42 protein-coding genes are annotated in these 51,805 nt (G+C 72.1%); 24 read left to right on the forward strand and 18 right to left on the reverse strand.

The features are described 5' to 3' along the window. Window positions 1–786: 786 nt before the first annotated feature. From murJ to ACIBJF_RS04345, 5 genes are read left to right on the forward strand one after another with little or no spacing between them, the layout of a single operon-like run. Window positions 787–2,475, forward strand: coding sequence for a murein biosynthesis integral membrane protein MurJ (murJ, locus tag ACIBJF_RS04325; RefSeq protein WP_399172458.1), 1,689 nt, complete (start codon window positions 787–789; stop codon window positions 2,473–2,475). A gap of 52 nt (window positions 2,476–2,527) precedes the next feature. Beyond that, complete coding sequence (locus tag ACIBJF_RS04330) at window positions 2,528–3,220, forward strand: polysaccharide deacetylase family protein (RefSeq protein ID WP_399172157.1); 693 nt, start codon at window positions 2,528–2,530, stop codon at window positions 3,218–3,220. Continuing rightward, window positions 3,217–4,413 carry a glycosyltransferase gene (locus tag ACIBJF_RS04335; protein WP_399172158.1) on the forward strand — a complete coding sequence of 399 codons (1,197 nt, stop codon included), beginning with the start codon at window positions 3,217–3,219 and terminating at the stop codon, window positions 4,411–4,413. The genes ACIBJF_RS04330 and ACIBJF_RS04335 overlap by 4 nt, the downstream gene beginning before the upstream one ends. Continuing rightward, on the forward strand, window positions 4,410–5,054 hold the full coding sequence (locus tag ACIBJF_RS04340) for a lipopolysaccharide biosynthesis protein (protein WP_399172159.1): 645 nt from the start codon (window positions 4,410–4,412) through the stop codon (window positions 5,052–5,054). The genes ACIBJF_RS04335 and ACIBJF_RS04340 overlap by 4 nt, the downstream gene beginning before the upstream one ends. Next, the gene (locus tag ACIBJF_RS04345; RefSeq protein WP_399172160.1) at window positions 5,051–6,163 is read left to right on the forward strand and encodes a GNAT family N-acetyltransferase; all 1,113 of its coding nucleotides are present in this window, start codon (window positions 5,051–5,053) and stop codon (window positions 6,161–6,163) included. Before ACIBJF_RS04340 ends, ACIBJF_RS04345 begins: the two co-directional genes overlap by 4 nt. Here the strand turns inward: ACIBJF_RS04345 and ACIBJF_RS04350 are convergent. Continuing rightward, complete coding sequence (locus tag ACIBJF_RS04350) at window positions 6,160–7,374, reverse strand: glycoside hydrolase family 26 protein (RefSeq protein WP_399172161.1); 1,215 nt, start codon at window positions 7,372–7,374, stop codon at window positions 6,160–6,162. The genes ACIBJF_RS04345 and ACIBJF_RS04350 overlap by 4 nt on opposite strands. 149 nt (window positions 7,375–7,523) lie before the next feature. On the opposite strand from ACIBJF_RS04350, the gene ACIBJF_RS04355 reads away from it, so the two are divergent. Together ACIBJF_RS04355 and ACIBJF_RS04360 are read left to right on the forward strand one after the other, a co-directional pair. Then, entirely contained in the window at window positions 7,524–8,921 is a 1,398-nt protein-coding gene (locus tag ACIBJF_RS04355; protein WP_399172162.1) for an ATP-grasp domain-containing protein, read from the forward strand. Further along, window positions 8,921–10,195: an FAD-dependent oxidoreductase gene (locus ACIBJF_RS04360; RefSeq protein ID WP_399172163.1), complete on the forward strand. Its 1,275-nt coding sequence runs from the start codon at window positions 8,921–8,923 to the stop codon at window positions 10,193–10,195. The genes ACIBJF_RS04355 and ACIBJF_RS04360 overlap by 1 nt, the downstream gene beginning before the upstream one ends. 75 nt (window positions 10,196–10,270) lie before the next feature. Here the strand turns inward: ACIBJF_RS04360 and ACIBJF_RS04365 are convergent, their stop codons facing one another. The 3 genes from ACIBJF_RS04365 to ACIBJF_RS04375 all read right to left on the reverse strand — a co-directional run bounded on the left by ACIBJF_RS04365 (window position 10,271) and on the right by ACIBJF_RS04375 (window position 11,882). Further along, window positions 10,271–10,870, reverse strand: a complete 600-nt coding sequence (locus tag ACIBJF_RS04365) for a chaplin (protein WP_399172164.1) — start codon at window positions 10,868–10,870, stop codon at window positions 10,271–10,273. 119 nt (window positions 10,871–10,989) lie between these two features. Beyond that, the gene (locus tag ACIBJF_RS04370; protein ID WP_399172165.1) at window positions 10,990–11,226 is read right to left on the reverse strand and encodes a chaplin; all 237 of its coding nucleotides are present in this window, start codon (window positions 11,224–11,226) and stop codon (window positions 10,990–10,992) included. Between the two features lie 242 nt (window positions 11,227–11,468). Continuing rightward, the gene (locus ACIBJF_RS04375; RefSeq protein ID WP_399172166.1) at window positions 11,469–11,882 is read right to left on the reverse strand and encodes a rodlin; all 414 of its coding nucleotides are present in this window, start codon (window positions 11,880–11,882) and stop codon (window positions 11,469–11,471) included. A gap of 259 nt (window positions 11,883–12,141) precedes the next feature. Here ACIBJF_RS04375 and ACIBJF_RS04380 point away from each other — a divergent pair, with 259 nt between their 5' ends. Further along, entirely contained in the window at window positions 12,142–12,552 is a 411-nt protein-coding gene (locus ACIBJF_RS04380) for a rodlin (protein ID WP_399172168.1), read from the forward strand. A gap of 238 nt (window positions 12,553–12,790) precedes the next feature. Continuing rightward, a complete protein-coding gene (locus ACIBJF_RS04385; protein ID WP_399172170.1) occupies window positions 12,791–13,201 on the forward strand; it encodes a rodlin in 411 nt (136 codons plus the stop codon). A gap of 56 nt (window positions 13,202–13,257) precedes the next feature. On the opposite strand, the gene ACIBJF_RS04390 is transcribed toward ACIBJF_RS04385, so the two are convergent. From ACIBJF_RS04390 to ACIBJF_RS04405, 4 genes are all read right to left on the reverse strand, one after another. Next, window positions 13,258–15,177, reverse strand: a complete 1,920-nt coding sequence (locus tag ACIBJF_RS04390; protein ID WP_399172171.1) for an AMP-dependent synthetase/ligase — start codon at window positions 15,175–15,177, stop codon at window positions 13,258–13,260. Window positions 15,178–15,293: 116 nt separating this feature from the next. After that, on the reverse strand, window positions 15,294–16,742 hold the full coding sequence (locus ACIBJF_RS04395) for a von Willebrand factor type A domain-containing protein (protein ID WP_399172459.1): 1,449 nt from the start codon (window positions 16,740–16,742) through the stop codon (window positions 15,294–15,296). A gap of 316 nt (window positions 16,743–17,058) precedes the next feature. Continuing rightward, window positions 17,059–17,913: an ABC transporter permease gene (locus ACIBJF_RS04400; protein ID WP_399172172.1), complete on the reverse strand. Its 855-nt coding sequence runs from the start codon at window positions 17,911–17,913 to the stop codon at window positions 17,059–17,061. After that, window positions 17,910–20,561, reverse strand: coding sequence for a CocE/NonD family hydrolase (locus ACIBJF_RS04405; RefSeq protein WP_399172173.1), 2,652 nt, complete (start codon window positions 20,559–20,561; stop codon window positions 17,910–17,912). Before ACIBJF_RS04405 ends, ACIBJF_RS04400 begins: the two co-directional genes overlap by 4 nt. A 115-nt stretch (window positions 20,562–20,676) precedes the next feature. Between ACIBJF_RS04405 and ACIBJF_RS04410 the strand changes: the two genes are divergently transcribed. Then, window positions 20,677–21,087 carry a GNAT family N-acetyltransferase gene (locus ACIBJF_RS04410; RefSeq protein ID WP_399172174.1) on the forward strand — a complete coding sequence of 137 codons (411 nt, stop codon included), beginning with the start codon at window positions 20,677–20,679 and terminating at the stop codon, window positions 21,085–21,087. A gap of 3 nt (window positions 21,088–21,090) precedes the next feature. On the opposite strand, the gene ACIBJF_RS04415 is transcribed toward ACIBJF_RS04410, so the two are convergent. Next, window positions 21,091–22,527 (reverse strand): APC family permease, encoded by a 1,437-nt coding sequence (locus ACIBJF_RS04415; RefSeq protein WP_399172176.1) that lies wholly within the window; start codon window positions 22,525–22,527, stop codon window positions 21,091–21,093. A gap of 400 nt (window positions 22,528–22,927) precedes the next feature. Here ACIBJF_RS04415 and ACIBJF_RS04420 point away from each other — a divergent pair, with 400 nt between their 5' ends. After that, window positions 22,928–23,740 carry a hypothetical protein gene (locus ACIBJF_RS04420; RefSeq protein ID WP_399172177.1) on the forward strand — a complete coding sequence of 271 codons (813 nt, stop codon included), beginning with the start codon at window positions 22,928–22,930 and terminating at the stop codon, window positions 23,738–23,740. A gap of 60 nt (window positions 23,741–23,800) precedes the next feature. Here the strand turns inward: ACIBJF_RS04420 and mmsA are convergent, their stop codons facing one another. From mmsA to iolC, 5 genes are read right to left on the reverse strand one after another with little or no spacing between them, the layout of a single operon-like run. Then, on the reverse strand, window positions 23,801–25,303 hold the full coding sequence (gene mmsA, locus ACIBJF_RS04425) for a CoA-acylating methylmalonate-semialdehyde dehydrogenase (RefSeq protein ID WP_399172178.1): 1,503 nt from the start codon (window positions 25,301–25,303) through the stop codon (window positions 23,801–23,803). 16 nt (window positions 25,304–25,319) lie between these two features. After that, on the reverse strand, window positions 25,320–27,197 hold the full coding sequence (iolD, locus tag ACIBJF_RS04430; RefSeq protein WP_399172179.1) for a 3D-(3,5/4)-trihydroxycyclohexane-1,2-dione acylhydrolase (decyclizing): 1,878 nt from the start codon (window positions 27,195–27,197) through the stop codon (window positions 25,320–25,322). Next, window positions 27,194–28,018 (reverse strand): 5-deoxy-glucuronate isomerase, encoded by an 825-nt coding sequence (gene iolB / locus ACIBJF_RS04435; RefSeq protein WP_399172180.1) that lies wholly within the window; start codon window positions 28,016–28,018, stop codon window positions 27,194–27,196. Before iolB ends, iolD begins: the two co-directional genes overlap by 4 nt. Before the next feature lie 7 nt (window positions 28,019–28,025). Further along, window positions 28,026–28,973: a deoxyribose-phosphate aldolase gene (locus ACIBJF_RS04440; protein WP_399172181.1), complete on the reverse strand. Its 948-nt coding sequence runs from the start codon at window positions 28,971–28,973 to the stop codon at window positions 28,026–28,028. After that, window positions 28,970–29,920, reverse strand: a complete 951-nt coding sequence (iolC, locus tag ACIBJF_RS04445; RefSeq protein WP_399172182.1) for a 5-dehydro-2-deoxygluconokinase — start codon at window positions 29,918–29,920, stop codon at window positions 28,970–28,972. Before iolC ends, ACIBJF_RS04440 begins: the two co-directional genes overlap by 4 nt. Before the next feature lie 125 nt (window positions 29,921–30,045). On the opposite strand from iolC, the gene ACIBJF_RS04450 reads away from it, so the two are divergent. Genes ACIBJF_RS04450 through ACIBJF_RS04460 form a run of 3 tightly spaced genes read left to right on the forward strand, consistent with a single transcriptional unit; the run spans window position 30,046 to window position 32,436 of the window. After that, window positions 30,046–30,963, forward strand: coding sequence for a sugar phosphate isomerase/epimerase family protein (locus ACIBJF_RS04450; protein ID WP_399172183.1), 918 nt, complete (start codon window positions 30,046–30,048; stop codon window positions 30,961–30,963). A gap of 41 nt (window positions 30,964–31,004) precedes the next feature. After that, window positions 31,005–31,805: a helix-turn-helix transcriptional regulator gene (locus tag ACIBJF_RS04455; RefSeq protein WP_399172184.1), complete on the forward strand. Its 801-nt coding sequence runs from the start codon at window positions 31,005–31,007 to the stop codon at window positions 31,803–31,805. A 52-nt stretch (window positions 31,806–31,857) separates the two neighbouring features. After that, window positions 31,858–32,436 carry a GNAT family N-acetyltransferase gene (locus ACIBJF_RS04460; RefSeq protein ID WP_399172185.1) on the forward strand — a complete coding sequence of 193 codons (579 nt, stop codon included), beginning with the start codon at window positions 31,858–31,860 and terminating at the stop codon, window positions 32,434–32,436. Here ACIBJF_RS04460 and ACIBJF_RS04465 read toward each other — a convergent pair. Together ACIBJF_RS04465 and ACIBJF_RS04470 are read right to left on the reverse strand one after the other, a co-directional pair. Next, window positions 32,417–33,460, reverse strand: coding sequence for a zinc-dependent alcohol dehydrogenase family protein (locus ACIBJF_RS04465; RefSeq protein WP_399172186.1), 1,044 nt, complete (start codon window positions 33,458–33,460; stop codon window positions 32,417–32,419). The genes ACIBJF_RS04460 and ACIBJF_RS04465 overlap by 20 nt on opposite strands. A gap of 47 nt (window positions 33,461–33,507) precedes the next feature. After that, window positions 33,508–35,814, reverse strand: a complete 2,307-nt coding sequence (locus ACIBJF_RS04470) for an MMPL family transporter (protein WP_399172187.1) — start codon at window positions 35,812–35,814, stop codon at window positions 33,508–33,510. Window positions 35,815–35,974: 160 nt separating this feature from the next. Between ACIBJF_RS04470 and ACIBJF_RS04475 the strand changes: the two genes are divergently transcribed. The 4 genes from ACIBJF_RS04475 (at window position 35,975) to ACIBJF_RS04490 (ending at window position 40,348) form a co-directional block, all read left to right on the forward strand. Next, complete coding sequence (locus ACIBJF_RS04475; RefSeq protein WP_351808474.1) at window positions 35,975–36,619, forward strand: TetR family transcriptional regulator; 645 nt, start codon at window positions 35,975–35,977, stop codon at window positions 36,617–36,619. A gap of 119 nt (window positions 36,620–36,738) precedes the next feature. Then, window positions 36,739–37,677, forward strand: a complete 939-nt coding sequence (locus tag ACIBJF_RS04480) for a PrsW family intramembrane metalloprotease (RefSeq protein WP_399172188.1) — start codon at window positions 36,739–36,741, stop codon at window positions 37,675–37,677. Window positions 37,678–37,763: 86 nt separating this feature from the next. Then, entirely contained in the window at window positions 37,764–38,003 is a 240-nt protein-coding gene (locus ACIBJF_RS04485) for a heavy-metal-associated domain-containing protein (protein ID WP_399172189.1), read from the forward strand. A gap of 89 nt (window positions 38,004–38,092) precedes the next feature. After that, on the forward strand, window positions 38,093–40,348 hold the full coding sequence (locus ACIBJF_RS04490; protein WP_399172190.1) for a heavy metal translocating P-type ATPase: 2,256 nt from the start codon (window positions 38,093–38,095) through the stop codon (window positions 40,346–40,348). 604 nt (window positions 40,349–40,952) lie between these two features. On the opposite strand, the gene ACIBJF_RS04495 is transcribed toward ACIBJF_RS04490, so the two are convergent. Together ACIBJF_RS04495 and ACIBJF_RS04500 are read right to left on the reverse strand one after the other, a co-directional pair. Further along, window positions 40,953–42,242 carry a citrate synthase gene (locus ACIBJF_RS04495; RefSeq protein ID WP_399172191.1) on the reverse strand — a complete coding sequence of 430 codons (1,290 nt, stop codon included), beginning with the start codon at window positions 42,240–42,242 and terminating at the stop codon, window positions 40,953–40,955. A gap of 239 nt (window positions 42,243–42,481) precedes the next feature. After that, on the reverse strand, window positions 42,482–44,743 hold the full coding sequence (locus tag ACIBJF_RS04500) for an ATP-dependent RecD-like DNA helicase (protein ID WP_399172192.1): 2,262 nt from the start codon (window positions 44,741–44,743) through the stop codon (window positions 42,482–42,484). A gap of 148 nt (window positions 44,744–44,891) precedes the next feature. Here ACIBJF_RS04500 and ACIBJF_RS04505 point away from each other — a divergent pair, with 148 nt between their 5' ends. The 6 genes from ACIBJF_RS04505 to rbsD all read left to right on the forward strand — a co-directional run bounded on the left by ACIBJF_RS04505 (window position 44,892) and on the right by rbsD (window position 51,674). Beyond that, a complete protein-coding gene (locus ACIBJF_RS04505) occupies window positions 44,892–45,455 on the forward strand; it encodes a hypothetical protein (RefSeq protein ID WP_399172193.1) in 564 nt (187 codons plus the stop codon). 315 nt (window positions 45,456–45,770) lie between these two features. Next, the gene (locus tag ACIBJF_RS04510) at window positions 45,771–46,820 is read left to right on the forward strand and encodes a LacI family DNA-binding transcriptional regulator (RefSeq protein WP_399172194.1); all 1,050 of its coding nucleotides are present in this window, start codon (window positions 45,771–45,773) and stop codon (window positions 46,818–46,820) included. Then, window positions 46,817–48,337 carry a sugar ABC transporter ATP-binding protein gene (locus tag ACIBJF_RS04515; RefSeq protein ID WP_399172195.1) on the forward strand — a complete coding sequence of 507 codons (1,521 nt, stop codon included), beginning with the start codon at window positions 46,817–46,819 and terminating at the stop codon, window positions 48,335–48,337. The genes ACIBJF_RS04510 and ACIBJF_RS04515 overlap by 4 nt, the downstream gene beginning before the upstream one ends. Further along, on the forward strand, window positions 48,327–50,282 hold the full coding sequence (locus ACIBJF_RS04520; protein ID WP_399172197.1) for a substrate-binding domain-containing protein: 1,956 nt from the start codon (window positions 48,327–48,329) through the stop codon (window positions 50,280–50,282). Before ACIBJF_RS04515 ends, ACIBJF_RS04520 begins: the two co-directional genes overlap by 11 nt. Before the next feature lie 112 nt (window positions 50,283–50,394). Then, a complete protein-coding gene (locus ACIBJF_RS04525; protein WP_399172460.1) occupies window positions 50,395–51,297 on the forward strand; it encodes a ribokinase in 903 nt (300 codons plus the stop codon). Further along, window positions 51,294–51,674, forward strand: a complete 381-nt coding sequence (rbsD, locus tag ACIBJF_RS04530; protein WP_399172198.1) for a D-ribose pyranase — start codon at window positions 51,294–51,296, stop codon at window positions 51,672–51,674. The genes ACIBJF_RS04525 and rbsD overlap by 4 nt, the downstream gene beginning before the upstream one ends. The last annotated feature ends 131 nt before the right edge of the window (window positions 51,675–51,805 follow it).

A 51,805-nucleotide genomic window follows, 5' to 3' on the forward strand; every position in this document is an offset into this window, starting at 1 on the left:
AGCGCAGCCCCGGCTCAGCAGACCCACAAGAAGCCAACGCCGGGCCCAGAGACGGGCGCGACCCCGACCTGGCAAACAGGCGTGCTGACCATGTGGAGCCCGGAGGCGAGCACAGCAGCCCCGGCCGGGCAGACGGCCACGACGCCAACGCCGTGCCTGGAGACGGGCGCGACCCCGACCTGGCAAACAGGCGTGCTGACCATGTGGGGCCCGGGAGTGAGCGCAGCCCCGGCTCAGCAGACCCACAAGAAGCCAACGCCGGGCCCAGAGACGGGCGCGACCCCGACCTGGCAAACAGGCGTGCTGACCATGTGGGGCCCGGGAGTGAGCGCGGCAGCCCCGGCCCGCCCGACCGACACGACGCCGGCACAGAGCCTGGAGACGGGCGTAGTTCCGGCCTGGCAGACGGGCGTGTTGACGATGTGGGGCCCGGAGGCGGGCACTGCAGCCCCGGGCCGCCAGACCGAAGCGAGGCCGACACTGGGCCGGGAGGCGGGCGCTGTCCCGGCCCAGACGACCGACGCGGCGCCGACCTGGGCACAAGAGAGGGCCGCAGTCCCGACGCTACAGACCGACACGGGGCCGACGCGGGGGGCAGAGGCATGCGCAGTTCCGGCCCCGCAGACAGGTGTGGTGCCGGGCCCGGCTGCCGTGCCGGTGGCCCGGCCGGCCGTATCCGCAGTCCCCCATCCGGCGCAGCCCACCACCGCCCCACGGCCGGCGACACCCACCACACACCAACCGGAACCCGACGCCGACCCGACGCCCCCGCCGCCCGCGCCCGCCATCCCCCCGCCGGCCGTACCCACCGCCGCCACAGGGCCACGCGCACCCGCCGCTCAATGGCCGGACACCAGCACCGACCCAGCGCCCCGCCCAGCCGCAGCCGAGCGCACCCTCGACCACGCCCCGCCCACCCGCCGTTTCCTCGCGCGGGCCGCGTTGATCACGGCCTCGCTCTCGGTCGCGGCGGCGTTGCTCGGGCTGGTGCGGGATCAGTCGTTGGCGCGGTTGTTCGGGGCGGGGCGGGACACCGATGCCTTTCTGGTCGCCTGGACGGTGCCGGAGTTCGCGGCGACGCTGCTCATCGAGGACGGGCTGGCCTTCGCGCTGGTGCCGGCGTTCAGCCGGGCGCTGGCCCGGCGGGCCGAGGGGGCCCCGGGGGATCCGGTGCGGGCGCTGGTCGCGGGGACCCTGCCCCGGCTGGTGCTGGCGTTCACGGCGGTGGGCGGCCTGCTCGGGCTGGCCGCCCCCCCGTTCGTCGCGGCGCTCGCGCCGGGGCTGCCCGATACCGGCCTCGCCGTGGACTGCACCCGGCTCACCGCGACCTGTGTGCTCAGCTTCGGCCTCGCCGGCTACTGCAGCGCGGCCCTGCGGGCCCACCGTCACTTCCTGGCGCCGGCCGCGATCTACGTCGCCTACAACCTCGGCATCATCACCGCGATGTACACGCTCGGCGGCCGCTGGGGCGTGCGCGCGGCCGCGTTCGGGGTCGCGGCGGGCGGGCTGCTCATGGTCGTCGTGCAACTGCCACCGCTGATGAGGCAGTTGTGTCGGCGCCGTACGGACGGCCCGGCACCCAGGGCCGTCGCCGAGGACCGGGCGATGGACGTGCCGCTGATGGCGACCGTGCTCCTGTTCGCGCTGTGCCGGCAGTCGCAGGTGCTGATCGAACGGTTCCTCGCCTCCGGCCTGCCCGCCGGGGCGATCTCGCACCTGAACTACGCGCAGAAGGTCGCCCAGATCCCGATGACCCTGTCGATGATGCTGTGCACGGTCACCTTCCCGGTGGTCGCGCGAGCGCTGGCCGAGGGCGACACCGAGCGGGCCCGGGCCCGGGTCGAGCGGGACCTCGCGGTGGCCGCCGCGCTGGTGCTGCTCGGCGCGGCCGCGGTCATGGCCTGTGCCCCGCAGCTGATCGGCCTGCTGTTCCAGCGCGGCGCGTTCACCGCCGGCGACACCGCCGCGACCGCCGAGGTGATGCGGGTCTACGCGCTCGGGCTGCTCGGCCAGACGCTGACCGGCGTACTGGTCCGCTCCTACTTCTCGGCGGGCCGCGCCACCTGGTACCCGGTCGGCGCGATGGCCGCCGGGATCGTGGCGACGTCCTGCATCGGCGCCTGGGCGGTCGGCACCTGGGGCGTCACCGGGATCGCCGCCGGCAACGCCGCCGGCATCACCGTCACCGCCGTCCTGCTGCTGGCCGGCATGCGGACCAGGAGCGTGCCCATCCGGACCCCGCGCGTGCTGCACGAGCTGAGCCGGCCCGTGCGGGCGGCGCTGATCGCCACCGTGACCGGCGCCTGCGTCGCCCGGATGCCCGCCACACCGCTCGCCGGGCTCCTCGCCGGCGGCGCCACCGTGACCGTCGTGTTCGTCCTGCTCGGCTGGGTCCTGGGTGCCCAGGGCTGCGCAGCCGTGCCCCGTTCCGCACTCGCCCTCACCCGAAAGCTCGCCCATGTCCTCCTGCGTTGAGACCGCCGCCCCTTCCCGGCAGGCCAGACCTGGCCCCGTTCCGTGGATCGCCATGTACCACTCGGTCGGCGACTGCTCCGACGACCCGTACCGCATCACGGTCACCCGCGACCGGCTGGAGCGGCAGTTGCGCTGGCTGTGCCGGCGGGGGCTGCGCGGGGTGTCGGTGGCCGAGCTGCTCGCCGCCCGGGCGCGGGGCGAGGGCCGGGACCTGGTGGGCCTCACCTTCGACGACGGGTACGCCGACTTCATCACCGACGCCCTGCCCGCACTGGCCCGTTGGGGCTGTACGGCCACCTTGTTCGTGCTGCCCGGCCGACTCGGCGGCGACAACGCCTGGGATCCGCTGGGCCCGCGCAAACCCCTGCTGACCGCCGACGGCATCCGGCGCGCCGCCGAAGCGGGCGTCGAAATCGGCTCGCACGGCCTCACCCATGCCGACCTGACCAAGGCCGACGACACCGTACTGAAGGACGAGACCGCCGAAAGCCGCGCGCTGCTGGAGGAGTTGACCGGCGCTCCCGTCACCGGGTTCTGCTATCCGTACGGCACGGTCGACCGGCGCGCCATCGACGCCGTACGCGCCGCCGGATACGGCTACGCCTGCGCCATCGACCCCGGCGAGCTGAACGGCCCGCACGTCCTGCCGCGCGTGCACATCGGACAGAACGACCACACCGTACGCCTGTTCCTGAAGTACCGGCTGCACCGGTTGCGCCGCCGTCCCGTCGCGGGGTTGCGGTGAGGGCGCTGCACATCATCACGGGCCTCGGCATCGGCGGCGCCGAGCAGCAACTGCGGCTGCTGCTGCGGCATCTGCCCGCCGAGTGCGACGTGGTGACGCTGACCAACCCCGGCCCGGTGGCCGGCGGGCTGACGGCCGACGGGGTGCGGGTGGTGCACCTGGGCATGCACGGCAACCGCGACCTGGCCGCGCTGCCCCGGCTGGCCCGCATCATCCGGCGCGGCCGCTACGACCTCGTGCACACGCACCTGTACCGGGCCTGCCTGTACGGCAGGATCGCCGCCCGGCTGGCCGGGGTCCGCGCCATCGTCGCCACCGAGCACTCCCTCGGCGACTCGCAGATGGAGGGCCGGCCGCTCACCGTGGGCGTGCGCGGGCTGTATCTGCTGGGCGAGCGGCTGGGCCGGTCCACGGTCGCCGTCTCCCCGACGGTCGCCGCCCGGCTCGCCCGCTGGGGGGTGCCCGAGCCGCGGATCGCGGTGGTGCCCAACGGCATCGACCTGGCCCGGTTCGCCTTCGACCCGGCGGCCCGGCGGCGCACCCGCGACCTGCTCGGGCTGCCCGCCGACGCGTTCGTCATCGGCGGCATCGGCCGGCTCGCCCCCGGCAAGCGCTTCGACGTCCTGATCCGCGCCCTGGCGCAACTGCCAGCCGACTGCAGGCTGTTGCTGGTCGGCGGCGGGTCGGAGGAGAGCGCGCTGCGGCGGGCCGCGCAGCGGGCGGGGGTCGCCGGCCGGGTGCTGTTCGCGGGCGAACGGCCGTACCTCGCCGACGGGGCGGCCGGCCCGGACCTGCCCGCGCTGACCTCGGCGATGGACGTGCTCGCCGCGCCGTCCCCGGAGGAGGCGTTCGGGCTCGCGGTCGTGGAGGCGCTCGCCGCCGGGCTGCCGGTGCGCCACACCTCCTGCCCGGCCCTCGAGGACCTGCCGCCGGGCGCGGCCCCGGACGCGGTGCGCGTCCCGTGCGACGCCGGCGCCTACGCCCGCGCGCTCGCCGAGGTCCGCGCCGCCGGCCCCCGCCCGCGCACCGCCCCCGAGGCGGCCCGCCACTACTGCATCACCCGCAGCGCCGCCCGGCTCATGGACGTCTACGCGGCGGCGCTCACGGACCCGCAAGGCCCCATGCACCAAGCCCCGATCCACCAAGACCCCATCCACCAAGTCCCCGTCCAGCAGGGAGCAACCCCCTCATGACCGACAACCACCGCCCTGTTCGTTCCTCGCGCCGGCGCGCGCTTCCGTCCTGGTCGCTGGTGGCGGCCGGAGTCCTCGCGGGCGGCCTGCTCGGCGGCGCGTACGGCCTGCTGAAGCCGCCGACGTACACGGCGACCAGCTATGTCATCGCCGTGCCCACCGACAGGTCCGACACCGCCTCCGCGCTCGGCTTCGCGCAGGCCTACGGCCGGGTCGCCACCGAGGTCGCGGTGCTCGGCGACGCCCAGGTGTGGGCCGGGGTGCCGGTGAAGACCCTGCGCGACAGCGTGCGCACCGCGACCTCGCCGGACGCCCCGATGGTCTCCATCTCCGCCACCTCCGCCCGCCCGGCCGAGGCCGTCGACATGGCCGACGCGGTGGCCCGCGCGCTCACCCAGCACGCCAACGCCACCAAGTCCGACACCCACGTGGAACTCCTGCAGTTCTCCCGCGCGGTGAAGCCGACCGCGCCCTCCTCGGCCTCCGCCGAGGTGACCGGCCTGGTCGGGGCGAGCGCGGGCGGGCTGCTCGGCGGGCTCGCCCTGCTGGTCCGGCCGAGGCGCCGGCCGGAGGAGGAGCCCGCGCGCCCCGCCTCGGTGCCCGGCCCTGCCATCGCCGCCGACACCCACGGCCGGCTGTGACGGCCACCGAGACGGCGCGCCCCGTCCGCACCGCCGAACTCGTCACCGACGAGGCCCGTTTCGCCGCCCTGGCGCCGTCCTGGGCCCGGCTGTACGGGCGGTGCGCCGCCGCGACCCCGTTCCAGAGCCACGCCTGGCTGCACTCGTGGTGGCTGACGTACGGCAGCCGCGGACGGCTCAGGGTGCTGGTGGTACGCGCCGGCGGCGAACTGGTGGCCGCCGCGCCGCTGATGCTGGTCCGCCGGCCGCTGCCCGCGCTGGTGCCGCTCGGCGGGGCGATCTCCGACTACGCGGACGTGCTGCTGGACGACTCCGACGACGGACGCGCGGCCGGGGCGCTCACCGAGGCCCTGGCGGACGCGGCGCGCACCGCGCTGATCGACTTCCGCGAGGTGCGGCCGGGCGCCGCGGTGGAACGGGTCTACGACCGCTGGCCCGGCCCGCGCCGTACGGTGGCCGACTCGCAGTGCCTGGAGCTGCCCGCCGTACCCATGGAGGACCTGGTGGCGCGGCTGCCGTCGAACAAGGCCCAGCAGCGGGTGCGGGCCAAGCTGCGCAAGCTGTCCGCGCTCGGCGTGGAACGGCGGGCGGTCCAGTCGGCGGACGTGGACGCGGCGCTCGGCCGGCTGCTGGAGCTGCACCGGCTGCAGTGGCAGGGCCGCAAGGTGACGACCGAGCATCTCCAGCCCCGGTTCCGCGAGCATCTGGTGCGCGCGGTCGGCCCGATGGTGCGCTCGGGCAACGCGGCGGTCACCGAGTTCCGCGTCGACGGCGAGGTGATGGCCGTCGACCTGACGCTGCTCTCGCCCGGCCTGGCCGGTGGCTATCTCTACGGCGCCCATCCGGGCCTGAGGGAACGCAAGGCGGACGTGGCGGTGATGCTGCTGGACGCCTGCGCCGAGCGGGCGGGCGGACGCGGCGCGCTGAGCCTGCTGCGCGGCGACGAGCCGTACAAGCACCACTGGCGTCCCGACCCGGTCGTCAACCGACGGCTCCTCATGGCCCGCCGCCGCACCACCCCTCTGCTGGCGGCCGCGCTCTGCGACGCGGCCGCCCGGCGGCGGGGCAAGGAGGTGCTGCACCGGTGGAGGGAACGCCCGCAGGGCTAGCGGGTCCGCGACCACCAGTCGAGGCGGATGCACAGCTTCCCGCCGAGCCAGTACTCGACCCAGTCGCCGAGGTCCAGCGGCGAGCAGTTCGCCGGGGGCTTGTACGGCGGGGGTGGCGTCGGTGTCGCGGGGGCCGGGATCGGCGTCTCGGTGCGGCCGTACAGGGTCTTGCGGTAGATCTGCGCGGACCTGGGGTTGTTGGCGCACTGCCACACGCCGTGCGGGCAGTAGTCGGTCAGCGTGTTGTACAGCGGCTTGTGCTCGTCGATCCAGGCGAGCATGCGCGTCATGTACTCGGTGTCGTCACCGTTGCGGAAGAGTCCCCATTCCGGATAGGAAATGGGCTTGCCGTGGGCTTGCGCGAAATCCACGTGCTGCTGCAGACCGTAGGGCTCTTTCACCTGTTGGTCGAACGACAGTCCGGACGGCTGGTCATAGGCGTCCATTCCGATGATGTCGACCGTGCTGTCACCCGGATAGCACTCGGTCCACGGCACCGCGTCCCGGCCGCGGCTCGGCGTGAAGTCGAACCGGAATTTCTGGCCCGGCACCGAACGCATGGTGGTGATAATCCTGTTCCAGTACCTCTTCCAGTTCGCCGGGTCCGGTCCGCAGCGATGGGTGTAGGTGCTGCCGTTCATCTCCCAGCCGAGCACGATCACGGTGTCCGGCACGCCCAGCGCCACCAGCCGCTCGGCCAGCGCCCTGAAGTGCCGGTCGAACGCGCCGGCCGCACCCTGCCGGAGCAGCGAGCGCACCTCGCCGTCGGGGACGTCGTCCTCGTTGCGCTCCTGCATCGGCACGTTGAGGACGAGCATGCGGTCGGCCTTGGCGCGCCGCCACTGCGCCCACACGTCCAGGAAACCGGGCGCACCCTCGATGTCCTGCCAGCGGTCCCCGGGCAGATAGGTGTGGGCGATCTTCACCTCCGTCCCGCCCAGCCAGGAGCTCAGCCCGGCCATCCGCGCCACCCCGAGCGGCCCGGAGTCGAGAAACGCACCGAACGGCGGCACGGCGGCCTTGACGGGCAAGGGAAGCGGCGCGGCGGGCACCGGAGCGACGGCGGGCACCGGAAAGGGTGGGTCGGCGGCCCGCGCCGCTCCGGAACCCGCGGCGAAACCGGGGCCGCCCGCCAGGGCGACCGCCGCGACGGCCGCCACCGCCGCGACGGCCAACCGCCGGGACCGGACCCTGCTCTGCTGTGCAGCCATGCCCGCTCCTTTCTCCATTCGAGTGCATTCTCGCCCTGCGTTCCCCATTACTGACACCCAGTCATATTCATATGAATTCCGCCAGTGCGATTACGGCTTTCAGGTGGCCACAACCCCCGCACGGGCGAACGGACGAGAGGGAAACACCCGTGTCGTCGCTGGACATCCGGGTCCCAGCCGTACTGCTGCGGATCGACCGTAACCCCTTTCATCACGGCACCCTGGGCGCCGTACGCTCGCTCGGCAGAGCGGGAGTCGACGTGCATGTCGTCGCTGATTCAACGGGAAGTCCCGTGCGCAGTTCCCGTTTCATGCGCCAGATGCACCCCCCGCCACGGCCCGGCGCCTCCCTGGGCGACATCGCGCACGCGCTGCGCCGGGTGGCGGCCCGTGTCGCGTGTCCCGCGGTGCTGATCCCGATGGACGACGCGAGCGCCATCGCGGCCGCGCGGTTGCGGGAGGAGCTGGCGCCCGCCTATCTGCTGCCGCGGCAGCCCGGCGCGCTGCCCGAACTCGTCGCCGACAAGGCCGAACTGGCCGAGGTGTGCGCCGCCGTCGGCGTCCCGCACCCGGTGACCCTGGTGCCGGACAGCGCCGAGGACGCGGCGGCGGCCGCCTGGCGGCTGGGGCTGCCGCTGGTGGCCAAGTGGAGCCGGCCCTGGCTGGTGCCGGCCGGCATCGGGCTGCGCTCGACCGTGCTGGTGCACTCGGCGCGCGAGGCCCGGGAGCTGTATCTGCGCACCTCCGAGGCGGGCAGCGCGCTGCTGCTCCAGGCGTATCTGCCGCCGGGCCCGGACCGCGACTGGTTCTTCCACGGGTACGTCGACCGCGGCGGCGCCGTCCGGGCCGGCGGACCGGGCCGCAAGCACCTCGCGTGGCCGCGCGGGGCCGGGCTGACCACGGTCGGCCAGTGGACGCCCAACCCGCAGGTGCGGGCGCTGGCCGAGCGGCTGACCGGCGCGCTGGGCTACTGGGGCATCCTGGACCTGGACTTCCGCCGCTGCGGCAGCACCGGCCGCTACCATCTGCTCGACTTCAACCCGCGCCCCGGCGCCCGGTTCCGGCTGTTCACCGACGGCGCCGGACTGGACGTCGTACGCGCCCTGCACCTGGACCTGACACACCGTCCGCTTCCCGAGCAGGTGCCGTCGGCCGGGCGCCGGTTCGTGGTGGAGAACTACGCGCCGCTGACCGCGCTGCGCCCCACGCCCGGTGGCCGGGAGCTGGCCTGGTACGCGGCGGACGACCGGGCGCCGGGCGTGGCGATGTGGGCGCTGTGGTGCCGGCACGTGGTGCGCCGGCTCGCCTCCCGCGCCCTGCGCCGCCGGCCGGCCCCGCCCGCCGAGCACGCCCCGCAGGCCCTTCCCGCGCCTTCCCGGCCCGGCCCGCGCGACCGATACGGCCCGTCCAGCCCGCCCCACCCGTACGACCTGCCCGACCTGCCGGGCCTGCCGGGCCTGTCCGGCCTGTTCGGCCTGTTCGGCCTGTCCGGCCTGTCCGGCCTGTCCGGCGACTTCCGTGACGACGAGAAAGCGAGCAGCCGCTGATGTACGACCTGCTGGTGGTGGGCGCCGGCCCGTACGGGCTGTCCATCGCGTCGCACGCGGCGGCGGCCGGGATGACCGTGCGGGTCCTCGGGCGGCCCATGGCGGCCTGGCGCGGCCACATGCCCCGGGGCATGTTCCTGAAGTCGGAACCCTGGGCGTCCAACCTGTCCGATCCGGAAGGGCGTTGGCGGCTCGACGTCTTCTGCGCCTTCCGCGGCCTGACCGCCCGGCACGCCGAACCGCTGCCGCTGGAGGTGTTCAGCGAGTACGGCCTGTGGTTCGCGCGCAACGCCGTGCCCTCGGTCGACGAGCGGACGGTGACCCTGGTGGCCCCCACCGCCGGCGGCTTCCAGGCGGTCACCGAGGACGGCGAGCGGCTGGCCGCGCGGACGGTGGCGCTGGCGGTGGGCGTGCTGCCGTTCACCGAGATCCCGGCCCCACTGCGCCGGCTGCCCAAGGCCCTGGTCTCGCACAGCAGCCGGCACGCCGACCTCGACCGCTTCCGCGGCGAGGACGTCACCGTGGTCGGCGCCGGCCAGGCGGCCCTGGAGACGGCCGCGCTCCTCGCCGAACAGGGCACAAGAGTACGGGTGCTGGCCCGCGCGGACCGGCTGTGCTGGAACGACGTGCCGCCGCCGTGGGAACGGCCCTGGTGGCGCTCGGCCCGCTCCCCGCACAGCGGTCTCGGCCCCGGCTGGCGCAACTGGTTCTACGCCGAGCGGCCCGGCCTGTACCGGCGACTGCCGGAGCGGACCCGGGCCCGGATCGCGGCCGGCGCGCTCGGCCCGGCGGGCGCCTGGTGGGTGCGCGAGCGGGTGGAGTGCGGGGTGGAAGTGCTGCTCGGCCGGGAGGTGCTGACGGCCCGTGAGGTGTCGGGCGGGGTGCGCCTGGAGACGGCGAGCCGGCACGGCGGGCCCCAGGCTCTGCACACCGGGCACGTCATCGCCGCGACCGGCTTCCGGGCCACCCGGGACCGGATGCGGCTGCTCTCCCCCGAGCTGCGCGCGCTGCTGGCCACGGGAGCCGACGGGGCGCCGGAGGTGGGCCTGGAGTTCGAGACGTCGTACCCGGGGCTGTTCCTGGCCGGTCTCGTCACGGCCGCGAGCTTCGGACCGTCGATGCGGTTCGTGCACGGCGCGGGTTTCACGGCGGCCGCGCTGGTGCGGGGGGTGGGGCGGCGGCTGCGGACGGGCCCGGCGGAGTGGCGGATCCCGGCGGGACGCTCCGCCGAGAGCGCCGTCGGCCTGACGGGCCGTCGGGAGGCCGCGGGTTAGGGGTGGCAGGCCGCGCCCACGCGGCGGTGACCGCGTGGGCGCGGCCCCGCGCCCTTTCGGGGCGCGGGGCGCACCCTAGCGGCGGGCGGCTCGGCCGCGCCGGTACAGCAGCGCACCGGCCCCGATCAGCGCGGCGCTGGCGGCCGAGGCCCCCAGCATGGCCGGGCCCTCACCACCGGTGTCCGGAAGGCTGGGCGGCGCCCCGTAGTGGTGCCCGCCACCAGGGGGCGGCGGCGGAGTGGTCTCGCCACCGCTGGGCGGGGTGGTCTCGCCACCGCTGGGCGGGGTGGACTCGTCACCGCTGTACGGGGGCGGGGAGGTCACCTCACCACCGTGGGGAGGCGGAGTCGACTCGTCACCGCCGTACGGGGGCGGCGTGGACTCGCGGACGGGCCTGTGCCGGTGGGCGCTGTGGTCCTTGGTGGAACCGTGGGCGTTCACACAGGAGTTGCCGAACGCCGGGTTCAATGCCGCGACCACGTCCACGGTGTTGCCGCAGACGTTGACCGGGACGTTCACCGGGGCCTGGACGTTGTTGCCGGACAGTACGCCGGCCGAGCCCTGGGCGGCGCCCTGCGCGCCGGAGTCGGCGAGCGCGGAGCCGCCGCCGTACAAGGACAGCACGCCGGTCGCGGCGGCGGCCACGACCATGCCTCTGCTGAGGGTCTGTCGCAATCTAGTTGTCTTCCTGCTCGAAAAAGTGGGAGCCGGCCCCGGATCGAAGAATCGGCGGATCCACGGTCCGGGGCCGGCCATAACGCAACCGGTGGCTGTGGTGCGTTGTGCGGCGAACGTCAGGTGTTCGCGCAGCCCTCGCCGAGCGCCGGGTTCAGCAGCCCGATGACGTCCACGGTGTCGCCACAGACGTTGACCGGCACGTGGAGCGGGATCTGGACCGTGTTGCCGGAGATGACGCCCGGGGAGGACACGGAGGCACCCTCGGCCGAGGCACCCGTACCGTCGGCGAAGGCGGGAGCGGCCCCGCCGAGGGCCAGGATCGCGCCGGCGACGACAGCAGCGCACTTCTTCATAAGATTTCCCTTCTCTGCGGTCATGCCCCTATGACGGCCGAAACCGAGCGAGCACAACTTGAATGGCTCGCACCATGACCGGCGGGTTGTAAAACGAGGGATAGACAGCCGAAGAAACTATGGAACGCGCACCGTCGGGGAATTCACTCGAACGCCCTCATGGAATTGACACGTCGGCGGAAACCACCCGGGCGACGCGAAGAACTCGCGCACGGCCCGGGCGGTGTCGGGGTCGGCCGGGGTCAGCTGCCGGTGGCGCCGTTGCCCGCCAGGACGGAGACGTCGTCCACGACGTGCGACAGCGGCTCGTCGTCCTTGGCCTGGGTCGAGTTCTCGGCGCACTGCTGGTTCTGTGGCGAGGACAGGACCGGGATGTCCTGGACACCGACGTTGGCGAGGATGGCGAGGACCGACTGGACGTCCGCCTTCGCCGGGAGGCCGACGCAGAGCTTGTTGAGCGAGCTCTGGACCAGCGTGGCCTGCGGGCTCAGGTCGCCCTTTGTCACCTGGTTGCCGAACGCCTCCTCGGCCTTGTTGCCGCTGAGCGACGTGGTGCCCGTGTCGTTGCCGATGGCAAGCGCCTGGGGGGCTACCGCCGCCGACACACCGACGAAGGACGCGGCGACCGCGGCCACGGCCATTGCCTTCTTCAGCATTTCGCTTTCCTTTCCTGGCTCCTCGCCAAGACGCACGTTCCTGCCCCCGCATCAACCGGTCCCAGGCTGTTTGGTTGCGGGGCGTCACTCGATCGGAGCGTTCGCCCTCGCGGAATTGGTGGAATTCCCAGGGCGGCCGTACCGGGTGAGAAAAGAGCGTTCTTGTAGGCCATCGGAGTGATGGAGAGGAACCGATCCCGGCGGTGGCAGTTGACCAGAGCGCTCCGGTGGACGGGGTTACTCCAGAAGGGAACAGCAAGTGATCAAGAAGGTTCTGGCCGCAGCCGCGGTCGCCGCCTCCGCCGTAGGCGCCTCCGCCGCAGCCGCGTCGCCGGCCCTGGCCATCGGCAACGACCGCGGCACCACGTCCTTCAGCGGCAACGGTGCCGAGCAGTCGTTCGGCAACTCGGCCACGTTCGGCAACATGAGCCCGCAGATGGCGCTCATCCAGGGCTCGTTCAACAAGCCGTGCATCGGACTGCCGGCGAAGGTCAACGCCCAGTCGCTCCTCTCCGCCGTCAACATCGGCGTCCAGGACATCCCGATCCTGTCCTCGCCGCAGAACCAGCAGTGCACGGAGAACTCGACCCAGGCCAAGGGCGACGAGCCGCTGTCGCACATCCTGGACGACATCTCGGCCCTGTCCGGCAACGGCGCCAAGGGCAGCTGAGTCCGGCCGAGTCCTTCAGGGACCCCGACGGGCCGCCGAACCGATCGGCGGCCCGTCCGCCGTCTCCGGCTCCGCCCCGCCCGCGGTCCGCAGCAGGTCACACGTCGGACAGCGGCGTTCATGCACTGATCCGACTGCACTGCTCCAATCGGGGCAAAGGCAGCAACCACGGCGGGTCCGACGCAGTTGACGGTCACGAACTCCTCCCCGGAGTCCGCCTTTCGAAAGGGAAACCACCATGAAGAAGCTGTGGGCAACCGCGGCTGTTGCCGCCTCCGTCGCCGGTCTCGCCGGTGCGGCGGCCCCCCAGGCCCTTGCCATCGGTAACGACCACGGCACCACGTCGCTCAGCGGCAACAAGGCCAAGTCCTCCTTCGGCAACTCGGCGACCTTCGGCGACATGAGCCCGCAGCTCTCGCTGGTCCAGGGCTCGCTGAACAAGCCCTGCGTCGGCCTGCCAGCGAAGGTCAACGTCCAGTCGGTGGCCGCGCTCATCGCGAACGTCGGCGTCCAGGACATCCCGGTCCTGTCCTCGCCGCAGAACCAGCAGTGCACGGAGAACTCGACCCAGGCCAAGGGCGACGAGCCGCTGTCGCACATCCTGGACGACATCTCGGCCCTGTCCGGCAACGGCGCCACCGGCAGCTGAGCAGACACGCCGCGGCGGCGGGCCACCGGTTCACCGGTGACCCGCCGTTTTGCTGTCTACTTCCGGTACAGCGCCTCGATCCGCTCGGCGTACGCCTCCGTCACCGCGCGCCGCTTGACCTTCAGCGACGGCGTCAGCAGCCCGTTCTCCTCGGTGAACTCGCCCTCGACGAGCGCGAAGGCGCGGATGGACTCGGCGCGCGAGACGGCCTCGTTGGCGTAGTCGACCGCCTTCTGCACCTGCGCGCGCAGCCGTTCGTCGTGGACGAGCTCGGACAGCGGGGTGTCCGGCGGCAGTTTCCGCACCGACAGCCAGTGGGCGACCGCCTCCGCATCCAGCGTGATCAGCGCGGCGACGAAGGGCCGGTTGTCGCCGACGACCACGCACTGGCCGACGGGCGCACGGCTGCGCAGCCGGTCCTCCAGAACGGCCGGCGAGACGTTCTTGCCGCCGGAGGTGACGAGGATGTCCTTCTTGCGGCCGGTGATGGTGAGATAGCCGTCCTCGTCCAGCGCGCCGAGATCACCGGTGGCGAACCACTCGTCCGCGAGGACGGCTTCCGTGGCCTGCCGGTTGTTCCAGTACGACCCGAAGACCACCCCGCCCCTGATCAGCACCTCGCCGTCGTCGGCGATGCGCACGGCGACCCCGGGGATCGGCAGGCCGACCGTGCCGGGACGGGGGCCGAGCGGGGGCACGATGGTGGCGGCGGCGGTGGTCTCGGTCAGGCCGTAGCCCTCGTAGACGACGATGCCGGCCGCGTGGAAGAACAGGTTGAGGTTGCGGTCCAGCGGGGAGCCGCCGCTGATGGCGTACCGCATCCGGCCGCCCAGCTCCTTGCGGATGCGGCGGTAGACCAGCAGGTCGTACAGCGCCCAGGCGGCGTACAGACCGGGGCCGGGGCCCTTGCCGGTGCCGAGGAACTTCCTCAGGTACGCCTCGCCGAAGCGGACGGCGATCCGCTCGGCGCGGTCGAAGGAGGCGGCACGGCCGATCTTCTCGGCGGTCGCCCGCCCGGTGTCGTGGATCTTCTCGAAGAGGTACGGCACCCCGACCAGGAAGGTGGGCCGGAACTCCTTGAGCGCGGGCCGGAGTTCGTCGGGCTTGACGCTCGGGAAGTGACCGGTCTCGATGCGGGCCAGCAGGCAGGCGAGCTGCAGGGTGCGGCCGAGGATGTGGGCGAGCGGCAGGAAGAGCAGGGTGGAGGCGGTCTGGCCGGTGACGGCCTGGAAGACCGGGTGCAGCAGTTCCACGGTGTTGGCGGCCTCGGCGTGCAGGTTGGAGTGGGTGAGGACGCAGCCCTTGGGCCGGCCGGTGGTGCCGGAGGTGTAGCAGATGGTCGCGATGGTGTCGGGTGTCAACGCGACGCGGCGCTTGGTGAGTTCGTCGTCGGCGACGCCGGCGCCGAGGGCGGTGAGGTCGGCGAGGGCCCCCGCGTCGAGCTGCCACAGGCGGGGCGGGTGAGGATGGCCGGCGGTGCCGGTGGTGACCGTGGCGGCGTTCTCGATGGTCTCGGTGACCACGTACCGGGCGCCGGAGTCGCGGACGATCCACTCCACCTGCTCGGCGGAGGAGGTGGGGTAGACGGGCACGGACTGGCCGCCGGCCGCCCAGACCGCGAAGTCCAGGACGGTCCACTCGTAGCGGGTGCGGGACATGACCGCGACCCGGCCGCCCGGTTCCAGACCGGCCGCGATCAGCCCCTTGGCGACGGCGGCGACCTCGGCGGCGAACGCGGCCGCCGTCACCGGCTGCCACGCTCCCCGGTCGCGGCGGCGCAGCAGCACCGCGTCCGGGGTCTCGGCCGCGTGCGTGAACGGCAGGTCGGCCATGGAGCCGGTGGTCAGCGGGGGCGCGAGCGGGGCCGCGCGCACCTCGCGGACCGTGCCGTCGGCGTCCCGGACGATCTCCACCGAGCCGCGCGCCGCCAGGTCGGTGCGCTGCCGTGCCCGTTTCAGATCCTTGTGTACGCCCATGGCGGCTCCCGGCTCGTGCCCTGCGAAGGTCCTTGCCGCTGCGCCAACTTACTCGCAGGTAAGGAAAGGTCAATGGGCTGCGCACACGCCTGGGGCGGCGGACCGGCCGGGCGCGGTCAGTCCTCGGGCCCGGTACTGCTCGCCTGGCGGATGGCGTCGGCCAGTCCCCGTACGTCCTTGTCCTCCGTCCGCGCCGCCAGCCCGGCCGCCCGGTCGGCGAGGCGGGTCAGGCCCGGGGCGCCCGGGAGGGCGGGGCCGGCCCGCAGGCCCTCGGCGCGCAGGGCGTCGGCGAAGTAGGCGGCGACCGCGGTGACCTGGAAGCGGGGGCTCGCCTCCCAGACGGAACCGGCCAGGGCGCCGGTCTCCAGCTGTCCGGCGGCCTCGTGCGGGTCACGGGTGTTCGGGTCGAGCCAGCGGACGGTCGCCGTGGCGAGGTGGCCTTGGGCGCCGGGCCGGGTGTGGACGGCGTACAACGCGGTCACGGTGTGGCCGGGGCCGACCTCGCCGCCGTCGACGTGGTCGTTGCGGAAGTCCTTGTCGGCGACCTTGCGGTCGTCGTAACCGATGAGACGGAAAGCGGTGACGGTGTGCGGGTCGAAGGCGACCTGGGCCTTGGCGTCGCGCGCGGTCAGCTCGATGTTCTGCGGGAGCTGTTCGCAGAAGACCGTGCGGGCCTGGCCGGTGTCGGAGACGTAGACGGTGTGGCCGTCGCCCTTGTCGGCGAGGCGTTCCATGAGGGCGTCACCGTAGTCGCTGCCCACGCCCACGCCGAAGAGGGTGATGCCGTGTTCGCGGCGGGCGCCGTCGATGCGGCGCAGGATGGCGTCCGCGCTGGTGTCGCCCTCGTTGGCGAGGGCGTCGGAGACGAGGACGACCCGGTTGGTGGCGCCCTTGCGCAGGCCCTCGACGGCGGTGGCGTACCCCTTCTCGACGCCCGCGCCGAGGTTCGTGGAGTACTGCGGCCGCAGGCCGTCGACGGCGTCGTGCACCTCGCCGCGGTGGCCGCCGAGCCGGGTCATGGGCAGCACGGTCTCGGCGTGCTCGCTGAAGGTGACGAGGGCCACCGAGTCGTCGTCGCGCAGCCGGTCCGTCATGGTGTCCAGGGACCTCTGGGCGAGGTCGAGGCGGCCGGGCTCGCTCATGGAGCCGGAGACGTCGATGACGAAGGTGAGCGCGGCGGGCGGGCGTTGCGCGGCCGGCTCGGCGGACCGGGTGGCGAGGCCGACCCGCACCAGGGACCAGTCGGGGCGGTCGGTGCGGGCGCCGTCGACGGTGACCGTGAAGCCGTTGCCGTCGGGTCGCCGGTAGTCCTGGCGGAAGCTGTTGACGAACTCCTCGGGACGGATCGTGGACGGCTCGGGCCTGCGGCCGTCGGCGAGGGTGCGGCGGGCGTAGGTGTAGGAGGCGGTGTCGACGTCGAGGGCGAAGGTGGACAGCTGGCCGGAGGGCCGCTCGGGCGCGGCGTCCTTGCCGCCGCGGCCGGGCGCGGGCGCGGACTGGGCGGCGCCGTTGGACCGGTCGGCCGTGCCGTGCTCGCCCTGGCCCGCCGAACAGGACGTCAGCATCAGGCCTGCGGCGAGCGCGAGGGCGAGCAGGGGCAGCGGACGGCGGGCCCTCGGGTGCCGGGGATCCGCATCCGGCCCGGCACCCGTCGTCGCCCGGTCCCCTGTCCGCCGGTCCGCTGCCGGCCGTTCGCCTGTCCACCGCTTCCCTGCCATCTCGCCAACCCCCTAAGCCGGTTGAGAACGACCCGCCGTCGCGCGGCTCGTCTCGACTGTGACGGCGTGGGGGCGTGGAACGTGCGGGCCGGGGTGTTGCGGATGGGTCTCGAAGCGGCCACGGCGGCGGGCCGCCGAGACCGGTGGGTGACCCTCCGGTGACCTAGGAGACGATGTCCTTGCGGGAAAAACCCCGGAAGGCCAGGGCGAAGAGCACCAGGGCGTACGTTATGGAGATCGCGGCGCCCTGGATCATGCCGGACCACTCCGGGTGCGGCTGGACGGCGTCGGCCCAGGCGAACTGCCAGTGCGCGGGCAGGAAGTCCCGCCAGTGGCCGAGGGCGGTCACGGCGTCCAGGACGTTGCCGACGATCGTCAGGCCGACCGCGCCGCCGACCGCGCCCAGCGGGGCGTCGGTCTTCGTCGACAGCCAGAACGCCAGCCCGGCGGTGACCAGTTGGGACACGAAGATGTACGCCACGGTCAGCGCGAGGCGCTGCGTCGCCGTGCCGGTGTCCAGCGCGCCGCCCGTCGGGATCTGCAGCGGCCCCCAGCCGTAGGCTGCCGTGCCTACCGCGAGGGCGACCACCGGGAGCAGGATCATCGCGGCGAGACTCAGCCCGAGCGCCACGGCCAGCTTGGACCACAGCAGCCGGGCACGCGGCACGGGCGCGGCGAGCAGATAGCGCAGGGAGGACCAGCTGGCCTCCGAGGCGACCGTGTCCCCGCAGAACAGGGCGACCGGGATGACCAGCAGGAAGCCGGCCGAGACGAACAGGTTCACCGCGGCGAAGTTGGCGCCGGACGCGGTGGCCGTGTCCATCAGGGTGATCTGGCCGTTGCGGCCCGACGGGTCGCCGCCGATCGCGAAGGCGATCAGCAGCACGAAGGGCAGCAGGCCGAGGATGGCCCCCATGACCAGGGTGCGGCGCCGCTTGAGCTGGCGGACCAGCTCGACCCGCAGGGGCAGGGTGTGCCGGGTCTGGTAACCGGAGGCGACCTCGGTGAGCGTGCTCATGCAGAACCTCCGATCAGGGTGAGGAAGGCGTCTTCCAGGCGGCGGTGCGGGCCGACCGAGGCGACCGGCACCTCCAGCCGCACCAGGTCCGCGACCAGCCGCTCGGCCGTGCCGCCGGGCTCCAGCCGAATCAGCAGCCCGTCGTCGGTGCGCACGGCGGAGGCGACGCCGGGCAGCGCGGCCACCTTCTCCACGACCGGCTCCTCCACGGGCGTGGCGGTGCCGGCCAGCAGCGTGTCGCCGGAGCCGACGATCTCGCCGACGGGGCCGGCCTGGACGAGCCGGCCGCGGTCCATCACCACCAGGTGGGTGCAGGACTGCTCGACCTCGGCGAGGAGATGGCTGGAGACGATCACCGTGCGGCCGCCGGCCGCGTAGCGGATCATCACCTCGCGCATCTCGCGTATCTGGGGCGGGTCGAGGCCGTTGGTGGGCTCGTCGAGGATGAGCAGGTCGGGCAGGCCGAGCATGGCCTGGGCGATGGCGAGGCGCTGGCGCATGCCCTGCGAGTAGGTGCGCACCGCGCGGGCGAGTGCGTCGCCGAGCCCGGCGATCTCCAGGGCCTCGTCCAGGTGGGCGTCCTGAGGCGGGCGGCCGGTGGCCTTCCAGTACAGCTCCAGGTTCTCCCGGCCGGACAGGTGCGGCAGGAAGCCCGCACCCTCCACGAAGGCGCCGACCCGCGACAGCACGGGTGCGCCGGGCCGGATCGCGTGGCCGAAGACGCGGATCTCGCCGTCGTCCGGGGTGATCAGGCCCATGAGCATGCGCAGGGTGGTGGTCTTGCCCGCGCCGTTGGGTCCGAGCAGTCCGAGGACCTGGCCCTTGTCCACCCGGAAGGACAGCTCGCGCACCGCGTACCGGTCGGCGGACTTCGCGTACCGCTTGCTCAGGTCCTTGATGACGAGCGGGACTTCGGCCAGCTCCGGGTCGGGCGCGGGGCCGGCCGTACGCCGGCGGGCGGTGAGCAGCAGGGCGAGCGCGGCCGCCGCGCCGGCCGCCGGCAGCCACCAGACCCAGGCGGGCAGGGGTGCCGCGGCGGTGGTGACGGCGGGGGCCGTCGGCACGCTCAGGTCTCCCCTGAGGGAGACGGTGTACGTGGCCGGGGCGGCCGGTGAGGCGTAGCCGAGGTCGGTGGAGGCGAGGACCAGGCGGAGCCGGTGGCCCTTCTGCACCTCGTGGTCGACGGCCGGGAGGGTGACCGTGACGTCCTTGCCGGCCTTGGCGCCGGTGACCCGGAAGGGGGCGACGAGCTGGGCGGGCAGCACCTGCTGGGTGCCGTCGGGGCCGACGTCGTAGACCTTGCCGAAGAGGACGGCGTCGTCGCTGGTCGAGGTGATGTGGAGGGGCACGGTCGGGGTGCCGGTGATCTGCAGGTCGCGGGTGAGCGGCGCCGAGTCGAACGTCGCGTACTGGCCGGGGAAGTCGAGGGAGACGCCGAGGCCGAGCGCGGACAGCTGACCGAGGCCGCCGGAGCCGCCGAGGCCGGGCAGGGCGGAGATGCCGGGCGGGCTGGCGCCGGCCGGGTTCGTGACCCGCTGCCCGGTGCCGCCGGTCAGCGGGACGGCACGCGGGTGGTTGCGCAGGCCGGGGTAGGTGCCGGCGGTCGCGCCGCGCAGCTGGGCGGTGCCGTCGGTGGAGTTCACCCCTCCGGTGCGGGTGATCCGGAAGGCCGGGCCGGTGCCGGCGCTCTTGTCGCCCTTCAGATACCGGTCGAACCACGCACGCACGCGTGCCTGCACCCGGCCGGTCTCCATGTCCCCGCCGTCATGGCCGCCCGCGATCCAGTCGACGTCCACGGGGGCGCCGTTCGCCCGGATCGCCTTCTGGGCGGCGTCGGACTGGGCGAGGGTGAACAGGGAGTCCGTCTGGCCCTGCAGCAGCAGTGTGGGCACCTTGATGCGGGAGCCGACGGCGGACGGCGAACGCTCCTGGAGGATCTGGCGGGCGGCCGCGTCCGGGGTGCCGGACTCGGCGACCCTGTCGTACATCCGGCACAGCGCGGGCTCGAAGCGGGCGCAGCCGCCGCCGGTGTTGACGAAGACGCCGGCCCACAGCTTCTTGAACACGCCGTTCGGGAACAGGGCGTCCGCGAGGTTCCAGTAGGTGATGGCCGGGGCGATGGCGTCGACCCGGTGGTCGTATCCGGCGGCGAGCAGGGAGATCGCGCCGCCGTAGGAGCCGCCGGCCATGCCCACGCGCGGGTCGCCCGGCTTGTCGAGCCGGACCTCGGGCCGCTTCGCCAGCCAGTCGACGAGCCGGGAGACGTCGGCGACCTCGCCCTCGGGGTCGTTGAGCCCGATCTTCCCGGTGGACCTGCCGAAGCCGCGCGCGGACCAGGTCAGGACCGCGTACCCCTCCCGGGCGAGGTCCTCGGCCTGCTGCCGCATGTCGTTCTTGCTGCCGCCGAAGCCGTGCGCCAGCAGGACGGCGGGGTGCCGTCCTGCGGTGGCCGGGGTGAAGAACGACGTGTCCAGGCGGACGCCGTCCACGGCCATGACCTGGTCGGTCCTGTGCACCGGTGGCGTGTCACCGGACGCGGCGGCCGTCCAGGTCCCGGCACCGGCCAGCACCACGACGGCGGCCGCGGCGGCGACGAGCCGACGCGGCCTCTTGAGCAGCCCCCGCAGCGAGAGCCGGCGAAGATCCATGGCTCAACGGTACGGGCCGCCACCGACAACCGATGGAGCCGGTGGGCTGAAACCCCGCCCCTCCCGAGGGAGTACGGGGCCTGCCCGGCGTACACCAGCCGTGGTACGAAGGGCCATGGAGATCCGCAGGGCCACCAGCGTCGCCGAGGTCGTCGCCGCCGGGCATCTGTTCGACGACCCGGCGCGTCCGGAGTGGGCGGAGCGTTTCCTCACCACCGCCGGGCACCATCTGCTGCTGGCGTACGCCGACGGCGGGCCGGTCGGCTTCGTCAGCGGGGTCGAGACGGTCCACCCCGACAAGGGCACCGAGATGTTCCTGTACGAGCTGGCGGTCGCCGAGCCGTACCGGCGCCGGGGCATCGGGCGGGCGCTGGTGGAGCGGCTGGCCGTGCTGGCCCGGGAGCGGGGCTGCTACGGCATGTGGGTCGGGGTGGACGCCGGAAACGACGTCGCCCTCGCCGCCTATCGCAGTGCGGGTGGCAAGGACGACGGGACGTGCACGGTGCTGACGTGGGCCTTCGCCTGAGCGTCAGGCCTGGGCGCCCTCGGCGAGCGGCGCGGCCTGCTCCTCGGTGAGCCGGACGTCCTCCGGGAGGGACACCACCCAGCGGGTCTCGCGGCGCGGGCGGAGGTAGAAGGCCCAGTAGAGGGTGGCGACGGCGGTGATGCCGCCGGTCCACCACAGGTACGACGGGTCCTGCTCGACCAGGATGTAGACGAGGACGGCGATCAGCAGGACGGGCATCGCCGGCCACAGCGGCATCCGCCACGCCTTTCTGCCGCCGTGGGCGCCGCGCCGGGCGAGCAGCGCGGCGATCGCGACCAGCAGGTACAGGCCGGTGACGGCGACGCCGGTGACGCCGTAGAGGGTGTCCAGGTTGACGAAGCAGAGGAAGGCACCGGGGACGCCGACGACGAGGGTGGCGACCCAGGGGGAGCCGAACCGGCCGAGCTTGGCGAGGGCGTTGTTGACCGGGGAGGGCCAGGCCTTGTCGCGGGCGGAGGCGAACAGGACGCGGGAGTTCTGGATGACCATGACGATGCCCGCGTTGATGATCGCGAGGGCGACGCACAGGCTGACGAAGGTGCCGACGGCCGAGTTGCTCCAGGCGATGACCATGCTGGAGATGTCGCCGCCGGTCAGGGTCTTCAGGTCGCCGGCGCCGAGGGTGATCGCCACGACCGGCACCAGGATGACGACGCTGGAGATGGCGAGGGTGGCGAGGACGGTACGGGCGACGCTGCGGCGCGGGTTCTCCAGCTCCTCGGAGAGGTAGATGGCGGTGGAGAAGCCCTGGGTGGCGAAGAGGGCGATGGCCAGCCCGGAGAGGACCATCATGGCCGTGACCGCGTTGACGTGGCTGTGCTCGCCGGCCACCTGCAGCGAGCTCACGAGGCTGCCCGCACCGCGGTGGGAGTGGGTGAAGCCGAGGAGGGCGACGAGCCCGGCGGCGACGACCTCCAGGACCAGGAAGATGCCGGTGATCCAGGCGTTGGCGCGCAGGTCCAGCAGACCGGCGAGGGTGGCCGCGAGCATCACGCCGGCGCCCGTCATGGACGGGTCGAGGTGGACGATCGGGGCGAGGTAGTCGGCGGTGCCCATGGCGATGACCGGAGGGACGATCATCACGACGAGCAGCGACATCACGAAGGCCAGCCAGCCGGCGAGCCGTCCGGCGAGGGTGGAGACGATGGCGTACTCGCCGCCCGCGCTGGGCACGAGGGTGCCGAGCTCCGAGTAGCAGAAGGCCACGGGGATACACAGGAGCGCGCCGATGGCGATGCACAGCGCCGTCGCCGTGCCCAGGCTGGAGAACAGGTCCGGCACGATCACGAAGAGCGTGGAGGCGGGCGTGACGCAGGACAGCGTCAGCAGGGTGCCGCCGACGACACCGATGGACCGCTTCAGGCCCGGTGAGTGGGCGGGCGCGGTGTCGGCCACGGACTGCGGGAGCGTGTCGGTCATGCGGCGGTTCCGATCGACTTGAGCGGCTGAGGGTGGGGACGGGAGCGCTATCGCCTCCGGCGGATCGTCGTACGGTCGTCTGGTCCGCTCCCGGCCCGCTTAGGGAACCCCGACGAAAACCACCACGTCAATGGCCGTTTACCTTCGGAATCCGCACTTGCGGAAGGCCTTACGCCACATCACATTCCCAGGCCGCGAGGCCCTATAGAGGTATCCATCAAGCCCTTGGCGAATGTGACCTTGCTTTCGCAGGTGAATAGCGTGAAATCCCTTCGTCATCCGTTTCGTCCGGCGTAAACGGGAACCGCAGCGAAGGTGTCAAAAAAATGTCAACCCGTCCGGTATCCGGACTCGGCAGCCGGGCGCGTACATGCCAGTGCGTCGCTAGGATGCCTGGACCATGGGGATGCGGGACACAGGGGTGGTGCGGGCGGTGCTCACGGCGGCGGTGCTGGTGGGCGCCGCCGGATGCGGGGCCCAGCAGGCCGACCGGGCGGCGACGGCGGCGCTGGCCCGGGCGGGCGACCGCACCGACGCCCTGGGCTCCGCCCACGTGCGGATGTCGGTCGACTACGGGATGGGCGGGACGCCGGTCGCCATGGAGGGCACGTACTCCTGGGGCCACGGCTATGCCTACGACGTCGAGATGGACACCCGGCAGACGAACATGCAGAAGGTGCGGCACGCCCCGCGGATCCGCTGTCTGCTCGTGCACGGCGTCTACTACTACGACATCGACCCGCAGCGCTCCGGCCCGCTCAAGGGCAAGCAGTGGATGAAGGTCGACTCCTCGGCCCTGTACGGCGCGAAGGGTGCCAAGGCCGCCGCCGGCACCGGCAGCAGCCCGAGCGCGACCCTGATGAGCCTGCGGCACGCCGACAAGGTCGACACCCTGGGCACTCCCACGGTGGACGGACACCGTACGACCCACTACCGGGCCGTGGTCGGCCGGGCGCACTGGAGCCGCCGGTTCGCGGACGTCTACGGGAACCCGGACACCCCGATGGGCTCGGTGACCGCCGGCGCGGCCGACATGACCGCCGACGTCTGGATCGGCGCCGACGGCCTGCCCGTCCGGCTCCGGGAGGAGATCGGCCTGCTGACGCTGACCATGGATCTCGACGGCTTCGGCGCGACGGCCACGGTCGAGGCGCCGCCCGCCGCGCAGACCGGAGACGTCACCGAGCTGGTGAAACGGCGGCAGTGGAGCTGAACACACCGGTGCCCCGCCCTCTCCACGCGGAGGACGGGGCACCGGTCGTGCACAGGGCTCTCAGTGGTTGCGCGGGAAGCCCAGGTCCACGCCCGCCGGGGCGTCGGCCGGGTCGGGCCAGCGGGTGGTGACGACCTTGCCGCGGGTGTAGAAGTGCGTGCCGTCGTTGCCGTAGATGTGGTGGTCGCCGAAGAGCGAGTCCTTCCAGCCGCCGAAGGAGTGGTAGCCCACCGGCACCGGGATCGGCACGTTCACGCCGACCATGCCCGCCTCGATCTCCAGCTGGAAGCGGCGGGCCGCGCCGCCGTCCCGGGTGAAGATCGCGGTGCCGTTGCCGAACGGCGAGGCGTTGATGAGCGCCACGCCCTCGTCGTAGGTGTCGACGCGCAGCACGCACAGCACCGGGCCGAAGATCTCGTCCTGGTAGGCCTTGGCGCTGGTCGGCACCTTGTCCAGCAGCGAGATGCCGATCCAGTGGCCGTCCTCGAAGCCCTCGACGGTGTAGCCGGTGCCGTCGAGCACCACCTCGGCGCCCTCGGCCGCGGCGCCGGAGACGTAGGACGCCACCTTGTCGCGGTGCGCGGCGGTGATCAGCGGGCCCATCTCGGAGGCCGGGTCGTTGCCGGGACCGATCTTGATCTTCTCGGCGCGCTCGCGGATCTTCTCCACCAGCGTGTCGCCGATCGAGCCCACGGCGACGACCGCCGAGATGGCCATGCAGCGCTCGCCGGCGGAGCCATAGGCCGCCGAGACCGCCGCGTCGGCGGCCGCGTCCAGGTCGGCGTCCGGCAGCACCAGCATGTGGTTCTTGGCACCGCCCAGGGCCTGCACCCGCTTGCCGTGGGCGGAGGCCGTGGTGTGGATGTAGCGGGCGATCGGGGTGGAGCCGACGAAGGAGACGGCCTTGACGTCCGGGTGCTCCAGCAGGCGGTCGACGGCCACCTTGTCGCCGTGGACGACGTTGAAGACGCCGTCCGGCAGACCGGCCTCGGCCAGCAGCTCGGCGATCTTGACGGAGGCCGACGGGTCCTTCTCGGACGGCTTCAGCACGAACGTGTTGCCGCACGCGATGGCGATCGGGAACATCCACATCGGGACCATCGCCGGGAAGTTGAACGGCGTGATGCCGGCGACGACACCGAGCGGCTGGCGGATCGCGGCCACGTCGACGCGGCTGGCGACCTGCGTGGACAGCTCGCCCTTCAGCTGCACGTTGATGCCGCACGCGAGGTCGACGATCTCCAGGCCGCGCGCGACCTCGCCGAGCGCGTCGGAGTGCACCTTGCCGTGCTCGGCGGTGATCAGCTCGGCGATCTCGTCGCGGTGGGCGTCGAGCAGCGCACGGAACCGGAAGAGGATGGTCGTGCGCTGGGCCAGGGAGGACTGGCTCCAGGTGGTGAAGGCGTCCTTGGCCGCCGCGACGGCCGAGTCCACCTCCTCCACCGACGCGAACGCGACCTTGGTGGTGACCGCGCCGGTCGCCGGGTCGGTGACCGGCCCGTACGTGCCCGACGCGCCTTCGACGGTCTTCCCGCCGATCCAGTGGTTGACGATCTTCGTCATGCCCAGAGACTCCTTATTACAGATGGCGGCGTCGGGTCGAGACGTGCCGTTCGTACAGCTCTCGTGCCTTGACCGCGGACGGTCGGGTCGCGGTCTCGGCCACAGGAACATCCCACCAGGCCTGCGCCGGAGGCGCGCCCGACACAGTGTCGGACGTTTCGGTCTCCACGTAGACACATGTGGGAGTGTCGGCGGCGCGAGCCTCGGCGAGCGCCTCGCGCAGGTCGCGTACGGTCTTCGCGCGCAGCACCCGCATGCCCAGGCTGGCCGCGTTGGCGGCGAGGTCGACCGGCAGCGGGGCGCCCGTGAACGTCCCGTCCCCGGCCTGGAACCGGTAGGCGGTGCCGAACCGCTCGCCGCCCACCGACTCCGAGAGCCCGCCGATGGACGCGTACCCGTGGTTCTGCACCAGCAGGATCTTGATCGCGACGCCCTCCTGCACCGCCGTCACGATCTCCGTCGGCATCATGAGATACGTGCCGTCGCCGACCAGCGCCCACACGTTCCGCTCCGGCGCGGCCAGCTTCACGCCGAGCGCCGCCGGGATCTCGTAGCCCATGCAGGAGTAGCCGTACTCGAGGTGGTACTGGTCCACCGACCGCGCCCGCCACAGCTTGTGCAGGTCGCCGGGGAGTGAACCGGCCGCGTTGATGATGACGTCCGACTCGTCCACCAGGGCGTCCAGCGCGCCGATGACCTGCGGCTGGGTGGGCCGCACGTCGATCTCCTCGGCCTCGAAGCAGGCGTCGACGCGCTGCTCCCAGCGCTCCTTGTCCTCGGTGTACTCGGTGACGTACGACTCCGCCACCTTGTGCCCGTGCATCACCAGCGCCTCGGTCAGCTCGCCCAGTCCGCTGCGGGCGTCGGCGACCAGCGGGATCCCGGACAGCTTGTGGCCGTCGTACGGCGCGATGTTGAGGTTGAGGAAGCGGACGTCCGGGTTCTCGAAGAGGGTGCCGGAGGCGGTGGTGAAGTCGGTGTACCGGGTGCCGACGCCGATCACCAGGTCGGCGGTGCGGGCCAGCTCGTCGGCGGTCGCGGTGCCGGTGTGGCCGACCCCGCCGACGTCCTGCGGGTGGTCGTAGCGCAGGGAGCCCTTGCCGGCCTGGGTGGAGGCGACCGGGATGCGGGTGGCCGCCGCGAACTCGGCGAGCGCCAGCTCGGCGCGGCTGTGGTGGACTCCGCCGCCCGCGACGACCAGCGGCCTGCGGGCCTCCCGGATCGCCCGGACCGCCTCGGCCAGCTCGGTGGGGTCCGCGCCCGGCCGTCGTACCGTCCACACCCGCGTCGAGAAGAACTCCTCCGGCCAGTCGAAGGCCTCCGCCTGCACGTCCTGCGGCAGCGCGAGGGTGACCGCGCCGGTCTCCACCGGGTCGGTGAGGACCCGCATGGCCTGCAGGGCGCTCGGGATCAGGGCTTCCGGGCGGGTGATGCGGTCGAAGTACTTCGACACCGGGCGCAGGGTGTCGTTGACCGACACATCGCCGGCGTACGGCACCTCCAGCTGCTGCAGGACCGGGTCGGCGGGGCGGGTGGCGAAGACGTCACCGGGCAGGAGCAGGACCGGAAGGTGGTTGATGGTCGCGAGGGCGGCGCCGGTGACCAGGTTGGTGGCACCGGGGCCGATCGAGGTCGTCACCGCGTGCGTGGACAGGCGATTCGACTGGCGGGCGTAGCCGACGGCGGCGTGCACCATGGACTGCTCGTTGCGGCCCTGGTGGTACGGCATGACGTCGGCGTACTCGATCAGCGCCTGGCCGAGCCCGGCGACATTGCCGTGCCCGAAGATGCCCCAGGTGGCGCCGATCAGCCGCTGCCGTGCGCCGTCGCGTTCGGTGTACTGGGCGGCGAGGAAACGGACCAGCGCCTGCGCGACGGTCAGTCGGATGGTCATCGGTACCCCCCTGTGCTCTCTACGTGGTCCGGGTGGAAGCAGATCCGCCACTCCCGGGTCTCGCCCGGTCCCGCCATGACGTTCAGGTAGTACATGTCGTGCCCGGGCTGGGCGATGGACGGGCCGTGCCAGCCGTCGGGGACGAGGACGGCGTCGCCGGAGCGGACCTCGGCGAGGACGTCCGAGCCGCCCTCCCGCGAGGGGAACACGCGCTGGTAGCCGAGCCCGTTCAGGCCGTCGATCTCGAAGTAGTAGATCTCCTCCAGCTCGGACTCCTCGCCCGGCCGGTGCTGGTCGTGCTTGTGCGGCGGGTACGACGACCAGTTGCCGCCCGGGGTGATCACCTCGACGGCGATCAGCTTGTCGCAGTCGAAGGAGTCGGCTGAGGCGAAGTTGCGCACCCGGCGGGCGCAGGTGCCGCTGCCGCGCTCCTCGACGGGGACCTCCGGCGCGGGGCCGTAGCGGGCGGGGAGTAGTCGCTCGCACTTCGCTCCTGCCAGGGCGAAGCGGCCTCCCGCGCCGGAGGCGATCTGGACCCGGGCGTCCCGGGGAACGTACGCGAAGTCGGAGACGTCCGCGAACACGCTTTCCCGGCCCGAGAGTTGGAACTCGTTCTCCGCGATTCGCACGGTACATCCGCCTTCCAGCGGAAGCACGATCCACTCGCTGTCCCCGGTGGTGAACGTATGGCTGCCGCCGGGCGCCAGCTCGACCACGCGCAGGCTGCTGTGTGTCCAGCCGGCCAACTTGGGGTCGATGTCGACGGCGTACTGGGCGTTCGCGGTGGCGCCCCTGGGCAGATGCAGATCGGTGCTGGTCATGCGGCCCTCACAGCAGTCCTACGGCGGTGTCCACGGCGGCGGCCACATCGCCGTCCGCCGGGTACAGCAGCGAGCGGCCGACCACCAGGCCGCGCACGGTGGGGAGTTGGAGCGCGCCGCGCCACTTCTCGTAGGCGGCGACCTGGTCCTCGGGCGAGTCGCCGATGTCACCGCCGAGCAGCACGGCCGGCAGGGTGGAGGTCTCCATGACCCGGGCCATGTCGTCGGGGTTGTCGGTGACGGGCACCTTCAGCCAGGTGTAGGCGGAGGAGCCGCCGAGGCCGGAGGCGATGGCGATGGACCGGGTGACCGCCTCGGCGGACAGGTCGTTGCGCACCTTGCCCTCGGGGGTGCGGCGGCTGATGAACGGCTCGACGAACACCGGCAGCCGGCGCGCGGCCATGTCGTCGATGGCGCGGGCGGTGGACTCCAGAGTGGTCAGGGAGCCGGGGTCGTCGTAGTCGATGCGCAGCAGCAGTTTGCCCGCGTCGAAGCCGAGCCGCTGGAGGTCCTCGGGGCGGTGGCCGGTGAAGCGGTCGTCCAGTTCGAAGCTGGCGCCTTGCAGTCCGCCCCGGTTCATGGAGCCCATGACCACCTTGTGGTCGAGGGCGCCGAGCAGGAGCAGGTCGTCCAGGATGTCGGCGGTGGCGAGGACGCCGTCGACGCCGGGCCGGGACAGCGCCAGGCACAGCCGTTCCAACAGGTCGGCGCGGTTGGCCATGGCGAGCCTGCGGTCGCCGACGCCGAGGGCGCCCCGGGCGGGGTGGTCGGCGGCGACGATCATCAGCTTGCCGTTCTCGTTGAGGAGCGGCCTGCGGGCGCGGCGGGTGGCGGCCTCGGCGATCGCCTCGGGGTGGTGGGTGCGGACGCGGACGAGTTCGGCCACGTCGACACGGGGGCGCCGGCCGGCGTCCCCGCCCTCGGTGTGCGTGCCCGCGACCCGGCCCGCCCTCACAGCACCGCTCCGGCGTCGAGCGCGGCGGCCACCTCGTCGGGGGTGGGCATCGCGGAGGAGCACTCCAGGCGGGAGGCGACGATGGCGCCGGCCGCGTTGGCGTGCCGCATGACCGTCTCCAGGTCCCAGCCTTCGAGCAGGCCGTGACAGAGGGAGCCGCCGAAGGCGTCTCCGGCGCCGAGACCGTTGAGGACGGTGACGGGCAGGGGCGGCACCTCGGCGGACTCGCCCGAAGAGCTGACCGCGAGGACACCCTTGGGCCCCTGTTTGACGACGGCGATCTCGACGCCGGCGTCGAGCAGCGCGCGGGCGGCCGCGTGCGGTTCGCGTACGCCGGTGGCGACCTCCACCTCGTCCAGGTTGCCGACGGCGACCGTGGTGTGGCGCAGGGCCTCGGCGTAGAAGGGGCGGGCCGCGTCCGGGTCCTTCCAGAACATGGGCCGCCAGTCCAGATCGAAGACCGTGGTGCCCGCCTTGGCCCGGTGGGCGAGGGCCGCGAGGGTCGCCGTACGGCTGGGCTCCTCGCTCAGGCCGGTGCCGGTCATCCAGAAGATACGGGCGGCGCGGATCGCGTCGAGATCGAGCTCATGGGCGTCGATCTCCAGGTCGGGCGCCTTGGGCTGCCGGTAGAAGTACAGCGGGAAGTCGTCCGGCGGGAAGACCTCGCAGAAGGTGACCGGGGTCGGCAGCCCCTGGACCGGGGTGACCCAGCGGTCGTCGACGCCGAAGCCGCGCAGCGCCTCGTGCAGATAGACACCGAACGGGTCGTCGCCCGTGCGGGTGATCACGGCGGTGTGCCGGCCGAGCCGGGCCGCGGCGACCGCGACGTTCGTCGCCGACCCGCCGAGGAACTTGCCGAAGGACGACACCTGGGCGAGCGGGACGCCGGTCTGCAGCGGGTAGAGGTCCACTCCGATCCGCCCCATGGTGATCAGGTCGTAGGCCATCGGCTTCCCTTCGTCATGACTCTCCCCGGTTTTCTAGTCCCGTACGGCGAACCCTGTCAATGTTTTGTCCAGACATTCGGACGAGCTCTTGACACCGCTTTTCGGACACCCGCAGGCTGACGCCCATGACGCCGCTGTCACCCTCCTCCTCACTGTCCCGTATCCGGATCGGATCGGCGCCCGACTCCTGGGGCGTGTGGTTCCCCGACGATCCGCGCCAGGTGCCGTGGCAGCGCTTCCTCGACGAGGTGGCCGACTCCGGCTACGAGTGGATCGAGCTCGGCCCCTACGGCTACCTCCCCAGCGATCCCGCGGTGCTCGCGGAGGAGACCGCGCGGCGCGGCCTGAAGGTGTCGGCCGGCACGGTCTTCACGGGCCTGCACCACGGTGAGTCCGTGTGGGACAAGACATGGGCGCACGTGTCGGACATCGCGGCGCTGACCCAGGCGATGGGCGCCCGGCATCTCGTCGTCATCCCGTCCTTCTGGCGGGACGACAAGACGGGCGAGGTGCTGGAGCCGGACACGCTGACCGCCGAGCAGTGGCGGAACCTGACCTCGCTGACGGAGCGGCTGGGGCGTGAGGTGCGCGAGCGGTACGGGCTGACGATCGTCGTCCATCCGCATGCCGACACCCACATCGACAGCGAGGAGAACGTCAGCCGTTTCCTCGACGGCACGGACTCCGACCTGGTGTCGCTGTGCCTGGACACCGGGCACTACGCCTACTGCGGCGGGGACAGCGTGCGGCTGATCGAGACGTACGGGGAGCGGATCGGGTACCTGCACCTCAAGCAGGTGGACCCGCAGATCCTGGCGGACGTACGGGCCGAGGGGACTCCGTTCGGGCCGGCGGTGGCACGGGGTGTGATGTGCGAACCGCCCGGCGGGGTGCCGGAGTTGGGGCCTGTGCTGGCGGCGGCGCAGCGGCTGGGGGTGGATCTGTTCGCGATCGTCGAGCAGGACATGTATCCGTGTCCGCCGGACGCGCCGTTGCCGATCGCTCGGCGGACCCGGGCGTTTCTTCGGTCCTGTGGGGTGTAGGGGCGCCTGCCGGCTAGGGGGTTGCGGTCGCCGCTCATAGCATGGGCGGCGTGTCCTGGGAGACCGTGCCTGCCTGGCCCCACCCGGCGTTGCGGCCCGGCGTCATCAGCTATCGCGGTGTCCGGGTGCACCTCGACCGGCCGCGCCGCCGGCTGGAGGCGCCGATCGGGGCGGCCACCTTGCTGCTGGGGTTCGAGCAGCCGGTGCGCATCTCCCGTGCCGGCCGGCCCCCGGTGTCGCTGGTGTCCGTGGTCAACGGGCTGACCACCGTCCCGGCCCTGGGCGAGCACGGGGGACGGATCTCCGGGATCGAGGTGCTGCTGCAACCCTGGGCCGCGTTCGGCCTGTTCGGCACGGAGCAGTACGACCCTGGACCACCCGGTTCGTCGCCCCGAACCGGCGCGCGATCAACCCGCCCCGCCGAGGCCCCGGCGTACGCCTTTGCGGCAGCTGTGTCACAAACACCCCCTCTGTGTCACACATGTCCCGTGTACGCGGGTTCTGGGTCACACCGTTTCGACAGGCGCTGTCCCCTGCTCACTGTGCGTCGTTCACCGGTCGCAGGCTTGGTGATCGCCAGCGCAGCGCCCGGCTCCCCCGACGGCCGTCCCGGCCGCCGCTGCGGCGCGCGCAGGGAGGTGCAACTCATGACCGACCGAAGGCTCTGGTCCTACAAGGAGATCGCGGCGCACATCAACGTGCAGCCGGACACCGTACGGTCCTATCGCAAGCACGGGCTGCTGCCCCCGCCCGACCACGTGGAGAGCGGCAAGCCCTACTGGTACGCCGACACCGTCCGCGCCTGGGTCGCCTCCCGGCCGGGCAACCGCAGCCGTAAGTGACCGCCTCCGTAATTCGGCTGTGCCTCACCTCCGCGTGGGGCACAGTCACCCCATGAGCCTCTCCGTCAAACCCACCCTGGCCGGCCGGAAGACGGTCCTGCGGCCCTTCACCGAGGCCGACGCCGACGTCATGTGGGAGATCATCGCCGACCCCGAGGTCCGCCGCTTCACCTACGAGCCGTCCACCGAACTCACCCTGGAGCGGGTGCGGTCCTGGTACGGATCCCGGGCCACCGCGCCCGACCGTCTCGACCTGGCCGTCACGGACCCCGAGACCGGCGAACTCCTGGGCGAGGTCGTCCTGCACGAGTACGACCCGGCCGCCGCAAGCTGCACCTTCCGCACGCTCATCGGCCCCCGGGGCCGCGGTCGCGGGATCGGCACCGAGGCGACCCGGCTGATCGTCGGCTACGGCTTCGGGCAACTCGGGCTGCACCGCATCCAGTTGGAGGTCTACGGCCACAACGCGCGGGCCCGGCGGGTTTACGAGAAGGCCGGATTCGTGGTCGAGGGCGTGCGGCGGGAAGTACAGCGGCGCGACGGCGAGTGGGCCGACGAGGTGATCATGTCGATCCTGGACCGGGAGTGGGCCGCCCTCGGCTCCGACGCCCTCAGCCCCACGGCTCGATGACCGTCACCCCGGCCCCCGGCGCCGAGCCCATCGCCGCGAGGGCCGCCGGTGCGGCGGCGAGGGGGATGGCGGACGTCACCAGGAGGTCGGGGCGCAGGGCGCCGGAGCGGACCAGACGGAGCATCTCGGGGTAGGTGTGGGCGGCCATGCCGTGGCTGCCGAGGAGTTCGAGCTCCAGGGCGATGGCACGGGCCAGCGGGACGGGGGTGGTGCCATCGGCCGAGGGCAGCAGCCCCACCTGGACGTGCCGGCCACGGCGGCGCAGCCCGTTCACGGAAGCGGCGCAGGTGGCGGGCGAGCCCAGGGCGTCCAGGGAGAGATGGGCGCCGCCGTCGGTGAGCTCGCGGACGGCGGCGGCCGTGTCCGGCGTGCCGGTGGCGTCCAGGCACTGCGCGGCACCGAACTTCCGCGCGAGGTCGAGGGCCCCGGGCGACACGTCGACGGCGATCACACGCGCCCCCGACGCCGCCGCGATCATCACCGCCGACAGGCCCACCCCGCCGCAGCCGTGCACCGCGACCCACTCCCCCGCCGCCACCCGGCCCTGCTGCACCACCGCGCGGAAGGCGGTGGCGAAACGGCAGCCGAGGGAGGCGGCGGTGGCGTACGCCATGTCGTCCGGGATCGCGACCAGGTTGACCTCGGCGTGGTCGAGGGCGACGTACTCGGCGAAGGAGCCCCAGTGGTGGAAGCCGGGCTGGGTCTGGCGCTCGCACACCTGCTGGTCGCCCGCCGCGCAGGACGGGCAGGTGCCGCAGGCGCAGACGAACGGCACGGTGACCCGGTCGCCGGGCCGCCACCCGGTCACCCGGGAGCCCACCGCCTCGACCACACCGGCGAGTTCGTGCCCGGGCACGTGCGGCAGCGTGATGTCGGGGTCGTGCCCCATCCAGCCGTGCCAGTCGCTGCGGCACAGGCCGGTCGCCTCGACCCGTACGACGACTCCGTGCTCCGCGGGTTGCGGATCGGGGACGTTCCGCACCTCGGCCGGCTCGCCGTACCGCTCGAACACCACCGCGCGCATCCTTGCCTCACCTTCGCCGCGTCCACGCCACTGTTTCCTGCCGAACGCTAGCGCTCGGCGGGAGCTGCCGTTCGACGGCCGCGGGCCGTCTGCGGCTGGTCGCGCCCCTTCGGGGGCGCTGGGTGCTCGCCCTCGCTCAGACCGAACCGTTCGTGGAGGCGGCGCAAGGGCGCCGGCGCCCACCATGTGGCCCTGCCCGTCAGGCGCATGATCGCCGGTACCAGCAGGCTCCGGACCACCATCGCGTCCACCAGCACCGCGAGCGCGATACCCAGGCCGAGCATCTTGGTGTTGGTCACCCGCGAGGTGCCGATGGCGACCATCACCACCGCCAGGATGACCGCCGCCGCGGTGATCAGTCCGCCGGTGCGCTGGAGTCCGTGCCGCACCGCCGCGTCGTGGTCGCCCGTGCGGTCGTACTCCTCCTTGATGCGGGAGAGCAGGAACACGCCGTAGTCCATGGAGAGCCCGAAGGCCACGCAGAACATCAGCACGGGCAGGGTGGTCTCGATGGAGCCGGAGCTGGTGAAGCCGAGCGCGCCGGAGAGGTGGCCGTCCTGGAAGACCCAGACCACGGCACCGAACATCGCGGTCAGGCTGAGGGCGTTGAGCACCACGGCCTGCACGGGTATCAGCACGCTTCCGGTGAGCAGGAAGACCAGGAGGAGCGTGACGACGGCGATGAACGCGGCGGCCCAGGGCAGGCGCTGGGCTATCGCGTGCTTGGTGTCGACGAGGACGGCGGCCGTGCCGGTCACCTTGGTGTCGAACGGCGTGTGCAGTGCGCGTATGTCGCCGACCAGGCGCTGGGCCGGGTCGTCGACGGCCTCGCCCTTGGGCTGCACGGTGAAGTAGGCGGCATCGCCCTCGACCAGCGGGCCGTCGACGCGGGCCACCTCGGGCAGGGCGGCCACCTGCTGCTTGTAGGAGGCGTACTGGGCGGCGGTGGCCCTGCCCTCGGCGAGGACTTCCAGACCGCCGCCGGGGCTGCCCGGGAAGCCCTCACGGATGTGCTCCTGCACCACATGGGACTCGGCGGTCGAGGGCAGCTGGCGGTCGTCGGCGGTGCCGAACTTCACGCCGAGGAAGGGCAGTCCGAGGGTGACCAGGAGGACGGTGGTGCCCAGCGCGAAGAGCGGAGCCCTGCGCATCACCAGGCCGGCGGCTCGGGCCCAGGTGGTCCCGGTCGTTCCGGTCGTTCCGGTGGCCGCCTCGGCACGCTTCGGGTCGCGGCGTCGTCGGAACAGACGCCGCAGGTCCAGGGAGTTGACCCGGTGGCCGAGCAGGACCAGTGCGGCGGGGAGCAGGATCAGGGCGGCGGCCGCGGCGAGCAGGACCACGGCGATGCCCGCGTAGGCGAAGGACCGCAGGAAGTACTGCGGGAAGACCATCATGGCGGCCAGGGACACCGCCACCGTGAGGGCGGAGAACAGGACCGTGCGGCCAGCGGTGCGCAGGGTCGTGCCGACCGCCGTCGACGGGGTAGCGCCCGTGGACAGTTCCTCGCGGAAGCGGCGGACGATGAACAGGGCGTAGTCGATGGCCAGGCCGAGACCGAGGGCCGTGGTGAGGTTGAGCGCGAAGACGGAGACGTCGGTGAAGGCCGTCAGACCGCGCAGGACGGCGTTGGTGCCGACGATGGCGACGATGCCGATGCCGAGCGGCAGCAGGGCGGCGATCGCGCTGCCGAAGACCATCACCAGCAGCACCAGCGTGATCGGCAGGGCGATCATCTCGGCGCGGGCCAGGTCCTCCTTGATGATCGTCTGCATCTCGTGCCGGACCGCGACGATTCCGCCGAGCTTCACCTGGACCGGGCCGTGCGTGCCCCTGAAGTGCGGGGCGATGCGGTCGAGCGTCCTGCCCATCGCGCTGTCGTCGCCGGTGATGCGGGCGGCGATCAGCGCCTCGTGGCCGTCCTCGGCGCGCAGGGCCGGTGATCCGCTCTGCCAGTAGGAGCCGACGCCGGTCACACCCTTCTCCCCCGCGAGCCGGCCGGCCAGGTCGCGGGCCTCGGCGGCGACCTGCGGATCGTCGACCGAGGCGCGGCCAGAGTCGACCAGGAGCAGCAGGTTCGGCTGGGAGTCGGGAAACTCGCGCTCCAGGGCCTTGGTGGCGTACGTCGACTCGGCGGCCGGGTCCTCCCAGCCGCCGCTGCCGAGCCGGTCCGCCACGCCGCTGCCCGCCAGCACGGCGAGGGCGGTGAGCACCAGGGCCACCAGAAGCGACAGACGTGGCCGGGCGGTGACGAGGCGGGTGTGGCGGCCGGGTCGGCGCGGCGTCCGCTCGGGGGCCCCTTCCGGTGCACCCTCGGGCGCCCCCTCCGTCCGCGGCGGCGTGTTGACTTCGGTCATCTTGCGGTGTCCCCTTCACCGTGACCCATGTCTGTGCAGGCAGGCAGCATGAGTCGGTCATTGCCATAGACTGGCAAACACGAGAGATCGCTCGCGTTTCCCCAGAATGCGAGCGACCACTCGCGTTTGTCAATCACGTTCGGAGAGCTGGGGATAACGCGTGCCCGACAACCCGCAGACACAGAAGGAGCAGCCGCGTCGCCGGCAGGCCCGCGGGGAGCGCCGTATCGCCCAACTGCTCGAAGCCGCCGCGCGGGTCTTCTGCACCACCGGCTACACCGCCGCCAGCACCAACGCCATCGCCCGGGAGGCGGGCGTCTCGCCGGGCACGCTCTACCAGTTCTTCCCGAACAAGGAGGCGATCGCGATCGAGCTGGGCGACCGGCTCGTCCACGAGATGCGGGAGACCTACGGCGAGGCGCTGGCCCCCGTGGACCCCGCCACCCCGCTGGAGGAGGCCATCGGCTCGGCCATCGACCGGTTCATGGCCTTCAACACCGAGCACCCGGTCTTCTTCGCGCTGATGCACGGCCCCGACATCCCCGGCCGGATGGCCGAGACGCACGACCAGCTGCACACCACGCTGATCGGCCGGATCGAGGACCTGCTCGCCTCCCTCATGCCCGGTGCCACCCCGGCCGACGTCACCCGCACGGCGCACGTCTGCCTCGGCGTCTACAAGTCCGGCCTGGAACTGGTCCTCGCCCACGAGGGCCCCGAGCGCGCGGCCTACGTCCAGGAGATCAAGGACGTCCTGGTCCGCTACCTGCATCCGCTGGTGGGCGACCGGCTCGGCCGCGGCTGATCCGGGGCGCCCGGGCGTCGGCGGTCCCCGTGCTCCCACGAGTCCACCCGGACTGCGGCCCCCGGCGCATCTGCCTAGAGTGCGGATAAATCGCCCAGCCGCTGTCCGAGGGGACCCCCGTGAGCCACTCCCCGCCTCCCGGCACGCCCAAGGCCCGCATTCCCGGCCCCCAACAGCCGCCACCGCCGTACCCTCGCATCGCCGCGGGCCTGTGGCGGCGCTGCCTGGGCGGGGGGCTCGCCCTGTGGGGGCTGATGGCATGCCTCACGTACGAGACGCGGCTCAGCATGCTGCTGCCGACGCTGATCCTGCTCGGCAGCTTTCTCGTACCGGTCGCCTTCGTGCTGTGGGCGTACGAGCGGCACGGCCGTGACCTGGGCGTCAGCGCAATCCTCGGCTGTTTCCTGGCCGGCGGGGCCCTCGGCGTGCTCGGCGCCTCGCTGACACAGTCGTATCTGCAGCGCCCCTCCCTGGGGATGTTCGTCGAGGCCGGCCTGGTCGAGGAGGCCGCCAAGCTCGGGGCGCTGGTGTTCGCGCTGCGCCGGCAGCCGGCCGTCCGCGGGCTGCGCGCCGGGCTGGTGCTCGGCGCGGCCGTCGGCTTCGGCTTCGCCGCCCTGGAGAGCGCCGGGTACGCCTTCAACGCCGCCGTCTCCACCGAGGGCGTCGATCTGCGCGCCCTGCTGGAGACGGAGATCCCGCGCGGGCTGCTCGCGCCCTTCGGGCACGGACTGTGGACCGCGATCGCGGGCGGCGTACTGCTGTCCCGGCGCCGCCTGAACGGGCACTTCCGCATCTCCGCGCCGGTTCTGGGCACCTGCCTGGCCGTGTCCCTGCTGCACGCGCTGTGGGACTCCACGCACGGCATCGCACTCTGGGTGGTCGCCCGGCTGACCGGCATCGGACCGGAGACACAGCTGTTCGAACCGGGGTACCTCGTCCGGCCGAGCGCCGGGCAGCAGCACCTGTTCACGCTGTTCTCGGTGGGCGGGCTGACACTGGTGGCCCTGGCCGGGTTTGGCTGGGTGCGGTCGCTGGCACGCCGGGACCCCTCTTGGTGAGTACCCCCTAGGGGTATAGTGTGGAAGAGCGTGGGGTTCCCTCGCGGGCCCCACCGGCCCCACACGCCTCGACGAGGAGTAACGACATGACCGCCCAAACCGACACCCCGGGCTCCGTCACCGCCGTCTACAAGGTGACCGGCATGAGCTGTGGCCACTGCGAGGGCAGCGTCTCCGGCGAGATCTCGCAGCTCCCGGGCGTCAGCTCGGTGAAGGCCGTCGCGTCCACCGGCGAGGTGACCGTGGTCTCCGAGGCCTCGCTGGACGACGAGGCCGTGCGCGCCGCCGTGGACGAGGCCGGCTTCGAGCTGGCCGGCAGGGCCTGAGCGTCCCTCCACCCCTGTTCCCCGACCGGGCCGTGCCGACCAGCTGATACTGGATCCGCGCGGTCCGGTCCGATGTCTGGAGTCCGGACATGACCAGCACCACCGCAGAGACAGCCATAACCGCTGGTGAGACCTCCGATGTGGAGCTGCTCATCGGCGGGATGACCTGCGCCTCCTGCGCCGCCCGGGTGGAGAGGAAGCTCAACCGGATGGAAGGCGTCAGCGCCACCGTCAACTTCGCCACCGAGAAGGCGAAGGTCACATACGGCGCGGGCGTCGAGGTCGCCGACCTCGTCGCCACCGTGGAGAAGACCGGCTACACCGCCGAGGAGCCCGCACCGCCCGAGCCCGAACCCGGGAGGGCGGCCCCGGAGCCCTCCGCGCAGGACCCCGAACTCGGTGCCCTGCGGCACCGCCTGCTCGTCTCCGCGCTGCTCGCCGCGCCCGTGGTGCTGCTCGCGATGGTCCCGGCGCTGCAGTTCGACAACTGGCAGTGGCTCTCCCTGACGCTCGCCGCGCCGGTCGTCGTCTGGGGCGGATGGCCCTTCCACCGGGCCGCCTGGACCAACCTCCGGCACGGCGCCGCCACCATGGACACCCTGGTCTCGGTCGGCACGCTGGCCGCATTCGGCTGGTCGCTGTGGGCCCTGTTCTTCGGTGACGCGGGCATGCCCGGCATGCACGACGAGTTCCGCCTCACCATCTCCCGGATGGACGGCGCCTCCACCATCTACCTGGAGGTCGCCGCCGGAGTCGTCGCGCTGATCCTGCTCGGCCGCTATCTGGAGGCACGCTCCAAGCGCCGCGCCGGCGCGGCGCTGCGGGCGCTGATGGAGCTGGGCGCCAAGGACGTCGCCGTACTGCGGGACGGCCGTGAGGTGCGGGTTCCGGTGGCGGACCTGGCCGTCGGCGACCGGTTCGTCGTACGGCCCGGCGAGAAGATCGCCACCGACGGCACGGTGGTCGAGGGCTTCTGCGCCGTCGACGCGTCCATGCTGACCGGCGAGTCGGTGCCGGTGGACGTCGGCCCCGGCGACCGGGTCACCGGCGCGACGGTCAACGCGGGCGGGCGGCTCGTCGTCGAGGCGACCGGGGTCGGCGCCGGCACCCAGCTCGCCCGCATGGCGAAGCTGGTGGAGGACGCGCAGAACGGAAAGGCCGAAGTGCAGCGGCTCGCCGATCGCGTCTCCGCGGTGTTCGTGCCCGTCGTCATCCTCATCGCGGCCGGCACCTTCGGCGCCTGGCTGGGCGTCACCGGGGACACGGTCGCGGCGTTCACCGCCGCCGTCGCCGTGCTGATCATCGCCTGCCCCTGCGCGCTGGGCCTCGCCACGCCGACCGCGCTGATGGTCGGCACCGGGCGCGGCGCCCAGCTCGGCATCCTCATCAAGGGCCCCGAGGTACTGGAGTCCACCCGCCGCGTCGACACGGTCGTCCTCGACAAGACCGGCACCGTCACCACCGGCCGGATGACCCTCCAGGCGGTGTACGTCGCCGACGGCGAGGACGAGAAGGAGCTGCTGCGGCTCGTCGGCGCCCTGGAGCACGCCTCCGAGCACCCCGTCGCCCGCGCGATCGCCGCCGGCGCGGAGGAACGCGCCGGAGCACTGCCCCCGGTCGAGCACTTCGACAACGTCCCCGGACGGGGCGTACGCGGGCGCGTGGACGGCCGCGAGGTGGCCGTGGGACGCCTGTACGACGAGCTGCCCCCGGAGCTGGCCCGCGCGGCACACCAGGCCGAGCAGGAGGGCCGTACGGCCGTCGTGGCCGGCTGGGACGGGCGGGCCCGCGGGGTCCTCGCCGTCGCCGACGCGATCAAGGAGACCAGCGCCGATGCGGTACGCGAGCTGCGCGCGCTGGGCCTGCGGCCGGTGCTGCTCACCGGGGACAACCGCACGGTCGCCGAGGCGGTCGCCGAAAGCGTGGGCATCGACCCCGGGGACGTGTTCGCCGAGGTGCTCCCCGAGGACAAGGTGGACGTCGTACGACGGCTGCGGCGCGAAGGGCGGGCCGTGGCGATGGTCGGCGACGGCGTGAACGACGCGGCCGCGCTGGCCACCGCCGACCTGGGCCTCGCCATGGGCACCGGCACGGACGCGGCGATCGAGGCCGGCGACCTGACCCTCGTCCGCGGCGATCTGCGGGTCGCGGCCGACGCCATCCGGCTGTCCCGGCGGACGCTGGCCACCATCAAGGGCAACCTGGTGTGGGCCTTCGGCTACAACGTGGCCGCGCTGCCGCTGGCCGCGGCCGGGCTGCTCAACCCGATGATCGCCGGTGCGGCGATGGCCTTCTCCTCCGTCTTCGTCGTGACCAACAGCCTGCGGCTGCGCCGCTTCCGGTGAAGTCCCTTGGGGTTACCGGCGGTTCGGGGCGACCGAAGTAAGAGACCCCCTAGAGTCCGGCGCGAGCCTCACATAAGCTCTTCACAAGGCTCGCGCATCTTCCTTACGCTTGGGCTCCGATCGTCGTATCGGGGCTCTTGCGCACCTAAGGGACATATGCAAGAGACGCAGATCACAGTGACGCGAACGTAACCATCGAAGGGGTTCGAAGGTCTAAGTTGGCGATGTCAGCACAGCGTCTTGGGGGGCGCTGACTGGCATCTGGGGATGTCTTGGGGGACTTCCTCAGAGATGCGTTGCCGGGGCACGCGCGCCGGGAAGCTTTGAGCGGCCCTCCCAGCGTGCGTTGTCCCGGCAGATCGCAGCGCGTCACTGGAGCAGGACGAGCTTTGCTCGTTCTGCTCGAAGACAGCGATTCAGGCGCTGTCCTCTCCGAGCGCCCGGCCGGATCCCGTGGGGGGAATCCGCACCGGGACATGGGAAGGCGCCCTGGTCGTCGGCCCGTGGGGGGACCGGCGTCTCAGGGCGCCTTCCGCTTTTTCTCTTCGCTTGTCGGCGCTGATTCAGGGCCCGCCGCCCGGGCAGGCCCTGTCACTCAGTGCGCTCAGCGCTCCTCGACCGGCACGAAGTCGCGCTCGACGACGCCCGTGTAGATCTGGCGCGGGCGGCCGATGCGGGAGCCCGGCTCCTTGATCATCTCGGTCCACTGGGCGATCCAGCCCGGCAGGCGGCCGAGGGCGAACAGGACCGTGAACATCTCGGTCGGGAAGCCCATGGCCCGGTAGATCAGACCGGTGTAGAAGTCGACGTTCGGGTACAGCTTGCGCTCGACGAAGTAGTCGTCGGACAGCGCGTGCTCCTCCAGCTTCAGGGCGATGTCGAGGAGCTCGTCCTCCTTACCCAGCGCGGAGAGCACGTCGTGCGCGGCGGCCTTGATGATCTTGGCGCGCGGGTCGAAGTTCTTGTAGACCCGGTGGCCGAAGCCCATCAGACGGACGCCGTCCTCCTTGTTCTTCACCTTGCGGATGAAGGTGTCGACGTCGGATCCGGAGTCGCGGATGCCCTCGAGCATCTCCAGCACGGACTGGTTGGCACCGCCGTGCAGCGGGCCCCACAGCGCGCTGATGCCGGCCGAGATCGACGCGAACATGTTGGCCTGCGAGGAACCGACCAGGCGGACCGTCGAGGTCGAGCAGTTCTGCTCGTGGTCGGCGTGCAGGATCAGCAGCTTGTCCAGCGCGGCGACGACGACCGGGTCCAGCTCGAACTCCTGCGCCGGGACCGAGAAGGTCATCCGCAGGAAGTTCTCGACGTAGCCGAGGTCGTTGCGCGGGTAGACGAACGGGTGGCCGATCGACTTCTTGTACGCGTACGCCGCGATCGTCGGCAGCTTCGCGAGCAGCCGGATCGTGGAGAGGTCGCGCTGCTTCTCGTCGAACGGGTTGTGGCTGTCCTGGTAGAACGTGGACAGCGCCGACACGACCGAGGACAGCATGGCCATCGGGTGGGCGTCGCGCGGGAAGCCCTTGTAGAAGTTCTTGACGTCCTCGTGCAGCAGGGTGTGCCGCGTGATGTCGTTCTTGAACGTCGAGAGCTCGTCGACGGTGGGCAGCTCGCCGTTGATCAGCAGGTACGCCACCTCGAGGAAGGTGGAGCGCTCGGCCAGCTGCTCGATGGGGTAACCGCGGTAGCGGAGGATGCCCGCCTCGCCGTCGAGGTAGGTGACGGCGGATTTATAGGCGGCCGTGTTGCCGTATCCGCTGTCCAGAGTCACCAGACCGGTCTGGGCGCGGAGCTTCCCGATGTCGAAGCCCTTGTCGCCGACGGTGCTGTCGACCACCGGGTAGGTGTACTCGCCGTCGCCGTACCGCAGTACTACAGAGTTGTCGCTCACGTCTTCCCTCACCGACGTAGTGCCTCATCTTCGAGGTGCCCTGACTGTCTCTACCATCCCCCATTTGGCTCAGGAGAGTGCACTCGGGGTCGACCATTGGGCCTATTGGCGGCACTCAGTGCCGCCAACCTGTTCATCCTGCCCCCTCCGAACGGCATCTGGAAGTGCTCTGTGACCTTCACGACTCGTTTGATCGATCATTTTTGGTGATGCGGTCCGGCGCCCCTGGTCAGGGGCGGTCAGCAGCCGCGAAGTCTGAAGTCCAGTGCCGTACAGCGCCGGCCCGCCGACACCGTGCGCACCGCCTGTCCGATCGCCTTGCGTGAACCGACGAGGACGACCAGTCGTTTCGCCCGTGTCACCGCCGTGTACAGCAGGTTCCGCTGGAGCATCATCCATGCCCCCGTGGTGACGGGGATCACCACCGCGGGATATTCACTTCCCTGCGAACGATGGATGGTGACCGCGTACGCGTGTGCCAGTTCATCCAGTTCATCGAATTCGTACGGAACCTCCTCGTCCTCGTCCGTCAGCACCGTGAGCCGCTGGTCGACCGGATCGAGCGAGGTGACGACACCCACGGTGCCGTTGAAGACACCGCTCTTCCCTTTCTCGTAATTGTTGCGAATCTGGGTGACCTTGTCGCCGACGCGGAAGACCCGACCGCCGAACCGCTTCTCGGGCAGATCGGGCCGGCCGGGGGTGACGGCCTGCTGGAGCAGGCCGTTCAGCACGCCGGCACCGGCCGGGCCCCGGTGCATGGGGGCCAGAACCTGGACGTCCCGGCGCGGGTCGAGCCCGAACTTGGCCGGAATCCGGCGGGCGGCCACATCCACGGTGAGCCGGCCGGCCTCCTCCGTGTCGTCCTCCACGAAGAGGAAGAAGTCCTTCATCCCGTCGGTGAGCGGATGCTGCCCGGCGTTGATCCGGTGCGCGTTGGTGACGACACCGGACTGCTGGGCCTGGCGGAAGACCCGGGTGAGCCGGACGGCGGGAAGGGGGCTGCCGTCGGCGAGCAGGTCGCGCAGGACTTCGCCGGCGCCGACGCTGGGCAGCTGGTCCACGTCCCCGACGAAGAGCAGGTGTGCACCGGGTGGCACGGCCTTGACCAGCTTGTTGGCGAGCAGGAGGTCCAGCATGGAGGCCTCGTCGACGACCACGAGGTCCGCGTCGAGCGGCCGGTCCCGGTCGTAGGCGGCATCGCCGCCCGGCTTCAGCTCCAGCAGCCGGTGGACGGTGGAGGCCTCGGCACCGGTCAGCTCGGACAGTCGCTTGGCGGCACGCCCTGTGGGGGCCGCGAGCAGCACCTTGGCGCGCTTGGCCCGGGCCAGTTCCACGATCGAGCGGACGGTGAAGGACTTGCCGCAGCCGGGACCGCCGGTGAGGACGGCGACCTTCTCGGTGAGCGCCAGCTTCACGGCGGCTTCCTGCTCCGGGGCGAGGTCGGCGCCGGTACGGCCTTTCAGCCAGTCGAGGGCCCTGCCCCAGTCGACGCTCTGGAAGCCGGGCATGCGGTCCTGGTCCGTGCGCAGGAGGCGGAGGAGCTGGGCGGAGAGGGAGAGCTCGGCCCGGTGGAAGGGGACCAGGTAGACGGCCGTGACGGGTTCGGAGCCGTCGCCGCCGTCCGGACCGGGGACCTTCTCCCGTACGACACCCGGGTCGCCGCCGTCCTCCGTGGGTTCGGCCAGCTCGGCGAGGCACTCGATGACAAGCCCGGTGTCGACGGCGAGCAGCTTCACCGCGTCGGAGATCAGCCGCTCCTCCGGCAGGAAACAGTGCCCCTGGTCGGCGGACTGGGACAGGGCGTACTGCAGCCCGGCCTTCACCCGCTCCGGGCTGTCGTGCGGGATGCCGACGGACTGGGCGATCTTGTCGGCGGTGAGGAAGCCGATGCCCCAGACGTCGGCGGCGAGGCGGTATGGGTGGTTCTTGACGACGGAGATCGACGCGTCGCCGTACTTCTTGTAGATCCGCACGGCGATGGACGTGGACACCTCGACGGTCTGGAGGAAGAGCATGACCTCCTTGATCGCCTTCTGCTCCTCCCAGGCGTCGGCGATCTTCTTCGTCCGCTTCGGACCGAGACCGGGCACCTCGATGAGCCGCTTGGGCTCCTCCTCGATGATCCGGAGGGTGTCGAGCCCGAAGTGCTGGGTGATCCGGTCGGCGAAGACGGGCCCGATGCCCTTGACGAGGCCGGACCCGAGGTAACGCCGGATGCCCTGGACGGTGGCGGGCAGGACGGTCGTGTAGTTCTCCACGTGGAACTGCTTGCCGTACTGGGGGTGCGAGCCCCAGCGGCCCTCCATGCGCAGCGACTCCCCGACCTGGGCGCCGAGCAGCGCACCGACCACCGTGAGGAGGTCACCGCCGCCTCTTCCCGTGTCGACCCGGGCGACCGTGTAGCCGTTCTCCTCGTTGGCGTACGTGATGCGTTCGAGCACGCCTTCCAGCGTCGCGAGCCGCCGTTCGCCCGTCTGGGTCCCCGCCTGTTGAGCCATGATCCGACGGTACCGGTGGGGTGTGACAAGGGGTGGGGGTGAGCGCCCCCGGATGGGCTGGACAGAGGGGGGCGGGCCGGGTTCGATGTGGGGCGTAGTGCGGTCGGCCGGGGGGACTGTCGTGGGTGGTGCGGAGGACGGGGCTGTCGTGGACGTTGCACCGCCACTCGTGCGGATCGTCGCCGCCGGGCTCGCGGAGGGGTTGACGGGGGTCTTGGTGGGGGCGGCCGCGGACGTACTGGTCTTCACCGCCGTCGACGATCTGCGGCTCTCCGGCACCGCTGGGCGTGTGCAGGTCGTCGGCCTCGCCGTCCAGACACTGCTGTGGGCGGTCGGCTTCCTGGTGGCCCGGCCACGTCAGCTGCGTGAGTTCGGCTCCGCTGTGACGGTCCACGACCTGTCGGTGCTGGGGCAGGCCGAGGAGCGGACGCGGCAGCTGCGGCGGGGCTGTGTTCGTGTGGCGGTCTTCGTCATCCTGGCGACCGCGGCCGGCGTCTTTCTGATCCACCTGCCCCTGTTCGGCCTGACCGTTCAGCTGATGCTGCTCCTCGGTCTCATCCACACCTGGCGGACCGCTGTCTGGTGGGAGCGCCGGCACGGCGTCCGTCTGTGGAAGCCCGCGCTGTCCGCCGTGGGGCGCGAGAAGTTTCGTGCCTCACCGTATTACGCGACGGCTGCGGGGGCCGAGGACCGGCGGACCTGTTCCGCATGAAGTGAGCACGCGGCCGTCGGGCCGTGGACCTGGCCGGTGCCGGGTCCCCTGGGGCGGCTGGGGCGATCGGCAGATTTGTTCCAACTGGCTTCGCCGGGGCCCCAGGTGGGCCGCCTTCTCTCGCTCAGGGCATGGAACAAAGCTGCCGATCAGCGTCGTCCGCCGGGCTGGGCTTACGGTCACGATTGGGTTTCGGAGAAGCTTCAACCTCTTGCCTCCTTGCATGTAATCGTTTCCAATCCTTCCTACGGCGTGGATGTAATCGTTTCCACGACCGCACGGATCTCACGAGTCTCACGAGGAGGTGAGCCGGCGATGGCGAGTATCAAGGACGTCGCCGCCGCGGCCAGGGTCTCCGTCGCCACGGTCTCGCGCGTCCTGAACGCGCACCCGTCGGTCAGCGCCGACGCGCGCACGCGCGTGCTGGCCGCCGTCGAGGCGCTCGGGTACCGGCCCAATGCCGTCGCCCGCTCCCTGCGCACCGACCAGACCCACACCCTCGGGCTCGTCATCAGTGACGTGCTCAATCCGTACTTCACCGAGCTCGCCCGTTCCGTGGAGGAAGAGGCCCGCGCGCTCGGGTACAGCGTGATCATCGGCAACGCCGACGAGCGGCCGGACCTGCAGGACCATCACGTGCGGAACCTGCTGGAGCGGCGGATCGACGGGCTGCTCGTCTCTCCCACCGACGGCGGCTCCCCGCTCATGCTCGACGCCGCCCGCTCCGGGACCCCGATGGTGTTCGTGGACCGCTGGATCCCGGGGGTCGACGTCCCCGTCGTACGGGCCGACGGGCGCGGTGCCGTACGGGATCTGGTCGCGCATCTGTACGCGCTCGGGCACCGGCGGCTCGCGATCATCGCGGGGCCCGCCGCCACCACGACCGGCAGCGAGCGTGTCCAGGCCTTCCGGGAGGCGCTGGGCGAGTACGGGCTTCCTCTTCCGGACGCCTACACAGGCCAGGGCGACTTCCAGGCCGAGAGCGGGCGGCGGGTCACCGAGGGGTTTCTGGACCTCGCTCATCCGCCGGAGGTCGTCTTCGCCGCCGACAATCTGATGGCACTCGGTGCCCTGGACGCGGCACGCGCGCGTGGGCTGCGCGTTCCGGACGACATCGCGCTGGCCGCGTTCGACGACATCCCCTGGTTCGTGCACACCGATCCGCCCGTCACCGCGATCGCCCAGCCGACCGGTGACCTGGGGCGGGCCGCCGTACGCGCCCTGGTCGACCGCATCGAGGGGCGCGCGGCCGCCTCCGTCACCCTCACCGCCCGGCTCGTCGTGCGCCACTCGTGCGGTGCGCCCGGCCCAGCTGTGCAACCCCCCACGCAGTCCCCCTCCCCAGTGCAAAGGAGCACGTCGTGAGCAACCCGGACGAGTTGCTGCGTATCGAGGGCATACGCAAGACCTTCCCCGGCGTGGTCGCGCTCGACGGCGTCGACTTCGATCTGCGCCGGGGCGAGGTCCATGTGCTGCTCGGTGAGAACGGCGCCGGCAAGAGCACGCTCATCAAGATGCTCTCCGGGGCCTATACGCCCGACGGCGGCCGTATTCGCGTCGGTGGCCAGGAGGTGCGCATCCATGGCGCACAGGACGCCGAGCGGCTCGGGATCGCCACCATTTACCAGGAGTTCAATCTCGTTCCCGATCTGACCGTCGCCGAGAACATCTTTCTCGGGCGGCAGCCGCGGCGTTTCGGGTTGATCGACCGGAAGCGGATGGAGGCCGACGCCGAGGCGCTGCTCGCGCGCGTCGGCGTGAACGTCTCCCCACGCGCGCGTGTGCGTGAACTCGGCATCGCGCGGCTGCAGATGGTCGAGATCGCCAAGGCGCTCAGCCTGGACGCGCGCGTGCTCATCATGGACGAGCCGACCGCCGTGCTCACCTCGGAGGAGGTGGAGAAGCTCTTCGGCATCGTGCGGTCGTTGCGTCAGGACGGCGTGGGGATCGTCTTCATCACGCATCATCTGGAGGAGATCGCCGCCCTGGGGGACCGGGTCACCGTCATCCGGGACGGGAAGAGCGTGGGGCAGGTGCCCGCCTCGACCCCCGAGGACGAGCTCGTACGGCTCATGGTCGGACGGTCCATCGAGCAGCAGTATCCGCGGCAGCGGCCCGAGAAGGGCCTCGCCCTGCTCAGTGTCGAGGGGCTCACCCGTGACGGTGTCTTCCATGACGTGAGCTTCGAGGTGCACGCCGGCGAGGTCGTCGGGATCGCGGGGCTGGTGGGCGCGGGGCGTACCGAGGTGGTGCGGGCCGTGTTCGGCGCGGATCCGTACGACGGCGGGGTGGTGAAGGTCTCCGGCGCCGAGCTCAAACGGCATGACGTGAACGCCGCGATGGCCGCCGGGATCGGGCTCGTGCCGGAGGACCGCAAGGGGCAGGGGCTGGTGCTGGACGCCTCCGTCGAGGAGAACCTCGGGCTCGTGACCATGCGGTCCGCGACCCGGGCCGGGCTCGTCGACCGCAGGGCGCAGCATGCCGCCGCCGAGCGCATCGCCGGGCAGCTGGGCGTGCGGATGGCAGGGCTGGGGCAGCACGTACGGACCCTGTCCGGCGGCAATCAGCAGAAGGTCGTCATCGGCAAGTGGCTGCTGGCCGACACCAAGGTGCTGATCCTCGACGAGCCGACGCGTGGCATCGACGTCGGCGCGAAGGTCGAGATCTACCAGCTCGTCAACGAACTCACCGCTCAGGGTGCCGCCGTGCTCATGATCTCCAGCGATCTGCCGGAGGTGCTCGGCATGAGCGACCGGGTGCTGGTGATGGCCCAGGGCCGGATCGCCGGTGAACTCGCGGCCGCCGAGGCCACCCAGGACGCCGTCATGGCGCTCGCCGTCTCCACTCCCACCATCCAGAAGGAGGCCACCCGTGGCCACTGACACGCTCAAGAGCCGGGCGAGCGCGAGTGGCGCCCCCGCCCCGGGGGCCTTGCGCCGGCTGCTCCTCGACAACGGCGCGCTCACCGCGCTGATCGTCCTCGTCGTCGCGCTGTCGGCGCTGTCCGGGGACTTCCTGACCACCGACAACCTGCTCAACATCGGCGTCCAGGCGGCTGTGACGGCCATCCTCGCCTTCGGTGTGACCTTCGTGATCGTCTCGGCGGGCATCGATCTGTCCGTCGGGTCCGTGGCCGCGCTGTCGGCGACCGTGCTGGCCTGGAGCGCCACGCAGCACGGGGTGCCGGTGGCGGTCGCGGTCCTGTTCGCCGTCGCCACGGGTGTCGTCGCGGGTCTGGTGAACGGTTTCCTCATCGCCTACGGCAAGCTGCCGCCGTTCATCGCGACGCTGGCCATGCTGTCGGTGGGCCGTGGTCTCGCCCTGGTGATCTCGCAGGGCTCCCCCATCGCCTTCCCGGACTCGGTCTCGCACCTCGGGGACACGCTCGGCGGATGGCTGCCGGTGCCGGTGCTGGTCATGGTCGTCATGGGGCTGATCGCCGCGCTCGTGCTGGGGCGGACGTACATCGGCCGCTCGATGTACGCGATCGGCGGCAACGAGGAGGCCGCGCGGCTGTCCGGTCTTCGGGTGAAGAAGCAGAAGCTCGCCATCTACGCGCTGTCCGGCATCTTCGCGGCCGTCGCGGGCGTCGTGCTGGCCTCCCGGCTGTCCTCGGCGCAGCCGCAGGCCGCCGACGGCTATGAGCTGGACGCGATCGCGGCGGTCGTCATCGGCGGTGCCTCGCTCGCGGGCGGCACCGGCAAGGCGTCCGGCACGCTGATCGGCGCGCTGATCCTGGCGGTGCTCCGCAACGGCCTCAACCTGCTGAACGTCTCCGCGTTCTGGCAGCAGGTCGTGATCGGCGTCGTCATCGCGCTGGCGGTGCTGCTGGACACCGTGCGCCGCAAGGCCGGGGCGACCCCGGTGGCGTCCGGGACGGGCGGGCCCAAGGGCAGGCAGGCGGCGACCTACGCCCTCGCGGCCGTCGTCACCGTGGCGATCGTCGGCGCGACCTCCTTCCTGCACAGCGGGTCCTCGTCCTCCACCACCCCGAAGATGGGCCTGTCGCTGTCCACCCTCAACAACCCGTTCTTCGTGCAGATCCGGGCCGGCGCCCAGGCCGAGGCGAAGAAGCTGGGCGTGGACCTGACCGTGACCGACGCCCAGAACGACGCCTCCCAGCAGGCCAACCAGCTGCAGAACTTCACCAGTTCCGGCCTGGGCGCGATCATCGTCAACCCGGTGGACTCGGACGCGGCGAGCAACTCGGTCAAGGCCGCCGACAAGGCCAGGATCCCGGTGATCGCCGTCGACCGGGGCGTCAACAAGGCCGCCGTGAACGCCCTGGTGGCCTCCGACAACGTGGCGGGCGGTGAACTGGCCGCGAAGACCGTCGCCGAGAAGCTCGGCGGCAAGGGCAAGATCGTCATCCTTCAGGGCCAGGCCGGCACGTCGGCGGCCCGGGAGCGCGCGCAGGGCTTCGCGCAGGGCCTGAAGGCCTATCCCGGCATCCAGGTGGTGGCCCAGCAGCCGGCCGACTTCGACCGCACCAAGGGCCTCGACGTGATGTCGAACCTGCTCCAGGCCCACCCCGACGTCCAGGGTGTCATCGCCGCCAACGACGAGATGGCCCTCGGCGCGATCAAGGCGCTCGGTTCCAAGGCCGGCAAGTCCGTCCAGGTCGTCGGTTTCGACGGCACCCCGGACGGACTGACGGCGGTGAAGGACGGCACGCTGTACGCGTCGGTCGCCCAGCAGCCGACGCAGTTGGGGAAGATCGCCGTGGACAACGCGCTGACGGCGGTCCAGGGCAAGAAGGTGGCGCCGACGGTGAAGGTACCGGTGAAGGTGGTCACGAAGGACAACGTGGCCGGTTTCAGCGGCTGACAACGGGTGAGGCCGGGGGGGCGGTCGTACACCATGGGGGCACCCGGCATGGGGCACCATGGGTGACGGCCGCCCGCCCGGGTCGTCTCTGGGAGTCATGGGGAGTCAACTGATGTACGACTACGACCTGTTGGTCGTGGGTTCGGCCAACGCCGACCTGGTGATCGACGTCGAGCGGCGGCCGGCCGCCGGCGAGACGGTGCTCGGCGGCGACCTGGCCGTCCACCCGGGCGGCAAGGGCGCCAACCAGGCGGTCGCCGCCGCCCGGCTCGGCGCGGGTACGGCCCTGCTGGCCCGAGTCGGCGACGACGGCCACGGCCGGCTGCTGCTGGACTCCCTGCACGAGGCCGGCGTCGACACGGTCGGCGTGCTGGTGGGCGGAGCGCCGACGGGGGTGGCGCTGATCACCGTGGACCCCTCCGGAGACAACAGCATCGTGGTGTCGCCCGGTGCCAACGCCCGCCTCGCCCCCGCGGACATCCGGGCGGCGGTCAGCCTGTTCCTCGCCTCCCGGGTGGTGTCGGCGCAGCTGGAGATCCCGCTGGAGACGGTCGTGGAGGTCGTACGGAACCTGTCCCCGGACAGCCGTTTCGTGCTGAACCCGTCCCCGCCGCGCCCCCTGCCGACGGAGGTGCTCGCGGCCTGCGACCCGCTGATCGTCAACGAGCACGAGGCCCGGGTGATCCTCGGCGACGCCTGTGTGAGCGAGGACCCGGCGGACTGGGCGCGGCTGCTGCTGGCCAAGGGTCCGCGCTCGGTGGTGGTGACGCTCGGCGCACAGGGGGCGCTGGTGTGCGACTCCTCGGAGGTGACGCGGGTGGCGTCGGCGAAGGTGGACGCGGTGGACACGACAGGTGCCGGGGACGCGTTCACGGCGGCGCTGGCCTGGAAGCTGGGCACGGGCGCGGATCTGCCGGAGGCGGCGGCCTACGCGGCCCAGGTCGGCGCGGCGGCCGTGACGAAGCGGGGCGCGCAGGAGTCGTATCCGACGGCGGAGGAGGTCGAGGCGCTGTGAAGAAGGCGGGAATCCTCAACCGGCATCTGTCCGGTGCCCTCGCCGAGCTGGGGCACGGGGACGGGGTGCTGGTGTGTGACGCGGGCATGCCGATCCCGGACGGGCCGCGCGTGGTGGACCTGGCGTTCCGCGCCGGGGTGCCGTCGTTCGCTCAAGTGCTGGACGGCCTGCTGGCCGAACTCGTGGTGGAGGGCGCCACGGCCGCGGAGGAGCTGCGCGGCCGCAACCGGGCCCTGCTGGAAGGCCACTTCCCGGGGCTCTCCCTGGTCCCGCACGAGCGCCTGAAGGAGCTGTCGGCGGGCGCACGGCTGGTCGTCCGCACGGGCGAGGCGCGGCCGTACGCCAATGTGCTGCTGCGCTGCGGCGTCTTCTTCTGAGGCCCGTACGACTTCGAGGGGGGGGGGGGGGGGGGCGGGGCGGCGGGGGGCCCCCCCCCCCGGCCCCCCGGCGGGGCCCCCGCCCCCGCCCCCCCCCGCCCGCCCCCCGCGGGGTGGTTGAAGGGGGGGGC

Origin of the sequence: Streptomyces sp. NPDC050743 (assembly GCF_044456925.1) — a bacterium.
GTDB lineage: Bacteria > Actinomycetota > Actinomycetes > Streptomycetales > Streptomycetaceae > Streptomyces.

Coding starts and splice junctions, on each gene's coding strand:
- iolC (WP_399172182.1), bottom strand. CDS start 29,920: ATGGCCTACGACCTGATCACCATGGGGCGGATCGGAGTGGACCTCTAC.
- iolB (WP_399172180.1), bottom strand. CDS start 28,018: ATGACCAGCACCGATCTGCATCTGCCCAGGGGCGCCACCGCGAACGCC.
- ACIBJF_RS04500 (WP_399172192.1), bottom strand. CDS start 44,743: ATGGCTCAACAGGCGGGGACCCAGACGGGCGAACGGCGGCTCGCGACG.
- ACIBJF_RS04455 (WP_399172184.1), top strand. CDS start 31,005: ATGGGCGGCGTGTCCTGGGAGACCGTGCCTGCCTGGCCCCACCCGGCG.
- ACIBJF_RS04450 (WP_399172183.1), top strand. CDS start 30,046: ATGACGCCGCTGTCACCCTCCTCCTCACTGTCCCGTATCCGGATCGGA.
- ACIBJF_RS04420 (WP_399172177.1), top strand. CDS start 22,928: ATGGGGATGCGGGACACAGGGGTGGTGCGGGCGGTGCTCACGGCGGCG.
- ACIBJF_RS04400 (WP_399172172.1), bottom strand. CDS start 17,913: ATGAGCACGCTCACCGAGGTCGCCTCCGGTTACCAGACCCGGCACACC.
- ACIBJF_RS04375 (WP_399172166.1), bottom strand. CDS start 11,882: ATGCTGAAGAAGGCAATGGCCGTGGCCGCGGTCGCCGCGTCCTTCGTC.
- ACIBJF_RS04370 (WP_399172165.1), bottom strand. CDS start 11,226: ATGAAGAAGTGCGCTGCTGTCGTCGCCGGCGCGATCCTGGCCCTCGGC.
- mmsA (WP_399172178.1), bottom strand. CDS start 25,303: ATGACGAAGATCGTCAACCACTGGATCGGCGGGAAGACCGTCGAAGGC.
- ACIBJF_RS04460 (WP_399172185.1), top strand. CDS start 31,858: ATGAGCCTCTCCGTCAAACCCACCCTGGCCGGCCGGAAGACGGTCCTG.
- ACIBJF_RS04385 (WP_399172170.1), top strand. CDS start 12,791: ATGAAGAAGCTGTGGGCAACCGCGGCTGTTGCCGCCTCCGTCGCCGGT.
- ACIBJF_RS04465 (WP_399172186.1), bottom strand. CDS start 33,460: ATGCGCGCGGTGGTGTTCGAGCGGTACGGCGAGCCGGCCGAGGTGCGG.
- ACIBJF_RS04390 (WP_399172171.1), bottom strand. CDS start 15,177: ATGGGCGTACACAAGGATCTGAAACGGGCACGGCAGCGCACCGACCTG.
- ACIBJF_RS04405 (WP_399172173.1), bottom strand. CDS start 20,561: ATGGATCTTCGCCGGCTCTCGCTGCGGGGGCTGCTCAAGAGGCCGCGT.
- ACIBJF_RS04410 (WP_399172174.1), top strand. CDS start 20,677: ATGGAGATCCGCAGGGCCACCAGCGTCGCCGAGGTCGTCGCCGCCGGG.
- ACIBJF_RS04490 (WP_399172190.1), top strand. CDS start 38,093: ATGACCAGCACCACCGCAGAGACAGCCATAACCGCTGGTGAGACCTCC.
- ACIBJF_RS04525 (WP_399172460.1), top strand. CDS start 50,395: ATGTACGACTACGACCTGTTGGTCGTGGGTTCGGCCAACGCCGACCTG.
- ACIBJF_RS04360 (WP_399172163.1), top strand. CDS start 8,921: ATGTACGACCTGCTGGTGGTGGGCGCCGGCCCGTACGGGCTGTCCATC.
- ACIBJF_RS04340 (WP_399172159.1), top strand. CDS start 4,410: ATGACCGACAACCACCGCCCTGTTCGTTCCTCGCGCCGGCGCGCGCTT.
- ACIBJF_RS04395 (WP_399172459.1), bottom strand. CDS start 16,742: ATGCTGACGTCCTGTTCGGCGGGCCAGGGCGAGCACGGCACGGCCGAC.
- iolD (WP_399172179.1), bottom strand. CDS start 27,197: ATGACCATCCGACTGACCGTCGCGCAGGCGCTGGTCCGTTTCCTCGCC.
- ACIBJF_RS04415 (WP_399172176.1), bottom strand. CDS start 22,527: ATGACCGACACGCTCCCGCAGTCCGTGGCCGACACCGCGCCCGCCCAC.
- ACIBJF_RS04330 (WP_399172157.1), top strand. CDS start 2,528: ATGTACCACTCGGTCGGCGACTGCTCCGACGACCCGTACCGCATCACG.
- ACIBJF_RS04485 (WP_399172189.1), top strand. CDS start 37,764: ATGACCGCCCAAACCGACACCCCGGGCTCCGTCACCGCCGTCTACAAG.
- ACIBJF_RS04510 (WP_399172194.1), top strand. CDS start 45,771: ATGGCGAGTATCAAGGACGTCGCCGCCGCGGCCAGGGTCTCCGTCGCC.
- ACIBJF_RS04350 (WP_399172161.1), bottom strand. CDS start 7,374: ATGGCTGCACAGCAGAGCAGGGTCCGGTCCCGGCGGTTGGCCGTCGCG.
- ACIBJF_RS04470 (WP_399172187.1), bottom strand. CDS start 35,814: ATGACCGAAGTCAACACGCCGCCGCGGACGGAGGGGGCGCCCGAGGGT.